At 60.6% G+C, this 45982-nt stretch carries 43 protein-coding genes and 1 pseudogene; 14 read left to right on the forward strand and 30 right to left on the reverse strand.

From position 1 onward, the window contains the following. The first annotated feature begins 130 nt into the window (after positions 1 to 130). The 5 genes from IVB32_RS20235 (at position 131) to IVB32_RS20255 (ending at position 4291) form a co-directional block, all read left to right on the forward strand. Positions 131 to 1684, forward strand: a complete 1554-nt coding sequence (locus IVB32_RS20235; RefSeq protein ID WP_247411055.1) for an ISL3 family transposase — start codon at positions 131 to 133, stop codon at positions 1682 to 1684. Positions 1685 to 1873: 189 nt separating this feature from the next. Beyond that, positions 1874 to 2134 carry a hypothetical protein gene (locus IVB32_RS20240; protein ID WP_247411058.1) on the forward strand — a complete coding sequence of 87 codons (261 nt, stop codon included), beginning with the start codon at positions 1874 to 1876 and terminating at the stop codon, positions 2132 to 2134. A gap of 56 nt (positions 2135 to 2190) precedes the next feature. Then, positions 2191 to 2991 carry a hypothetical protein gene (locus IVB32_RS20245; protein ID WP_247411062.1) on the forward strand — a complete coding sequence of 267 codons (801 nt, stop codon included), beginning with the start codon at positions 2191 to 2193 and terminating at the stop codon, positions 2989 to 2991. A 177-nt stretch (positions 2992 to 3168) separates the two neighbouring features. Then, positions 3169 to 3402, forward strand: a complete 234-nt coding sequence (locus tag IVB32_RS20250) for a hypothetical protein (RefSeq protein ID WP_247411067.1) — start codon at positions 3169 to 3171, stop codon at positions 3400 to 3402. A gap of 622 nt (positions 3403 to 4024) precedes the next feature. Next, positions 4025 to 4291 (forward strand): hypothetical protein, encoded by a 267-nt coding sequence (locus IVB32_RS20255; RefSeq protein ID WP_247411071.1) that lies wholly within the window; start codon positions 4025 to 4027, stop codon positions 4289 to 4291. Here IVB32_RS20255 and IVB32_RS20260 read toward each other — a convergent pair. The 7 genes from IVB32_RS20260 to IVB32_RS20290 all read right to left on the reverse strand — a co-directional run bounded on the left by IVB32_RS20260 (position 4236) and on the right by IVB32_RS20290 (position 11775). After that, complete coding sequence (locus IVB32_RS20260) at positions 4236 to 5054, reverse strand: metallophosphoesterase (protein WP_247411074.1); 819 nt, start codon at positions 5052 to 5054, stop codon at positions 4236 to 4238. The two genes, IVB32_RS20255 and IVB32_RS20260, sit on opposite strands and share 56 nt — an antisense overlap. Before the next feature lie 1049 nt (positions 5055 to 6103). Continuing rightward, the gene (locus IVB32_RS20265) at positions 6104 to 6265 is read right to left on the reverse strand and encodes a hypothetical protein (RefSeq protein WP_247411076.1); all 162 of its coding nucleotides are present in this window, start codon (positions 6263 to 6265) and stop codon (positions 6104 to 6106) included. A gap of 97 nt (positions 6266 to 6362) precedes the next feature. Then, positions 6363 to 7697 (reverse strand): fumarylacetoacetase, encoded by a 1335-nt coding sequence (fahA, locus tag IVB32_RS20270; RefSeq protein WP_247411078.1) that lies wholly within the window; start codon positions 7695 to 7697, stop codon positions 6363 to 6365. Next, on the reverse strand, positions 7694 to 9376 hold the full coding sequence (actP, locus tag IVB32_RS20275) for a cation/acetate symporter ActP (RefSeq protein WP_247411080.1): 1683 nt from the start codon (positions 9374 to 9376) through the stop codon (positions 7694 to 7696). The genes fahA and actP overlap by 4 nt, the downstream gene beginning before the upstream one ends. Continuing rightward, positions 9373 to 9690 carry a DUF485 domain-containing protein gene (locus IVB32_RS20280; protein WP_247411083.1) on the reverse strand — a complete coding sequence of 106 codons (318 nt, stop codon included), beginning with the start codon at positions 9688 to 9690 and terminating at the stop codon, positions 9373 to 9375. Before IVB32_RS20280 ends, actP begins: the two co-directional genes overlap by 4 nt. 85 nt (positions 9691 to 9775) lie before the next feature. Continuing rightward, the gene (locus IVB32_RS20285; protein WP_247411085.1) at positions 9776 to 11005 is read right to left on the reverse strand and encodes a CaiB/BaiF CoA-transferase family protein; all 1230 of its coding nucleotides are present in this window, start codon (positions 11003 to 11005) and stop codon (positions 9776 to 9778) included. A 2-nt stretch (positions 11006 to 11007) separates the two neighbouring features. Continuing rightward, positions 11008 to 11775: an enoyl-CoA hydratase/isomerase family protein gene (locus IVB32_RS20290; protein ID WP_247411087.1), complete on the reverse strand. Its 768-nt coding sequence runs from the start codon at positions 11773 to 11775 to the stop codon at positions 11008 to 11010. Positions 11776 to 11992: 217 nt separating this feature from the next. On the opposite strand from IVB32_RS20290, the gene IVB32_RS20295 reads away from it, so the two are divergent. Then, positions 11993 to 13036 (forward strand): AraC family transcriptional regulator, encoded by a 1044-nt coding sequence (locus tag IVB32_RS20295; RefSeq protein WP_247411090.1) that lies wholly within the window; start codon positions 11993 to 11995, stop codon positions 13034 to 13036. 137 nt (positions 13037 to 13173) lie between these two features. Here the strand turns inward: IVB32_RS20295 and IVB32_RS20300 are convergent, their stop codons facing one another. Together IVB32_RS20300 and IVB32_RS20305 are read right to left on the reverse strand one after the other, a co-directional pair. Beyond that, a complete protein-coding gene (locus IVB32_RS20300; protein WP_247411092.1) occupies positions 13174 to 14736 on the reverse strand; it encodes a fatty acid--CoA ligase in 1563 nt (520 codons plus the stop codon). 161 nt (positions 14737 to 14897) lie between these two features. Beyond that, positions 14898 to 15845 (reverse strand): LysR family transcriptional regulator, encoded by a 948-nt coding sequence (locus IVB32_RS20305; protein WP_247411095.1) that lies wholly within the window; start codon positions 15843 to 15845, stop codon positions 14898 to 14900. A gap of 195 nt (positions 15846 to 16040) precedes the next feature. Between IVB32_RS20305 and IVB32_RS20310 the strand changes: the two genes are divergently transcribed. Continuing rightward, positions 16041 to 16499, forward strand: a complete 459-nt coding sequence (locus IVB32_RS20310; RefSeq protein ID WP_247411097.1) for a MaoC family dehydratase — start codon at positions 16041 to 16043, stop codon at positions 16497 to 16499. Here the strand turns inward: IVB32_RS20310 and IVB32_RS20315 are convergent. The 8 genes from IVB32_RS20315 to IVB32_RS20350 all read right to left on the reverse strand — a co-directional run bounded on the left by IVB32_RS20315 (position 16496) and on the right by IVB32_RS20350 (position 26100). Continuing rightward, a complete protein-coding gene (locus IVB32_RS20315) occupies positions 16496 to 17284 on the reverse strand; it encodes an SDR family oxidoreductase (protein WP_247411100.1) in 789 nt (262 codons plus the stop codon). The two genes, IVB32_RS20310 and IVB32_RS20315, sit on opposite strands and share 4 nt — an antisense overlap. 53 nt (positions 17285 to 17337) lie before the next feature. Then, entirely contained in the window at positions 17338 to 18129 is a 792-nt protein-coding gene (locus tag IVB32_RS20320) for a crotonase/enoyl-CoA hydratase family protein (RefSeq protein ID WP_247411102.1), read from the reverse strand. A 180-nt stretch (positions 18130 to 18309) separates the two neighbouring features. Further along, positions 18310 to 19410: an NADH:flavin oxidoreductase gene (locus tag IVB32_RS20325; protein WP_247411104.1), complete on the reverse strand. Its 1101-nt coding sequence runs from the start codon at positions 19408 to 19410 to the stop codon at positions 18310 to 18312. A gap of 70 nt (positions 19411 to 19480) precedes the next feature. Beyond that, positions 19481 to 20680: an ABC transporter substrate-binding protein gene (locus IVB32_RS20330; RefSeq protein WP_247411107.1), complete on the reverse strand. Its 1200-nt coding sequence runs from the start codon at positions 20678 to 20680 to the stop codon at positions 19481 to 19483. Between the two features lie 93 nt (positions 20681 to 20773). Continuing rightward, positions 20774 to 22369: an AMP-binding protein gene (locus IVB32_RS20335; RefSeq protein ID WP_247411111.1), complete on the reverse strand. Its 1596-nt coding sequence runs from the start codon at positions 22367 to 22369 to the stop codon at positions 20774 to 20776. 501 nt (positions 22370 to 22870) lie between these two features. Beyond that, a complete protein-coding gene (locus IVB32_RS20340; protein ID WP_247411114.1) occupies positions 22871 to 23866 on the reverse strand; it encodes an NADPH:quinone oxidoreductase family protein in 996 nt (331 codons plus the stop codon). 5 nt (positions 23867 to 23871) lie between these two features. Beyond that, positions 23872 to 24981: an alkene reductase gene (locus IVB32_RS20345; protein ID WP_247411117.1), complete on the reverse strand. Its 1110-nt coding sequence runs from the start codon at positions 24979 to 24981 to the stop codon at positions 23872 to 23874. 132 nt (positions 24982 to 25113) lie between these two features. Beyond that, complete coding sequence (locus IVB32_RS20350) at positions 25114 to 26100, reverse strand: MDR family oxidoreductase (protein ID WP_247411120.1); 987 nt, start codon at positions 26098 to 26100, stop codon at positions 25114 to 25116. Positions 26101 to 26518: 418 nt separating this feature from the next. Here IVB32_RS20350 and IVB32_RS20355 point away from each other — a divergent pair, with 418 nt between their 5' ends. The 3 genes from IVB32_RS20355 (at position 26519) to IVB32_RS20365 (ending at position 28516) form a co-directional block, all read left to right on the forward strand. Further along, entirely contained in the window at positions 26519 to 26872 is a 354-nt protein-coding gene (locus IVB32_RS20355) for a winged helix-turn-helix transcriptional regulator (RefSeq protein ID WP_346731102.1), read from the forward strand. A gap of 235 nt (positions 26873 to 27107) precedes the next feature. Further along, positions 27108 to 27911: an SDR family oxidoreductase gene (locus IVB32_RS20360; RefSeq protein ID WP_247411130.1), complete on the forward strand. Its 804-nt coding sequence runs from the start codon at positions 27108 to 27110 to the stop codon at positions 27909 to 27911. A gap of 134 nt (positions 27912 to 28045) precedes the next feature. Further along, the gene (locus IVB32_RS20365) at positions 28046 to 28516 is read left to right on the forward strand and encodes a MarR family transcriptional regulator (RefSeq protein ID WP_247411131.1); all 471 of its coding nucleotides are present in this window, start codon (positions 28046 to 28048) and stop codon (positions 28514 to 28516) included. 76 nt (positions 28517 to 28592) lie between these two features. Here IVB32_RS20365 and IVB32_RS20370 read toward each other — a convergent pair whose 3' ends face one another. From IVB32_RS20370 to IVB32_RS20390, 5 genes are all read right to left on the reverse strand, one after another. Continuing rightward, positions 28593 to 29372: an SDR family oxidoreductase gene (locus tag IVB32_RS20370; protein WP_247411132.1), complete on the reverse strand. Its 780-nt coding sequence runs from the start codon at positions 29370 to 29372 to the stop codon at positions 28593 to 28595. Positions 29373 to 29558: 186 nt separating this feature from the next. Continuing rightward, entirely contained in the window at positions 29559 to 30347 is a 789-nt protein-coding gene (locus IVB32_RS20375; RefSeq protein WP_247411133.1) for an SDR family oxidoreductase, read from the reverse strand. Positions 30348 to 30415: 68 nt separating this feature from the next. Continuing rightward, positions 30416 to 31420 carry an NADP-dependent oxidoreductase gene (locus IVB32_RS20380; protein WP_247411134.1) on the reverse strand — a complete coding sequence of 335 codons (1005 nt, stop codon included), beginning with the start codon at positions 31418 to 31420 and terminating at the stop codon, positions 30416 to 30418. A gap of 34 nt (positions 31421 to 31454) precedes the next feature. Further along, positions 31455 to 32318, reverse strand: a complete 864-nt coding sequence (locus tag IVB32_RS20385) for an alpha/beta hydrolase (protein ID WP_247411135.1) — start codon at positions 32316 to 32318, stop codon at positions 31455 to 31457. A gap of 100 nt (positions 32319 to 32418) precedes the next feature. Next, positions 32419 to 33246: an oxidoreductase gene (locus IVB32_RS20390; protein WP_247411137.1), complete on the reverse strand. Its 828-nt coding sequence runs from the start codon at positions 33244 to 33246 to the stop codon at positions 32419 to 32421. A gap of 201 nt (positions 33247 to 33447) precedes the next feature. On the opposite strand from IVB32_RS20390, the gene IVB32_RS20395 reads away from it, so the two are divergent. Beyond that, on the forward strand, positions 33448 to 34047 hold the full coding sequence (locus IVB32_RS20395) for a TetR/AcrR family transcriptional regulator (protein ID WP_247411141.1): 600 nt from the start codon (positions 33448 to 33450) through the stop codon (positions 34045 to 34047). Positions 34048 to 34065: 18 nt separating this feature from the next. Here the strand turns inward: IVB32_RS20395 and IVB32_RS20400 are convergent. From IVB32_RS20400 to IVB32_RS20415, 4 genes and pseudogenes are all read right to left on the reverse strand, one after another. Then, a pseudogene (locus IVB32_RS20400) lies at positions 34066 to 34885 on the reverse strand (enoyl-CoA hydratase-related protein). Positions 34886 to 34975: 90 nt separating this feature from the next. After that, the gene (locus IVB32_RS20405; protein ID WP_247411143.1) at positions 34976 to 35680 is read right to left on the reverse strand and encodes an SDR family NAD(P)-dependent oxidoreductase; all 705 of its coding nucleotides are present in this window, start codon (positions 35678 to 35680) and stop codon (positions 34976 to 34978) included. A gap of 17 nt (positions 35681 to 35697) precedes the next feature. After that, positions 35698 to 38019, reverse strand: coding sequence for a molybdopterin-dependent oxidoreductase (locus IVB32_RS20410; protein WP_247411145.1), 2322 nt, complete (start codon positions 38017 to 38019; stop codon positions 35698 to 35700). A gap of 20 nt (positions 38020 to 38039) precedes the next feature. Beyond that, positions 38040 to 38660 carry a TetR/AcrR family transcriptional regulator gene (locus IVB32_RS20415; protein ID WP_256466590.1) on the reverse strand — a complete coding sequence of 207 codons (621 nt, stop codon included), beginning with the start codon at positions 38658 to 38660 and terminating at the stop codon, positions 38040 to 38042. Positions 38661 to 38830: 170 nt separating this feature from the next. On the opposite strand from IVB32_RS20415, the gene IVB32_RS20420 reads away from it, so the two are divergent. From IVB32_RS20420 to IVB32_RS20430, 3 genes are all read left to right on the forward strand, one after another. After that, the gene (locus tag IVB32_RS20420) at positions 38831 to 40027 is read left to right on the forward strand and encodes an acetyl-CoA C-acyltransferase (RefSeq protein ID WP_247411148.1); all 1197 of its coding nucleotides are present in this window, start codon (positions 38831 to 38833) and stop codon (positions 40025 to 40027) included. Positions 40028 to 40123: 96 nt separating this feature from the next. Continuing rightward, positions 40124 to 41335 (forward strand): multidrug effflux MFS transporter, encoded by a 1212-nt coding sequence (locus tag IVB32_RS20425; RefSeq protein ID WP_247411150.1) that lies wholly within the window; start codon positions 40124 to 40126, stop codon positions 41333 to 41335. Between the two features lie 139 nt (positions 41336 to 41474). Beyond that, the gene (locus tag IVB32_RS20430) at positions 41475 to 41882 is read left to right on the forward strand and encodes a hypothetical protein (protein WP_247411152.1); all 408 of its coding nucleotides are present in this window, start codon (positions 41475 to 41477) and stop codon (positions 41880 to 41882) included. Between the two features lie 207 nt (positions 41883 to 42089). On the opposite strand, the gene IVB32_RS20435 is transcribed toward IVB32_RS20430, so the two are convergent. The 4 genes from IVB32_RS20435 to IVB32_RS20450 form a co-directional block, all read right to left on the reverse strand. After that, the gene (locus IVB32_RS20435) at positions 42090 to 42743 is read right to left on the reverse strand and encodes a flavin reductase family protein (protein ID WP_247411154.1); all 654 of its coding nucleotides are present in this window, start codon (positions 42741 to 42743) and stop codon (positions 42090 to 42092) included. Positions 42744 to 42801: 58 nt separating this feature from the next. After that, positions 42802 to 43815, reverse strand: a complete 1014-nt coding sequence (locus IVB32_RS20440; RefSeq protein WP_247411246.1) for a nitronate monooxygenase family protein — start codon at positions 43813 to 43815, stop codon at positions 42802 to 42804. A gap of 44 nt (positions 43816 to 43859) precedes the next feature. Continuing rightward, on the reverse strand, positions 43860 to 45047 hold the full coding sequence (locus IVB32_RS20445) for an acetyl-CoA C-acyltransferase (protein WP_247411156.1): 1188 nt from the start codon (positions 45045 to 45047) through the stop codon (positions 43860 to 43862). A 53-nt stretch (positions 45048 to 45100) separates the two neighbouring features. Beyond that, positions 45101 to 45982 (reverse strand): acyl-CoA dehydrogenase family protein (locus tag IVB32_RS20450; RefSeq protein WP_247411158.1); only part of this gene is annotated, 882 nt, incomplete at its 5' end.

Here is a 45982-nt window from a genome sequence, read left to right on the forward strand (position 1 = left end):
TCCTTTGTGGCGCCTCTCTACGCGACCACGTTAGGCACTTTTGATGCCGGTTCGAAGGGCCGTTCCACACCATCACTTTTGATGCAGTTTGGGGGATGCGTGGCGCTTTGATTGAAGGAGAATCAACGCCATGCAGCAAGCACTCCACCGCTCCAGTCTGGTGCCGCGTGGGTTTGTTGTAGAGAGTGCGTACTACGAAGGTGATAAGACCGTTATTGAGATCCGGGCGTCTGGAAGCGTTGGTCTGTGTCCATTGTGCGGAACAGTTTCCCGGCGTGTCCATAGCCGGTATCGGCGACGCGTGACTGATCTTCCACTTTCGGGGCGGATCGCACAGCTCCTGGTGATCGCCCGCCGCTTCCGCTGCGACGCCGTCCTGTGCGGGCGCCAAATATTTACTGAGCGCTTCGAAGGGGTGCTGGCTCCATCAGCGCGACGCACGGCGAGGCTGGACTCCATTGTCCATCACCTCGGTCTGGCGCTTGGCGGACGACCGGCGGCAGGCTTCGCAAAACGGCTGATGCTGCCGGTGAGCAAGGATACGCTCCTTCGCGTGGTTCGCCGCCGCAGCCGTCCGCCAGCTGACCCGCTCAGGGTTATCGGCATTGATGATTGGGCCTGGCGGCGCAATCACCGATACGCCAGCATCATCTGCAACCTGGAAAGGCGCCGGGTGGTGACCCTGCTGCCGGACCGTGAGCCCGCGACCGCCCAGGCCTGGCTCGCTGCTCATCCCACGATCACGATCGTCGCCCGTGACCGCGGTGGAGGATATGGCGAAGCCGCAGCAAGGGCCCTGCCGCACGCGGTACAGGTCGCAGATCGTTGGCATCTGATGGAGAACGCCAGTCGGGCCTTCCTCGATGCCGTCCGAAAATCGATGCGCCAGATCCGCAGCGCAATCGGAGCGACGACGATCGATCCCAAGCTGCTAACAGCGGCGGAGCGTCTCCAATATGAGGGCTATCTCCGCCGCGAGGAGGCCAACGCGACCATCTTGGGCCTGTCGAAATGCGGAACGCCGATCAAGCAGATCGTGCGCCAGACCGGGCACAGCAGGAAGCTGGTACGACAGGTGATCCGTGGCGAACGCCATGATGTCTTCCGGACCCGGGAGAGCTCTCTCGATCAGCACCTGCCATGGCTCGACGACCAATGGGCAGCCGGTTGCCGAAACGGCGCTGAACTTTGGCGCCGCTTACGGGCGCGCGGCTTCCGAGGCTCCCTTCGTGTTGTCGGCGAATGGACGACTCGTAGACGGCGGGCCGAAAAGACTGATGTCGAAACCCTTCATCGGATCCCATCGGCCAGAACGATCGCTCGTCTCATGACCGTCGGACGGGATACGCTATCGAAGGCAGAGACGGTGACCGTCGCTGCGGTAGAAGCTGGCGTGCCGCCCCTGGTCGAAGCACGCGAGATCATCGCCGAATTCCACCTGATGATCCGACGCAAGACCGAGGCGGGCCTCGTCCCATGGATCGAGCGCGCTCGCGCCAGTCTTGTTGCATCGTTCGCCCGCGGTGTAACGAACGATGAAGCGGCGGTTCGGGCGGCGATCACCTCGCCATGGTCCAACGGACAGACTGAGGGGCAGATTACGCGCCTCAAGCTCGTTAGACGCCAAATGTACGGCCGTGGCAAAATCGATCTGCTTCAAGCCAGACTAATCGGCGCAGAATAAACCCAGTTGCACCAAAACTGCGTCAGAGCCCCGATTGGATGCCGATCACCCCGAAAACGGGGTCCTTATTCCATGCCGAAACACAGGCACCATCGCGGGCGACGCTGCGCAGCGCGCCTACAGGCGCCGCTTGGCCGACGCCGGCCGGTCGCGCATGCCGCCGCCGGCACCAACACTGAGGTTGCGACGATGACCCCTGAGATGGAGCGCCTGAGGGAGCGCCTGCAGACCGGCTGGCAGCCGAAGCCCGATGAGATCGACATGCGGATCCGGCAGCGCAGGATCCGCGATTGGCAGTTCGCGCCCTCGTTCTCGCCCCCAGAGGCGGCGATCATCGGTAGGCCGGAAAGCCGCGAAGGCGTGATCAGGACGGACGTGATCCTCTGGATCGACGCCGGGCTGCGCTGGGCTCTGTGCGAAGACGGCATGTGGTGGTGGCTGAGCGAGTGATCCGATGGGAAGCTAAGGCCGCCATCTCGCCTATCGCACTCTATGTTGAACCTCAGATGAACCTCACACGCGCTGCGATGGCTACGCCCGCCGGCCGCACCTGTCTGGAAGGAAGTCAACTCAAGTTCCCTTCACGTAAGGCGTGTCTCTGGCACCTTCCCGATCGGGAAGTTTCCGTGCTGCAGGCGCGCCGATCGCATCGGATCTTCCCGCTCGGGATGTCGGCACGATTTTATCGATCGCCATTTTTCTCTTTGCGCCTTTCCGCCACGCCTGAGAGGATTCGTCGCAATCGGGAATTGGTGCGGTTCGACTCCGCCTCGCTGACCGAGATCCGGGAGAAGTGTGGTTCGATTCCACCACCTTGGGCGGTCGCCACTGAGCGACCGTTCGGGTCCACTGCCGACGGGGTGTCGGGGTCACTCGCGGGCGCTGCCTTCCGTATGGGGGCGGCGCCCGCGTTTCAAACGGAGGCCATGATGACCGACGACGAGATCATCAAGATGGCGAACGACGACTGGCGCAATATGCCCCACCCGCTGAAGATGGCAGCCATCTCGATCAGCGAGGCACGCGACATCGCACGCAAATTCTCACATTCTTCTCTGCCGCTCGATGCTCACCCTGAATACATCGATGTGCGTCAGCGCATCGACGGGTGGGTGGCGCGCTGGAAGGCCGGCAACCACGAGCTTGCCGGACCTTTGGGTATCGATCTGAATGCTTCCTTGAAACAGGCGATCCCGTCGAAGCGTCGAATTTTTACGCTGATCGGTCGCATCTTTTGGTCTGCCGCGATCCTCGGGCCGCCGGTCATCTACGTCATCATGCTGTGGTGGCGGTGGTGGCTGTCGTAAGCGATCAGAGACTGATGCCCGCCGAGCCCCGCCGTCACCAATGGCACATGCGCTTCGATCGCGTGGTGTGCCGCGACTGCGACGCCATCGAGGGAGTTGACGACGACCCGCCGTGCCCTGGCACCAGGAAGATCCGCCCGCAAGCGACGATCAGGCAGCAGCAGGAGGGCGCTCGTGATGTCGATCGGTAAGAAGCCTCGGCGCTACATCGTCTTCCTGTTCGCCGGCTACTATCCTGACGGTGGTTGGGACGACATGCGCGGGTCGTTCGATACAATCGAAGAAGCCGCGGACTTCGCACGCGCCTCCCGAGATCACGACGATCGTCCCTGGACATATAAACAGGTCGTCGACATCGAGACTGGAGAGGTGACGATGATCGATCAGCCACGTGGGCTGCCACCTCTCTGAAATCAGGCCAGCACCCGTCCTCTTCGTGACGACCGGTACGGTTCATGCAGCCGTCGGCGAGGAGCCGCAGGGCGACCTCTTTCCATAGCGATCCGCCGTCGTAGCGCTGCAGCGCCTCCGCGCGCGTCAGCGTCACCGTCCGGATGCATTTCAAGCATTCGACCCGCAGCTCAGTCGACCTGATCTCCGCAGCGTGCGATCGGCGCGCGGCCGGCGGGTCTCGGCCCTGGGATCCGCCAGCATCGCCGCCCACCAGGCATCCTCGTCGGTCACGCCGGCGCGGCGCCGCTGCGCGTCGGCGATCTTGCGCGCGGTTTCTTCGATCCGCTGCTGCTTCGGGGTTGGGAAGCGCCAGTCTGCGCAACGTCGTCCTGCCATCGTAAACCCAGCACAAACCCACTGCCAAGTGACTGATCGGGCAGTCCTAACGGCTCAGAAAGCCGCCGGCCAAACCCACTTCAACCCCAGCACACCAACTCCGTTTCAGTCCCAGCGTTAACTGACTGATCCGCAACCACGATCGGTGAAAAACGGGGAAGTTCGCTCCAAGCTCAACTCCGCTCGTTGACGTGAGAACGAATAGAGAACAAAATCGATCCTCCCACGCAAGAGGAATCCTTGGATGACCGCCCCCGCCGAGCAGCAACCAGCCGTCGACGAAGCTGCCGAACTGGAGGCCGCCGTCAGCCAGGCCATCGAGGCGTGCGGCGGCGATCCGGTGGCCGCCGTGAGGGCGTTGCTGGTTCTGAACACCGCCCTCGAGCACGAGCTGACGGCCGTCTACGCCAAGGCGTCGACGGGATTCCTGCGCGGGCGGCGGGTGAAGCCGCCGGCTATGGGCGGGGGCGCGGAGCCCATTCCGGGATCTCGACCACGAGATCCGGAATGAAGCCGGCCGAGTTCTCGAAGACGTCGCCTCCCCGCGAATAACCGCGAGGATTGCAGACGATGCGCGTCTCGCCGACGGTGTAGTCGTGCGTGTCGTGCACGTGACCGTGGACCCACAGCGACGGCTGGTGCTCGGCGATGATGTCGGTGAGGTCGCTGATGAACGAGGCATTGATCGCCCCGTCATCGGCATAGCGCTCGTGCAGCGATTGCGGATGCGGCGCATGGTGCGTGACGACCACGGTCTGCCCCTCATGCTCCTCGGCCAGGCGATCCGTCAGCCATCGGCGCTCGGCGACGTGTCGACGGTAGGCCTCGGCGGGCGTGAACGGCACCGGGAATTCCGCGCCGCCCGAGGTCCTGATGAGGCGGTGGTCGTTCAGCTGCGTGCCGACGCGAATCCCTTGCGCCTGGTCTCTTGCCTCGAAGCGGTAGTCGGTCCAGAGCGTGCAACCGATGAAGCGCACCCCGTCGATGATCGGCACTTCCTCGGCGTCCAGAAAGGTCACGTTGGTGCCGCGCGTCGCGTCGCGGATCCGGGCGGCGGCGTCCTGCAAGACGGAGCCGTAGTATTCGTGGTTGCCGGCGACGAAGAGGACGGGCTTGCCCCACAGCGCGCGCTGGTTGGTCAGCCAGCTCACCGCCCGATGGGCTTGGTCCACGTCGCCGGCGAACACCGCGACGTCGAAATCCAGGCCCTCCGGCACGTCGTAGTCGTGCGGCCAGACCTCGCCGTGCAGGTCGCTTGCGATGAACAGCTTCATGAGCCGTACGATCGTGCCCGCGCCGGCAAGAGGCAATGCCCGATCTCAGGACAATCGTGACCCAGATGAGACCCAGGTCTTTGGATGGCTTTAGAACGAAATCGTTCGGGAGGCTTTTTCCCCAACGATTCCAATTTGGTGGGGGAGGCAGGACTCGAACCTGCGAAGCCATGAGGCGGCTGATTTACAGTCAGGCATCTTGTGGTTTCGGCAACTACCGCCAAGCCCCACATGCGTCAAAAATCTCATTCTCATCAATGACATCACCCTCTATTGGTAGCTGACGACATCCCAGGAAATACCGTTACAGCTAGGTATTTGTTGGGGCTTGGAGTGGGGCTCAGAAAGGGGGTGCTAATGAAAAAACCGCTGACTGCGTTGGCGATCGAACACGCAAAGCCGCGAGCGAAGCGCTACGCCCTGCCGGACGTGGGGCATCCCGGCCTGCGCGTATTGGTGTAACTGAACACGTAGGGTCTGCGACCGACGTCTGCAGCGAGCGCATGCCGACCTTGGCGTTGCCGACCGAGAGGTAGTCGGTCCACTTCTGTGACGCCGTGCCGGGATTGGTGACCTCCGCCAGCACGCCGACGCCACGATGTAGAGTTTGGTGCCCTCCGGCGTCACCTGCTTGATGCGCTGGTGCTCGGTATCCTCCACGGCGCTGATGGTGCAGGTGCCCCTGCGTGACCGACGCCGGCGTCGCGCCGAGGGCTGAGCCCTAAGAGCTTGGCAGCGGCAGCGCGCTCACCCCGAGGCGTTCTCCTCCTCCTGGGAGCCGAGGTCGACAAGCCGGCCTAGTGGTAGGAGAAGCGCCTGGATACGAACGCGGTCTCTGTCGGCTGGGTATCACCATTGACTCTTCGCATCCAACATGCGCTGGCGAGCGGGGAATGGCGGCAACGATGCACGATGCAGAGTTCATTCGCTTTGTGGCACTGCCGAAAGGAACTGAGGAAGGTGACGAAATCGGTGATCGACTGACGCGACAGACTCCTGATCGAATGCAGCCTCCGCGGCGATGCATACCGCGACCCCGTCAACTACCATCATGGTGCGAAAATTGGCAGGCTTAGCACACAGATGACTCTTCCCAGACATGCCAAGAACAATCCGACGGCGAGAGCGATCAGTTGCCCAAAATACACGTCGTCCATTTCGAGATCGGGCATAATGCTCTTCGCATATTCTATGGCGAGATAGGTCTCCATTGTCCCCTCCTCCTCTATTACGGTTCAGGCCATACGCATTCAGAAACCGTGTTCAAAAGCCGTTTCTTGGATCTGGGGTCGCGCGTGATGCGTCGGGTTACAACGACTTCTCTGTCGCTCCTTCAATTCGGCCGACACAAGCTCCAAACCCGATCGAAACATAACCTTCTCTCGTGCAACGGCCCTCAAACCGGATTTCGTCTCCGTCAAGGAGGAATCCTCGGCGCTCTCCGTTTGGGAGCGTGATGGGTCGCGCACCAGCACGCGTCAATTCCAGCATGCTGCTCAATTCAGCCTCGGCCGGGCCTGAAATTGTACCGGTGCCGATCAGATCTCCGGACAGCAAGTTGCAGCCATTGACGGTGTGATGGGCGACCATTTGCGCAGGGGTCCAATAGAGATGGGACGCGTTCGATCTCAGGATCTCCGTGGCCGGCGCATCTGCGGCTCTCATCGTCCTCGTCGACAAAAACACCTTGAGGCCGATATCCAACCCACCACGCTCCTGGTCATATTCGTCCAGCAGATATTTCAGTGGTCGGGGATCCCCTTCCGGGCGCTTCATCGCTGGCGCCCGAAACGGAGCCAGAGCATCCGCCGTTACCACCCATGGCGACACGGAGGTCGCGAAGCTCTTGCTCAGGAACGGGCCGAGCGGATACATTTCCCAACGCTGGACGTCTCGGGCCGACCAGTCATTGAGCAGCGAATACCCGATGATATGCTCTTCAGATTGCGAGACCGTAATCGGATCTCCGAGCCGGTTACCGCCAGAGACGTAGAACCCCATCTCCAATTCGAAATCCAATCGTTCGCAGGGGCCGAAGCCAGGTAAGCCTCCGTCGACCGTTGGGGCCCGCTGTCCGGTCGGCCGGCGCACCGAACCTCCGCTTACCTGCACGGACGACGCTCTGCCGTGATATGCTATCGGCACCCATTTGTAATTCGTGGGAAGCGGGTTCTCCGGGGTGAGCAATGCGCCGGCCGCTTTGGCATGGTGAATGCCGGCATAGAAGTCGGTGTAATTCGGTACGGAAGTCGGACGATGCATAACGCATTGTGCCATCGGGACGAGAAGATCCGCGGCACTTCGGCGGATCTTTTCTCCATTGGTGCCGACTTCAAGCGCGTCACCAATTTTTTTGCGCAATTGCTTGAGGCGTTCGCGCCCCAATGCAAACAGCGCGTTCAAGCAAGGTTCGGCGAACACCTCCTCGGGGACATCGCCTGACAGCAAGCCCAGCCTGGATGCGGCGTGAAGATCGAAAATCTGGTCGCCAATCGCAACACCGGCGGAGTTCTTGGCGTCATTGCCGCGACTAAAAATGCCAAATGGCAAATTCTGGATTGGAAAATCCCCAAGCGGATCATTCGCGGTGCTTACAAAGCTCCGTCGTTCCGAATCGTGCGTTTCGTCCGTGATCGTCTTCACGTGGCGGCTCCCGCCACAATCTCCGTACCCTTGATGCCGGTCTCGGACTGCACAAACTGAGCGTCAAACGCATATCGCTCAGCAGCCGCCCGGGCCGTCTTGTCGCTTAACGAGCCGAACCAAATGGCAAGGAAGGCCAGCGGCATCGAGAACAGCGCGGGATTGTCGTAGGGAAAAATCGGCGCAGCATAATGGAAGACGGCGACCCACACCGTCTTGCTGAGGACCACGAGCAGAATCGAACTGATCAAACCGACAATCCCACCGGCCACGGCCCCACGCGTCGTCGTTCCACGCCAAAAGATGGCCATGGCTAGGACCGGAAAGTTGCAGCTCGCTGCCACCGCCAGTGCGAGCCCCGCCATGAAGGCGACGTTCTGGTTCTCAAACGCGTAAGCCAGCGCGATGGCGGTAATTCCGATCGCTATTGCAGCAAGCTTCGCGATGCGGACCTCGCGTCCTTCCGGCGCCTGGCCGCGGGCAATCACTTGACCGTACAGGTCATGGCTAATCGCGGAGGCACCTGCGAGCGTCAGACCGGCGACGACGGCAAGAATGGTCGCAAATGCGACTGCCGAAATGAAGCCGAGCAAGATGGGGCCCCCGAGGGCTCCCGACAAATGGACGGCCGCCATGTTAGGCCCGCCGATGAGATCGGTGATCTTGTTGAATTGACCGCTCGAACCGACATTAAAAAAGCTCGCGTCGGGCATCAGGATCGCGACAGCAGCAAAGCCGAACAGCGGAACCAGCAGACAAAAATAGGCAACGCAAGTCGTTGCGTAAAAGACTGACTTTCTCGCATCGGCGGAATCCTTGACCGTAAAGAACCGCATCAGAATGTGCGGCAAGCCCGCCGTTCCGAATACGAGTGCAAGGCCGAGTGAGATCGCGGAAACGGGTTCGGCGAAAAGGCCGCCGGGGGCAAGGATGGCCGCGCCCTTCGGATGAACCAGGCCCGCTTCCACAAAGATGCGCCCGAGACTGAAATCAAAGCGCCAGAGAATGACTAACGCCATCAGCGTACCGCCCCCCAGCAATAACACCGCCTTGGTGATCTGCACCCACGTCGTGGCCTGCATGCCGCCAACAGCAACGTAGATAATCATCAGCAATCCGACGCCTGCGATGGCAGACAAATAGTTCAACCCAAACAGCAGCTGAATAACCTTGCCGGCACCGATCATCTGCGCGATCAGGTAGAACAGAACGACAATCAAGCTGCCCGTGGCAGCCACCAGGCGAACCGAAGTACGATCCAACCTGAACGAGGCCGCATCCGCGAAGGTATAGCTCCCGAGATTGCGCAAACGCTCGGACATCAGAAAGAGGACAATAGGCCAGCCCGTGAGGAAGCCAAGCGCATAGATGAGGCCGTCGAATCCCGTCGTGTAGATGAGCGCTGAAATGCCCAGGAACGCCGCCGCCGACAGGAAATCGCCGGCGATCGCGAGGCCGTTCTGCACCGGCGTAATCTCATGGCCGGCTGTATAGAACTCGGCTTTTGATTTTGTTCGCCCCGCCGACCGATACGTTATGACCAGCGTGACGGCGACGATCAGCAAGAACATGCTGATAGCGATCCAATTCGGCCCATGTGATGCGGCGGTGCCGGTCTGTGCCTGAGCCGAAAACGGAAATGAAGCTGCGAGTGCCGTCAGAAAAATCCGCGCGTTCATTGACGAACCTCCCGCTGAACAGCCTGGGTGAGGCCGTCGAAGTGCTTGTTCGACCGCCAGACATAGTAGCCAGTCAGAATGATCACCATTGCGATCATCCCAAGAGCCACTCCCATGCCAAGAGGAATGCTTCCGCCCGCTATGTTCATGGCCAATGTCGAAGACGCCGCGGAAATCAGGCCGATGAAACCAAAGAAGCTCACCAGGGTGATGAGTGAAAGCCCCCAGCGCAGCCTCGAGCGCGCGGTGGCCAGCTCGCGAAACGACGGATTGGCGAGTATTCGATTGGTCTGTTCCGGCGATAGCGGCACCATATGTTCCTCCTGCAGAATTCTCATTGTCGCTGCGCGATTCTTTGATCGCTTAACTCATTTCTTCGGCGATAGACCTGGATCGCTGTCAGTCAAAGGAGCCGACAGGATTACGGCGGCTGAGAAGAACCTTTCGTTCCTCCAGATCCTTGATGCGGGCTGGCGAGATCTTGCGCTCTGCCAGGATCTCTTCGTTGTGCTCGCCCTGGAACGCGGGGACACCGGGAGGCGGTAATGCCGAGCGGCTAAAGATCCATGGGTTTCCCGGCATCCGAACGGTTCCGCCGGCCCGGTCATCGACATCGACGACAGCACCCCACTCTTTCACCCAATCGGACTCCGCAAACTCGCTGACGGTGCGAATCATACCCACCGCAAGGCCGGCTTCGCTGATCTGGGTTTGCAGCTGCTCCAGACTGGAAAACGTCGTCAGCCAGGCACTGACCTCGGCCAAGAGAGCGGGCAAATTCTGCCGTCGAAGCTTGGCAGTCGCGAACCGCGGATCTAACCGCAGATCGTTGCGCCGCATCATCGCGCAATACCGGCTAAAAATGGGCGAGTAGATCGGGCTGGCCGCTATCGTCAACCTGCGGCCATCAGACATCTCGAAGATGTGGGACTCGTTCGCCGACAGTGCTATCGGCTCGCCGTCGGTATCGATGCCCGACAACATCGCACCAGCCCGCTCGTTAACCGAAAGCATCGTTGCCGCCATGGACACGTCTACGTGCTGTCCCTCACCGGTGCGCTGGCGGTCGTGGAGAGCGGCAAGAATCGCAATCACACCTTGCAAGCCGGTATAGACATCGGCATGGCTGCACGCATCGTTACGCGGCTCGGATAACGCGTCGCCAAAATGCGCTTCGACGAGCGCCGTAAAGCCGGTCTCCGCCTGCACCGTCGGCGCGAACGCAGGACGATTTTTCCACGACGTCGATTGCCCGTAACCGCTCAGCGAGACATAGACGACCCGGGGATTGAAAGCCCGCACGTCATCATAGGCTAGTCCAAAGCGCTTCAAGGTACCGGGGCGGAAGTTCTCGACGATGACGTCGGCTTCCTTGCACATGTCGACGACAATCTCGCGTGCCTCCGCCCAATTCAGGTCCAGGCTCAGATTGCGCTTGCCGGCATTTTGCTGAACGTAATAAAGGCCCATGTCACCCACATGCGGCAAGCCGATGCGGCCCAGATCGCCAGACGGTGGCTCGATCTTGGTCACGTCGGCTCCCAGATCCCGCAGAGCCTTGGTGCAGTGAGGACCCGCGAGCACCCGGGTGAAGTCGATCACGCGCAGTCCATCCAGAGGGGCTGACATGCTCAATTCCCCTTGAACACGGCGGACGCGGGTCCGGTGGCAAAGAAGGCATCAAAGCCGCGCTGGCGGTCTTCGGCCTTCCAGATCATGTCGTTGATTTCGACCTGCCGAGAATCGGCGGCTTCGATTCCGCCGCGGGCCGCGAGATTGGCCTGCATCTTGATGCCATTGATGACGGCGGTCGGTCCAGCCGCGAGTTGGCGGGCCCATGTCATGGATGCCAGAGCCAGGTCCGCTTCGGGCACAACAAGATTGATAATGCCCCATCGCTCGAAAGCCTCTGGCGTGTGCCTGCGCCCAAGCATCGAAATCTCCTTTGCCCGAGCAGAACCGGCGCGCTGTGCGATGCGCTGGGTGCCCCCCAAGAGCGGTAGCAGGCCCACAGTAACCTCGACTTGCCCGAGGAAGGCCGTGTCGGCGGCGATGATCATGTCGCACGTGAGCGCAAGCTCGAGGCCTCCGCCCAGCACGCCTCCGTTCAGCGCGGCAACGGTTGGAAGCGGAACGTCTTCAAGTGCCTGGAGCACTTGTTCCAGACGTTCCTGATGGGCATGGATCAATGTCGTGGTGCCGAACGACTTCAGTTCAGCGCCCGCGCAAAAGTGACGCATCGAGCTGCGCAACAAGATCGCCCGGCACCCAGCGTCCATCACCCGCGAATAGGCGGCCACCAGATCGTCGATCATCGTATCATCGATCAAATTGTGCGGCGGCTTGGCGAGGGTCACGATGCCCACGGCTCCGTCAATTTCATGCGTCACCGTCGTCATGGAAGCTCTCTCTGTTTCAGATCCAGAAGGACCGCGCTGGCTTGCTCAATAGTCATTCAACGCTGCCATCCAGCAACGTCAAATCCTGCCAATCTTCATGTTTGAAGCTGCCAACTTCTACAAAGCTACCCAAAAAGAGGGCGATCAGCCCCATGGCGGAGCGGGTCAAATTGTGCCATTCTTCAGAAAAACAGCTAACGCTTGAGGGGAGGAATCGATGACGGTGATAAGGATCGTCAGTCCGCTATCGGCCGATCTTGATGCGCCCATCCAGAGTTTGCTCGGGTTGGGGGCACTGGCTGCCGAACTTGCGGCGCAAGGTGTTTCGGTGAAAGAGCTGTTTGCCCGCTCGGGAGTTCAGCCAGGCCATCTCGAAGATCCGCACGCTCGAATATCCCATCGGCAGCGTCTTACTATCTACCGAAATGCGCGCGCGCTGGCGAAGCATTCCGATGTCGGTCTGAGAGCCGGCGCACGGCAGCGCATCAGCGACTACGGCATCTACGGCTACGCCATGGTCAGTAGCTCAACTTTTGGAGAAGCGCTCAAGTTTTCCGTCGAACATGCAGTCATGGCCGGCCCGGTCGTGATGCAGATCAGCTTCCGCGTCGAAGACAACACCGCGATATTGCGGAGCCATGGCATTCAATCACTGGGCGATATTCTCCCCTTTACCGCCGAATTTTGGCGCAGCTCGATGACATCCCTGTTCAGCCGTGTGCTTGAGGCGCCATTCCCCACGAAACGCATGATTTTTCCCTTCGCAGCACCGGTGCATTGGCGCAACTATGGGCGGATGTTCAACTGCCCAATCGATTTCGATGCCGATTCCATGGAGTGGCACTTCGATGCGGGGGTTCTTGATGTCCCCTGCCCGAACGCAAATCCCATCACCGCTCAGGTGTGCCAACAATTCTGCGACGTCGTCATGGCCGAGCGCCCCGGCGAAACAGACCTCGTTCGCAATATTCGAACCGCCTGTCTGAACAGCTCCAAGCGCTTTCCGACGGCAGACCAAGTCGCGGGACAGCTGGGCCTGTCATTGCGAACACTCCATCGACGTCTCGCTAACGAGGGACTCTCTTATCAAGAGCTTCTGGACAACATGCGCAAGTCTGTCGCAATGGAGTTTCTGGAAAACACCCATTTGTTGATCGATCAGGTTGCCGAGCGCGTCGGATTTGCCGACGCGACCAGTTTTCGCAAGGCGTTTCGAAAGTGGACTGGTCACTCTCCAACTGACTATCGCCGCGCCGTTTAGATCGCGTGTCGACCTGATCATTGGCAGAACGCGCTCGCGGGCCGGACAAGTTAGCCCGCGACGAGCTCAAGACGACCGACAACGATCGACCGACCTCGCGCCGGGCCTTCGGTCATCAATTCGACTGCACCACAGCTTCAGTTGACCCTCCGCTGATATCCTTTCCAATAGCGTTCGCGCAGCAATCGCTTCAGTATCTTCCCGGATGGATTGCGAGGAAGCTCGTTCAGGAAGTCGATCGACTTCGGGATCTTGAAGCCCGCCAGCCTTTCTCGCGCGAAATGCAGTATGCCCGCCGGATCCGGCGAACGATCCGGCTTCAAGACGATGAGGGCCTTGACCGCTTCACCCCACCGGTCGTCCGGCACACCGATGACGGCGACATCGGCGATATCCGCATGCCCATACAAGGCGCTCTCGATCTCGGCGGGATAGACGTTCTCTCCGCCGGAAACGATCATGTCCTTCACGCGATCAAGGATATACAGATAGCCGTCTTCATCAAGGAACCCGGCATCGCCGGTATGCAGCCAGCCGTTCCGGAGGGTGCTCGCGGTGTCGTCGGTTCGATTCCAGTACCCCCTCATATTTTGCGACGAGCGACATACGACCTCACCCACCTGTCGAGCCGGCAGCGATTTTCCCAAAGCATCGATGACCCGCAGTTCGACGCCCTCGATAGCGCGGCCACACGACCTCAGGAGCTCGTCGTCACCAGCGGAGTGGTCTGCGTCTCGCAGGACGGTGATGACGCCGGTGGTTTCAGTAAGGCCATACACCTGGAAAAAACCCGTATGCCTGAACACGCGGAGCGACTTTCTAAGAAGTTCGAGCGGTATCGGGGACGCCCCGTAGAGAATCTGCCTCAGCGAGGAGAGATCAAACTTCTCGACGTCACGTTCGGCCAGCACCGCCAAAACCATCGCGGGAACGAGGAACGTGGTCGTAATGCGATCACGTTCAATCGTTTCGAGCACCACCGATGGAGCGAACTCGCGAAGCACGATCGTCTTGAGACCAGCCACCAGACCGAACACGCCCGTACCGACGCCCGCGATGTGGAACAAGGGCATTGCAAGCAGCATGACATCGTCAGACGACCACGCCTTCCAGTCCTTGATCGGTTTCAGAGGAAAGTTTGCATGAGACAGCTGCACACCCTTCGGATAGCCGGTCGTGCCGCTGGTGTATAACTGCAGGCAGACGTCGTCCGGACTGACTGACAAGCCCGCCTCAGTCAGGGGTTGGGCATCGCGCCAGTTCAGGTAACGAGAGTCCAGCACGATTATTTGGCGAATGGTGTCCAGTTGATCCTGGATTTGATTGATGATCTTCTCGAACGCTTCGCCGACGAAGAGAATTTCGGTTTGGGCATCGTTGACTGCGAAAGCGATCTCGGGAGGTGCGAGCCTTGCATTGATCGGCACGAGGACGGCGCCGACCTTGGCCGCACCGAGCAGCACCTGAAAAAAGATATCCGAATTCCGGTCGAGAATCGCAATGCGGCTCGCCGGTCGCACGCCTGTTGCCAGCAGACCGTTGGCGACCTGATTAGATAATTCGTCCAGGGCCCGATAGCTTGTCTCGCGCCCTTCGAAGCTCAGTGCGATCGCGTCCGGAGTACTCGCCGCGTAACGTCGCGGAATTTCCGCGATCGTCTGGATCGGCGTTGACGGCAAGGAGCCTTCCGATTTAGTCATTCATCCCTCCCCATGGCTATTTTTGGAACAGGATGGCCGCCGAGGTGCTCCGCGCGTATCTAAATTCTGAACTACCGTTATTCAGCGCAGAATGACCACTGCACGCTCTTGCATCTTGCTGCGACGTACTTGAAGGAGCGATCGGAACACTTAAAACGCCCTCAAGCCTTGCGCTTGGTCGCTCTCGGATTTCGGGGGGTGCCCGCGAGCCATTCCCTGGAATCGGCGAATTCTGCTTCCAGAAATCGCCGGACTTCTCGGGTCAGTTTTCTCAGGTCGCTCTCGCGCCTGCGGAGCAGCCATACGTTCATCGTAACAGTCTCTAGCGGCAATACCTGGACCAGGCCCTCGGCCTTCGCGAACGGTACAGCAAGAAGTGCAAGCCCGAGCCCGCAACCGGCTGCGGCAAAGTGGTTGGCCACCGGATTGACCCGAACAACGCTGCGGATGCCCGCCGCTTCCGAGAAATACTCCAACAGGTGCCTCTGATTGGGCCGAACATTGCGGAACGATACAAAATCGGCCGTATGGCCGATGATGTCGTGATCCTTCAACTCGGGCAATGACCGCGGCGCGGAGCGTTCGCCGAGATACTGCTCAGAAGCGAATATCCCCATCGGAACGTCCGCGACCCGCTTTCCAATGAGATCGTTCTCGCCAGGGTCTCCCATCCTGATGACGTAGTCGAGGTCGCTCGTCGCCACGCTCTGCTGGTTCACGGTGGAGACAATTTCCAGATAGATCCGGCTATTGCGCCGCCGTAACTCCTTCACGCGGGGCAGAAGCCAATGCTTGGTCATGCCTTCGGTCGCCGATATCCTGATCACGGATGATCGCTGCCCGACCCGCGAACGCAGATCGCGCTGAAACGACTCGAACGCGAGCATCATATCTCCGGCCGAGCGTTGCAGGTCCTCGCCTTCCTGCGTCAGCTTCACGCCCGACGAGGCGCGAAAGAACAGGGGAGCGGCCACATAGCGCTCCAGCTCCTTGAGACGCCTGCTCAACGTCGGCTGGCTCATACCCAGTTCGTGCGCGGCGCGATTGACACTTCCGGTCCTCGCTACCACGGAAAACAAGCGAAACAGGTCCCAGTTTGCTTCGGTCACGCTCTCGTCCTTCGCGCAAGTGCCTTGCGTTCCTGGCTGCCGGGCGCCAACGGAGCCTCGAAGCGCGGGTGAAAACATGGCGGAGCGCGACCGTTATTCAATATTGCGATCTCCGTTCAACAAAATCGTCATGGCCTTCTTCCCGGCAGGGCGGAATATGCCGATACTCGATATTCGAAACAGCGGTCACCAGCGATGCCTAAGGTCACACTAGCAGCGATCAGGGATTTCATAGGCCAGGATCTCGGCAAATCCCATTGGGTCACCGTCGACCAGTCCATGATCGACCAGTTCGCGGCATGCACCGGAGATCGGCAATGGATCCACGTTGACGCAGATCGGGCGGCCAAGGAAAGTGCCGCAGGCGGCACCATTGCCCATGGCTTCCTGAGCCTGTCGTTGATTGCACCTTTGGGCATGGACCTGGGGCTCGCGCCGGTTGATGCATCTGCCGTCTTGAACTACGGCCTCGACAAGGTCAGATTCCTGACACCGGTAAAATCGGGCAACCGCGTTCGCCTTCAGCTTTCCATGACCAGCGTCGAACCGAAAGACAACGGGCGCTTGCTGATCAAGGGCAACGCGGTCCTCGAGATCGAGAACAGCCAAACACCGGCCCTGGTCGCCGAGACGCTGACCTTGGTGGTCCCCTAGCCCGAGATCACCGAAGTCAGACCGCCATCGACGGCGAGGATCTGTCCGGTGATGTGCTTGCCGGCGTCGCTGGCGAACAGAACTGCGGCGCCTTTCAGATCGTCCTCGTCGCCGATGCGGCGCAGCGGCGCGCCGGCGGCAAGCTTTTCGACACCGACAGCCTCAATGGTGCCCTTCGTCATCCGCGACGGAAAGAATCCGGGCGCGAGAGCATTGGCCGTGATTCCGTAGCGCCCCCAACTCCCCGCCAGCGCCCGCGTGAAATTGACCACCGCGCCTTTGCTCGTATTGTAGGCGACCATCTGCATATCCCCGGAACTTCCGAACAGGCCCGCGATCGAAGCGAGGTTGATGATGCGGCCATATTTGTTGGGAATCATCGATCGCTTCGCAACCTGCTGGCTCAGCAAGAACAGCGAGCGAATGTTCAGGTTCATCACCTTGTCCCACGCCTCGATCGGGTGATCCTCGGTCGGCGCGCCCCAGGTTGCGCCGGCATTGTTCACCAGAATGTCCACCCGTCCGAGCTTCTCGATCGCTTCGTCGGCGAGCCGCTTGACGTCTTCGTCTTTGGCATTGTCGGCTGCGATCCACTCCGCCTTGATGCCGAGACCGGCAAGATGGGCCTGAGCCTTTTCCAGGTCTGGCGCCTTGCGAGACGAAATCACAACCCGCGCTCCTTTCTCACCTAGCGCCTCGGCGATTTGTAGTCCGAGGCCGCGGGAGCCGCCTGTAACAAGGGCGTTCTTGCCGGTGAGATCGAATGCCTTCTTGATGCTACCCATAGTCATATCCTCAAACTTTTGGCGAAGTTCTGCTGCGCGATTCCGCGGGGTCTCTATTTCCCGCGGAACACTGCCGAGCGACGTTCCACAAACGACTGGATGCCTTCTTTCATGTCCTCGCTGCTGAAGACGCGATCCTTGATCTTCGGGATGTAATCGATCGCAGCTTTCTCGTCGGCCTCGATATATTTCAGCGCGGCTTCTTTGGTTACCTGAATGCCGATCGGAGCATTTCTGGCGATCAGATTCGCAATTTCCATTGCGCGGTCGATCTGCTGGCCGGGAGCGACGACTTCCTGAACAAACCCGATCTTGTGCGCCCGCGCCGCACTGAACTCGTCGCACAAGAACAGGTGATACATCGCATCCCCCCATCCTGCGCGCGTCAGATATCTGAAGTGGGCGCCACCCAGCGGTGCGATCCCGCGCTTGGATTCCATCTGGCAGAACCGGGCGTCGTCGGCGGCCACGACAATGTCGCCAGCCAGCATCATCTCGATGCCGATCGTGAAGCAAATGCCCTGTACCGCCGTCACAATCGGTTTGCGGCATCGGCTCTTCAGCGCGAACGCATCGATGTTGCCCGGCTTGATTTCCGTATTCTCGGCTTTGGGTCCGAAGAATTTCGGCATATCGAGGCCGGCCGTGAAATCCGGGCCCTCCGCACAGAGCACCCCGACCCAGTAATCGTCCGTTCGGTCGAGAAGCGTCATCGCATCCGACATCTGCGCCATCATTTGCGGACTGAAGGAGTTCTTCTTCGCCACGTTGTCGATGATGATTTTGAACACATGCCCGTGCACCTCGGTGCGGACCTGGCCGACTTGCGTCTTCGTCTCGCTCATTTTGTTCGCCTCCCAATTGCTACTGGCGACCGCACAACGACACGCAGGCCACCCGGTCGAGTGGCGCGCAGCCGATTAGCTTTGCCGGGCAGTCTGGAATAGTCCTCGAAACGTCGGCTACAAAATAATTGGATAGCCGTTATTCAACCACGATGAAGCAGCCTCGCATCCGTTCGTCGCTCAGTTCAAGACTCCGAACGCGGCCCGTTCGAAGGCCATCAATTCGTCCGCCCGACCGTCACGCACCTTGACGAGCCACTGCGGATCCTGAAGCAACGCCCGACCGACTGCGACCAGATCGAACTCCTCGCGTTCGAGGCGCCGGATCAGCTCGTCAAGCGAGGCCGGCCGCGAACTCTCTCCACCATAGGCGGCAATGAACTCGCCGGTCAGACCGATCGAACCGACCGTAATCGTCGGAACGCCCGTGACCTTCTTCGCCCACCCCGCGAAATTGAGATCGGACCCGTCGAACTCCGGCTCCCAGAAGCGACGTTGCGAGCAATGCAGAATGTCGACGCCTGCGTCGACCAGCGGCTTGAGCCAGGCTTCCAGCGCGCGGGGCGTGTCGGCCAGCTTCACCGCGTAGTCCTGCTGCTTCCACTGGCTGATCCGCAGCACGATCGGAAGCTCAGCCCCGACCGCCTGGCGCACGGCACGAACGATATCGGCGGCGAACCGCGCCCTGCCGGGCAGGTCCTTGCCGCCATATGCATCCTCGCGGCGGTTGGTCCCGTCCCAAAAGAACTGATCGATAAGATAGCCGTGCGCTCCGTGCAGTTCGACCGCATCGAATCCCAGGCGCTTTGCCGCAAGCGCCGCATCGGCGAAGGCCCGAATGGCGTCCGCGATATCTTCCTCGCTCATCGGCTCGCCGAACTGCTTCTCCGGTCGCGACAGGCCGGACGGGCTGTCGTACGCGCCGGGAGGCGACCAGTTCTCCGCACGCGTGCGAACGGCTCCAACATGCCAGAGCTGCGGCGCCATCAGGCCGCCTGCGGCATGGACCTCGTCGACCACGTGCCGCCAGGCCGCGAGCTCCTCTTCGCCGTGAAAGCGTGGAACCTTCGGATCGTTCAGGGATGCCGGACGGTCCACACCCGTGCCCTCCGAAATAATGAACCCCACATTTCCTTCGGCGCGGCGGCGGTAGTACTGCGCGACCTCTTCGGTCACGATCCCGCCGGGAGAGAATGAGCGCGTCATCGGCGCCATCACGACCCGGTTCGGCAAGTTCAGCCCTTTCAGCTTGAAAGGCCGGAAAAGTACGTCGCTGGACATTCGTGCTCCATGATTCAGCTGGCAGCTTTGCGGGTTCGGATCGCCCGCATCGCATCTTCAAATGGCAACTTTACCTTTCCTGGGCGCTGAGTACATCCCCGAACTGCTCCCACGAACTGCCGGTCCAGCGCTGCAGTTGAAGCTGCGTGTAGGCCATGCTCCTTTCAGCACCCGTGCTGATGGTAACGCCCGGTATGAGGGTCGGGAGCGACAGCCCGCGTATGCTCCGCGACTGCTTGACGATGTTCTCGCGCGAGAGATCGTCACCACACTGCTTGAGCACTTGCTCCAGGAGCTGTCCTTGCTGCGTACCGAACAGATAATTGTTATCGCCAATGTCGGCACCTGGCAGATATTTGGCGAAATGCTCGCGGTACCATTTGATCCCGGGGTCGTCGGCCCACTTCTTGTCGTTCGGATCCTTGGTAATCGTTGCCGCGACGATTCCTACGGCCTTTTCCGGTCCCGCGGGGACGATGGTCGAGGAGACCGAGCTCGAGACGAAGTTGATCAGGAACAGCGGCTTCCAACCAATCTCATCGGCCTTCTTGATGGCCTGAGCCGCGAACTTCGGCGTACCGGCGACCAGGAACGCCTCTGCGCCCGACGCCTTCAGCGACACGACATGGGAATCGATCGTGGGCTCGGTGACCTCATACGAGGAGACCACAACTTTCTGATCGAAGCCTTCCTTCAGATAGCCTCTGAATGCATTGACGAAGTCCTTACCCAGATCATCATTCTGATACAGGATCGCTATCTTCGCGTCCGGACGGGATTGGGTGATGTATTTCGCGTAGATGCGTCCCTCCGTGTCATAGCTCGGCAAGCCCGTCGTCGTCATGGGAAATTCAGCGAAGTTCGTGAACTTGGTCACTCCGCTCACCACGAACAGATGAGGCACTTTCTTCGCGTTGACATACTTGATGGTGGCGCTGATGCCGGGTGTACCGAGCGGGCCGAACAGGAATGCCACCTCGTCGCTCTCGATAAGCTTGCGGGTCTGCTCGACCGTCTTGGGCGGACTGTAAGCGTCGTCGTAGGTGATGAGGTTGATCTTACGGCCGTTGATGCCGCCCCGATCGTTGATCGAATTGACGTAGGCGATCAGGCCCTTTCCGGTGTTGCTGAGCGGCGAAGCGGGACCGCTGAACGGGAACGTAGCGCCTATCTTCACTTCGGCGCTCGTCACGCCAGGCGTTTCCGCGCGCGCGGGTGCCCCGATGATCGCCGCGCCGATCGCGGCCGCCATGATAGTCCTCGTGAACATCGACATCTCCCCTGTCCCGCGACGGTTGCGCCGCGCACTCTTCGTTCAAATTCCTGAGATCTCCGCGACCGACATCGTTTCTCGCGACGGTTGTCAGCCGGCGACTACCGCGTCGGACGCCTTCGCTGCCCCCGATGCGATCGCGATCTCTCGCAGCTTGTGTTTGAGTATCTTGCCGGTGGAGGCTGAGGGTAACGCATCGAGCACGATCAATTCAGTCGGACGCTTGTACGACGTGAGCTGCTGGGCGGTGTACGCCTTCAGGTCTTCGGCGCTAACGGTGGCGCCGGGAAGCAGCTGCACGAACGCGACGACCTCCTCGTTGCCGTCAACCGATCGTCCCACCACTGCCGATTGGACGACCTGGTCGTGCGAATTCAACACCGCCTCTACCTCGGCGGGGTAAACGTTGAAGCCGGAGCGGATGATCAGTTCCTTGGTGCGGCCAGCGATGTAGAGATGTCCCTCGCCGTTGACCCGGGCGAGATCCCCTGTGTTGAACCACCCCTCACGATCGATCGCCGCCGCCGTCAGGTCGGGAGCGCGATAATAGCCGAGCATCACGTTGGGGCCCCGGACGTGCAGTTCGCCCACTTCGCCGGTGGCAACGTTCTTGCCCTGCCCGTCCACGATCCGGTGTTCGATACCGGGAAGAAACGGGCCGACCGACTCGTCCGAGACGGGGTGCGCTGAACGGACACCCGACAGGCCCGGCGAACATTCGGTTATGCCATAGTTGTTCAGGAGCGGGATTCCGAACTCGTCCTCAATCCGCTTCTTCAGATCAAGGTCGAGCGGAGCGCCGGCAACAGCGATGGTCCGCAGCCTGCCCCGTTCGAGCCGTGGAATGCCCTTGACCGCCTTGTGTTCGAGCAGACGCTGATAGGTCGCGGGCACACCGAACAGGCTCGTAATTCCCTCCTCGGCGATGGCATGGGCCAGTGCAGCCGGATCGGCCTTGGCCACAACATACAAGGTGGCGCCGTGCATCAGCGTGGCGATCAGCAGAATCGAATATCCGACGATGTGGGACATCGGCAGCACGCCGTAGATGCGGTCGGCCGGACCGCTTTGGCGGAGGACTCCCGAAGTCTTGGCGGTGAAGAGGAGGTTGCGGTGGCTCAGCATGACTCCCTTCGGTGCACCGGTCGTGCCCGAAGTGTACAAGAGACCGGCGACCTGCCGGTCACCATCTTTTTCGACGGGCTCCGCCTTCGCATCCTCGTTGAGAGGACCAACACCGATTCCGCCGAATGGCCCAACGGCGCCAACTTTCGCACCGACGCGGACGGCATGATCGGCCGCTTCCTTCGAAAGCGCCGAGTTGAACAGCACGCGTCGAGCACCGCTGTGGGTCCCGATCAGGTCGATCTCCCGGGGCGACAGGCGAGGATTAACCGCAATGCCCCATGCATCGAGCTTGCTTGCCGCGAAGAGCATCGCCCCCAGAGCCACGCTGTTCTCGCTGGCGATCATGACGCGGTCGCCGGGTCTGATCCCGAGATCGGAGAGATCCTTCGCCGCAGCGTCCACAGCGTCCGAGAACTGCCGGTAGCTCCACGAACGGCCGCCTTCCACGAAGGCCGGGTGATCCGGGATATCCCGCACGAACGGCGCGTAGACCTCGTGCACCCTGGACGGCAGGCCATCCAGCAATTCGGCCGCAGTGATGTCGTCCACGCTCCTCATGCCGTCCTCCCTTGTGACGAATTCTCGCTTCGCGTTGTTTTTTCGGGAGCGGTTAAGGAGCTCCCTTTTTACGATCAGATGTCGCGCGCCTGCGGCGGTCGATAGCAGGAGCGATAAAGCTGGTGGCTTTTTAACGTTCCAAAATAGAACTGTCAATCTTAATCGTTAGCATGTTCCTATGGATGCGCGCATCGACCGACAAGAAAGACCATTCTGATTCGGAATTGAATGGCCAATTTGCTTGATAGTTGGAACGGCTAGATCACTCGGAAAACCGACTTGAGGCAGAACGCTCCTCGTTGGCTCGCACCTTCGGTGTTCGCCGACCCGTGACAGCCCTTCCGCCGAGAATGCCTTCTGCGCGTGCGCAAGCGGTCGCGCCAAGTTCCAGACGCCGCCGGATGAACCTGCACCGCCGACGAGCAGCACCGCGCGGGCAATGATGCCGGCATCGGAGATCGACACCCAACCCAACGTGTCTACGGCGCAGGCGCAGCGGGTCTACGGCCAAGGCTTCAAAATGATCTTGCCCGCGCTGGCGCGCGCCGCGAGGATGTGATGCGCTTCGGCAGCCTTGCTGAGGGGGAGAACGTGCCCGATCTGGACGTTGATTTTGCCGGACTTGATAAAGCCGATCAGCTTCAGCAAGGCCGCAACCGCCTGTTGCGGCCGCCACTGAAACCAGCCGCCCACATAATACGTAATCAACGACTGGTTCAGGCCTAGCATCGTGTAGGGATTAACCGGCTTGCGCTCGCCAGACGACACGCCGAACACAACGATGCGCCCGAACGGCCCCATTGCCTGAATGCTTTGGGTCAGGATGTCGCCGCCGGTTGCCTCAAGCACCACGTCAACACCTTTGCCGCCGGTGAGTTCGCGCACCTCTTTGGCCCAGTCAGGTTGGGTGTAGTCGATCGCGGCATCAGCGCCGAGTTTCAAAGCGAGTTCACGCTTGGCCGGTGTGCTGGCGGCAGCGATGACCTTGCCGGCACCGAGCAGCTTGGCAAGTTGCACCGCGTAGGTGCCGACACCGCCGCCGGCCGCCTGAACCAGAACGGTTTCGCCCGGCTGCAATTGGGCGCAATCGGTCAGCGTTTGCAGCGCAGTCATGCCGGCCACCACAAGCGAACAAGCCTGATCCGGTGTCAGACCTTCCGGCAGTGGAATGACCTTCCCGACCTTGGCGACCGCATATTGGGCGTAGCCCCCGGCCCCGCCGTTCTCTAGCGAAGCGAAAACCTTCGTTCCAACCGGGATGGTTGTCACACCTTCGCCCAGCGCTTCGACCACACCCGCGATCTCACTGCCTGGAATAAAGGGAAGTGGCGAGGGAGCCGGATACGGATCGTTCTTCCGTCTAACGACGTCGGCAAAGTTGACGCTCGCGGATTCAACCTTGATCAAGACTTCGCCCGCGGCCGGTTCGGGCTTTGGAGCGTCCTCGTAAACGAGGACATCCGGACCGCCGTATTCGTGCAATCGCGCAACTTTCATTTGATTCACTCCGCCGCCTCGGCCGTTTCAAGGAAGGGATAATCGGTGTAACCGGCGGCACCGCCACCTGCGAACGTCGCGCGATTGTAAGGATTGAGTGCAGCGCCGAGTTGGAGACGGCGCGGCAAATCCGGGTTGGCGATGAAGTGCCTCCCGAAAGCGACGGCGTCGCCCTGGCCGGCGCGGATCGCCGCGTCGGCCGACCGACCGATGAAGCCGCCCGCGAGGATCAATGTTCCAGGCCAGAACCGACGCAAATCATGGATCGCAAGCGGCGCGCCGGCTTCACCGGCATCGGTGTCGCGGGCTTCAACCATGTGAACGTACGCGATATTGAGAGGCGCCAGCCGGCTCAGAAGATGGCTGTAGAGTCCGATCGGGTCCGCATCACCGACGTCGTTGAATGTACCGAAAGGCGACAACCGCACGCCGACGCGATCAGCGCCCCAGATCTCCACCAGCGCGGTCATCACTTCCATCAGCAGACGGGACCGGTTTTCAACCGAGCCACCATAAATGTCCGTACGGTGATTGCTCTTGCTGTGAAGAAACTGCTCGATCAGGTAGCCATTTGCGCCGTGCAGCTCGACACCGTCAAATCCTGCAGCCAGTGCGTTGCGCGCGCCTTCACGGTAGGCCTCGATGATTCCGGGAATCTCTCCGATCTCAAGTGCACGGGGGATCTCGAATGGCACCATCTGGAACGACGGCGTGAACGATTTTCCGGCAGGCGCAATCGCCGATGGAGCCACCGGCAGCGCGCCGTCCGGCTGGAAGCTGGTATGGGACACGCGACCAACGTGCCAAAGCTGCATGAAAATGACGCCGCCCTTGGCGTGCACGGCATCCGTGATCTTCTTCCATCCTGCGATCTGTTCCGCCGAATGAATGCCGGGCGTCGCCGGATAACCTTGCCCGGAGGGCATGACCTGCGTGGCCTCGGTAACGATCAGACCGCCAGCCGACGCGCGCTGCGAATAATACTCAGCGCCGAGATCCGTCGGCACATTGCCGGGGACCGCCGCACGCATGCGCGTGAGGGGCGCCATCACCACACGATGCGAGAGTGTGTAGCGGCCAAGCTTTAGAGGGGCGAAGAGGTGCGCTGAACTCATGAGATATCCTTTGCTTGCGAACGGTTAAGCCTGCCATCGCTGGCAGAAACTCTCGTAACGTTCTGGTTGAGTTGGAAACTTGTTGGACAAATTGAGCTGTGCCGCGTAATCGTCGACGATGCGCGGCGGCAATCACGCGTTGACATCGACGACCGTGCGGCCCTGGACTTTTCCCGCGAACATTCGTCCCACGATGTCAGGAACCGCTGCGAGGCCGACGACCTGTGTGGTCCGTGCCAGCTTGCCCAGATCCAGGTCGCGCGCCAGGCGCGACCAGGCCTCGATCCGGACATCCTGCGGGGCATTGACCGAGTCGATCCCGGCAAGAGTGATATTGCGCAGGATGAAGGGCAGGACCGTTCCGGGAAGGTCCACGCCCTGAGCCAGGCCGCAGGCTGTGACCACTCCGCGATACTGCGTCTGCGCCAACACATTCACCAGCGTATGGCTGCCCACGGAATCGACCGCGCCAGCCCAACGCTCGCGCGAGACCGGGGCTCCTGGCTCCGAAAGCGTTCGCCGATCGATGACTTCAGCCGCGCCGAGCGCCCTCAGATAGTCCGCTTCTTCGATACGCCCCGTGGAAGCAACGACGCGATAACCGAGGTCGGACAATATCGCGATCGCGATCGAACCGACGCCGCCATTGGCGCCAGTAACCAGCACGTCGCCACGCTTTGGCGTGAGACCACCATGCTCGAGTGCCAGCACGGACAGCATAGCCGTATATCCCGCCGTGCCGATCGCCATCGCATCCTTTGTTGAAAATGGCGCCGGGATCTTCACGAGCCATTCGCCCTTCACCCGCGCCTTCTGGGCGTATCCGCCATGATGGGACTGGCTAAGCGCCCAGCCGTTGACGACGACGCGGCCTCCGACTGCAATGCCGGGATAGGATGATGCCTCGACCGTTCCGGCCAAATCGATACCGGGGATGAGGGGAAACTGGCGAATGATCTCCCCGCGTCCGCTAATGGCGATAGCATCCTTGTAGTTCACGGTTGAATAGTCGACCGCGACCGTAACGTCGCCAGGCATGAGATCCTGTTCGGTCATGTCGACCAGGCTGGTGGAAATCTTCTCACCCGTCTTGGCCGCCAGCAGTGCCTTGAACGTCATCGCAATATCCTTGGGTCCGTGTTGGCTGTCGACGGACCTAGGCGCGCGCCTCCCCTGGCTCAAGAAGGCACAATTAAAGCGGGTACTATCAGTTATGTGCGTATCCGGCGCCGCAAGGCCGGTCTCCCAAGTACTGCCGATAGAGCAAGCTTTACAGGGCGCGATGCCCCAAAAGTGCGAGCAAGGTCACTCTCTGGGGAGCTTATGGAGGTGTCGCTCTACCTCATGATCGCGACGTTAAGAAACCGCTCATCGGAGCGATCCTGCGCACTGGCCGGATGCGGCGATACATATTGTCGTACGATCATCATGTGATATGATTGCTTTGAACGCCTGTGCTGTCGCGTCGATGAACATGCCAGGCTTAGCGAGGTATCCGGTGCGCCCCAGAAGGTTTGACGCCAAAAGCGGATGTGCCGTGGGTGTGACGCTGTCCGTCATCGGCGGTCTCTGGAAGCCACTGATCCTGTTTCATCTTTTCGCCGGCAAGAAGCGGTTCATGGAGCTGTGCCGCGCCATCCCTAATGCCACGCAGAGAATGTTGACCCTTCAGCTGCGTGAATTGGAAGCCGACGGCGTCATCGTGCGTCACGTGTATCCGCAAATTCCGCCGAAGGTGGAATATGAAATCTCACCCTTCGGCCAAAGCCTCAGCCCCATACTCCTCTCGCTTCGGAAGTGGGGCCAAAGCTACGAAGATTCGATGGAAGGCACTACTCTGCACCGCCAAACGCCTGACGCGCGGCCGTCAGATGCGTGCTCTCACACCTGAAAGCGTAGCCACGGCCAACATTTCGGGTCGCCCCCTCGCCCGCGGGCCTTGGCTGCACGGTGATGGACGTCGTTGAAAATCAGCACATCTCTGATCCAGGCGGTGTTCTGATCGTGGGGTCTGATCCCAAGACGATCCTGCATTTGTTAGGCGGTTCACGAAAATTTAGGACACGTCTTGCGCACGGACCAGACAACCCTATTTACTTGAGTACTCATCAAATGGAGCTTGGTTTATGTCGGAGAATTCATCGAACAAGCCCGTCGCGGTCGTGACGGGAGCTTCGGCCGGGATCGGGGCCGTATATGCGCGACGTCTGGCCGCCCGCGGCTTCGATCTCATCCTCGTCGCACGCAGAGCCGACCGCCTGGCGGCGCTTTCCAAGGAAGTTCAGGAAAAACACGGCACGACGGTCACAATCGTCGCGGCGGATCTCACCGATTCCGGAGATCTCTCTCGGGTCGAGAAGCATTTGGCGGCGGAAAAGCGGATCACCATGCTTGTCAACAATGCCGGCAGCGCGAAGCTGGCGCCGATGTCTGCCACCTCGACCGACGACGCAGCGTCGATGATCGCTTTGAACATCACCGCGCTGACGCGGCTTACGCAGGCGGTACTTCCGAATTTCTTGGAAAAGAATTCCGGTTCGATCGTCAACGTCGCTTCGGTGCTTTCACTGCATTCGCTGCCGATCAGCAGCGTCTACAGCGGCACCAAGGGTTATGTCCTCAATTTCAGCCGCGGCCTCCAGGCGGAATTGGCTGGCACCGGGGTCAAGGTTCAACTTGTGATGCCAGCCACAACATCGACCGAGCTTTGGGACATCGCCGGCGTTCCGCTGTCGCAGTTGAACCAGTCCTCGATCATGACGGCGGAAAACATGGTCGACGCATCGCTCGCTGGATATGATCGCGGCGAAGCCATCACGCTTCCCTCCGTCGACGATGCGCGCTTGTGGGAGGCCTATGACGCCGCTCGCAGCGGCCTTGTCGCAGCCTCGCAAACGGGACAACCTGCGTCCCGTTACGGCGTGAACTGAGAGGTCCTCTTGCCTCGACCGCGGCAAAAGGCCATTTAGGTATCATGGGAACGATAAGCAGGAAGTCGACCAGCAGGCCGGACGTCAGCGAAGCGCTGGCGGCCGTCCAGCAGGTCGCCTGCACGAACACGGCGTTGCGGCGCGCGTCGCGCCGCCTCGGTCAACTCTACGACGAAGCATTGGCTCCGACCGGACTGCGCGGAACACAGGTCAGCCTGCTGGCGCAGATCGATGCGATGACTTTGCCCACGAAGCGAGGCGATACTCCGGGGCCGACGCTTCAGGAGCTCGCATCCCAGGCGTCTCTGCGCGTGTCCGGCATCACGCATGCTCTGACCCCGTTGGTCCGCGACGGGCTGGTCGAGCTGATCCAGGACTCGCTCGACGCGCGCATGAAGCATGCGCTGCTGACATCGAAAGGACGAACGCGCTTGGGGAAGGCGGTAGAGCACTGGGCGGTCGCCAACCGTCACGTCGAAAAGGTCATGGGAAGCGCGAAAACGGCGCAGCTCCGTGAACTTGCGGATGAGATATCCGCGGAGACGTTCGATCTGTCCGCCGAGCTTAGGATTCCGCCGCGCAAGCCTAAGACGAAACAAGCCTAAGACGAAAGCGGCAGTCTGAGACAGTTCGGTCTATGTCAGCCGGCGCTACGTAGGTCCGAAGCGAAGCAAGTGCCTATCACCATTTCTCGACCCATGGCCGGAGCACGACTTCGAATGCCCAGGTCGACCGATGCTGGCGATGAAGCTGCAGATAGGTTTTCGCGATATGATTGGGGTCAGCCATATTGTCATCTACGGTTGTTCCCGCCAGCCGGTGTGCGCGGGTCCCGTCCTCCTGGGTCCAGCCGATCGCGGCGTCGATCGGCACATTCGCTACGTGGATCCCCTGCGGCATCAGTTCTCTTGCCATGCTCTGCGCGATGCCGGACTTGGCATGACATGCCATTGCAAAGGCGCCACTTGATGGGAAGCCTTTGAGCGCCGCGCCGGCGTTCGTGAAGATAATCGTTCCTCTCGCGCCATTGGCGTCAGGCTCGTTTCCAAGCATGAGTCGAGCTGCCTGTTGACCGACCAGAAACGCGCTGAACGCCGAGTTTCGAAGTGTTTCGAACGCCATGACCGGGTCGGCTTCGACAACGCTCTTGCGGAAGATGCCGGGAACCCGGCCATCGATGTTATGCACGACAAGCCTCGGCGCCCCGATGTCTTGAACGACATTTCCGAACAGCTGCGCCACGGCCGCCGGCTCGCTGGCATCGCAGGCGTATCGACGCACGCCATGCGTTTTCTCGAGGGTCTCAAGGACCGCTTTCTCGGGATTCCTGGCCGCGACGCAGACACGCATGCCGTTTTCCGCGAACAGCCTGGCGCAACTCGAGCTGATACCCGGACCGCCACCGACAATGAGTGCAACGTCCTGTACGGAAGTTTGGGCGTCACGGTTGGATTGAGTCATGTTGCTCCCTCGGATGTTTTTGGTGGCCGGCAAGCTTCCGGCATCAACTTTGTAGATCTATTTCTTCAGTGCGCCACCCGCTAGAGGACGCCCCGCTCACTCGCCCAGGAATTGGATGAGAGAGCCGAGTGCATGAGAGCCCAAGGATGGGTTGAACGCTTGTATCGCCGCTCGCATCGAGAGCAATCAGAGCGACCCCTGATAGCGGGCAGCGGCATGTTCCTGCCGAATGCCCGAAAGCATCGTTTGCCGCGCCGTCTGATAAGCGTCCCAAAGCCCGGCGTCGTGGAGTGGCGGGATGGTGATGGGTTCACGGCGATCGAAGCCAACCAGCGCAGCGTCGACCAGCTCTCCCACCTCCATGACCACGGGAAGCGTGTTGACGTCGATGCTGGCACGCTCCCAGATCTCGGTGCGTGTCGCGGCGGGCAGCACCGCCTGGACATAGACGCCCTTGGGGCCGAGCTCGAGGCTGAGCCCTTGGGACAGAAACGTCACGAAAGCCTTGGTCGCGCCATACACCGACATGCCGAACTCCGGCGCAAGCCCAACCACTGACGAAATATTGACGATCGCACCTTCACCGGTCTCTGCAAACCGCGGCGCCACGGCGCTGGCGAGGCGAACGACGGCGGTCGTGTTCAGCGCGACAAGACGTCCGACATCGTCGGCTGCTTGCGCGATGAAATTTCCACCCAGAGCCGCTCCAGCATTGTTGACGAGGACACCAATGCGGCGGTCGTCACGCAGCCGCGTTTCCACGATCGCAAGCTCACCCGGGTTGGTGAGATCGGCCTGCAGGATGTCGATAGCAACCCCCGTCTCGTCGCGAAGCCGCGCAGCAAGAGCCTCCATTCGCTCCTTGTCGCGGGCGACCAGCACGAGATCATGTCCGCGGCGGCCGAAACGGTCTGCATAAGTCGCCCCGATGCCTGAGGATGCTCCGGTGATAAGGACGGTGGGATTTTCAGCCATGATCTTGTTCTCTCTCAAAGGGAGCTCTATGGCGCGGCATCGCAATTCCGACGAGGCCGCGGAGGATTCTAGTCTGCGACCGTGATGACGACCTTGCCCTTCGCACGCCCGGTCTCGACATAGACGAGCGCATCGCCGGTCTTTTCAAACGGGAAAGTTTTATCCACGACCGGACGGATCGCGCTGGATTCGATCAAGGACGTGATTTCGCTCAGCTGCTGCCCCTGCGCACGCATGAACAGGAACGAGAAGCGCACACCGACGCTTTTGGCTTTCTTCCGCGCACCGCGGCTCAACAGGCGCATCACCAGTTTCAGGAACGGGTTCAATCCCTGTTCCTTGGCGAATTCGGGGTCGGGCGGCCCCGAGATCGAGACGAGGAGTCCCCCCGGTTTCAACACGCGCAGAGATTTTTCAAGCGCCTTGGCGTCCTGGCTGTGCAGGACCAGATCGTAGCCCGATAGAATCTTCTCAAAATCCTGCGTCTTGTAGTCAATCACCAAGTCTGCGCCGAGACTTTTGACCAGCGCGACATTTTTCGTGCTCGTCGTCGTCGCCACGATCGCACCGAGATGCTTGGCGAGCTGGACGGCAAAAGTCCCCACACCGCCGGAGCCCGCCTGGATGAAGACCTTCTGGCCGGGCTTCAACTTGCCCACCTCTACCAGCGCCTGCCAGGCAGTCAGCCCCACCAGCGGGATGGAGGCGGCCTCTTCCATGCTGATATTCTTGGGCTTTAGCGCCACGTCCGCTTCATTCATGGCAATGAATTCCGCGAATGTTCCGACCCGATGATCGCGCGGCCGTGCATAAACCTCGTCGCCCGCCTTGAATCGCCGCACCTTAGGGCCAACCCTGACGACGATCCCGGCAACGTCGTGCCCCAGAATGAAAGGCGGACGATACGGCAGTAGAAGCTTGAATTCTCCGTCCCTGACCTTGGAGTCCACAAGGTTCACGCCAGTTGCACGAACCCGAACCAGGACATCATCGTCCCGCAATTCCGGCTCCGGCAAATTGGCCAAGCGCAGAGCGCCTTTCTTTTTGTATTTGTCGACAACGAATGCCTTCATGATGGCTTCTCCAATTCGAAATATTGTCGGGGCGTCAGGCGTCGAGGAAGGATAGGGCCTTCGGAACGAAATCGGCGTGGTTCTGGAATATCCCACCATGCCCAGCATCTTCGTAGATAATGAGTTGCGCGCCCGGGATACGGCGCGCCATATCGATACTGTTTGCGGTCGGCACCATGATGTCATTATCGCCATTCGCGATCAGTACCGGGATGCGGATACTGCCGAGATCCTGAGGCGCCTGCTGACCCCAGCTCTTGATCGCCTTGAGTTGCCGCAAGAAGGCTTCCGGTGAAGGTCCTTTGTCCCGGTCCGCCTTGCGCTCCTTCAGCCGTTTCAGAAAAGCTTGTGCAGCTTGGCGACCATTAACCGTGGACGTGAAGAACAGATAGAACCTCGGGTCACGCAGCGTCAGCAAGCCCTTGATCATCAGCGGCCACGACACTGGCCCCACCTTGTCGATGCCTTCGCCGCCCGCCGGGCCCGTACCGGTCAGAATGAGTTTTCGCACGAGGTCCGGTGCTTTCAGCGTAATATCCTGCGCCACAAATCCGCCGAGAGAGAAGCCGAGTAGATCGACCTTTTCGAAGCCCAGCGCGCGGATCAGTTCAATCGCATCCCGCGCCATTTCATCGATGGTCACAGGCGCAGTTCCGCCCGACGCGCCGATCCCGCGGTAGTTGATCGCGATCACGCGACGTTTGCCGGCGAGGCCGTCGACAATCCGCGGATCGAAATTGTCCAGAACCGCGCCCCAATGATTGAGAAGAATGAGCGGCACGCCGCTGCGGGGGCCGATGTCGCGGTAGACGAAACTGGTTCCCCCGACATTTACGGAGAGAGTAAGCGCATCGATGTAGCGGCCCCCCTGCCCGTGGTTAGCAACAGAACTAGTCATAGCTTTCTCCATTGTCCGGCTCGGACCGAAAATCCCAAGATGGAAGAGATATTCGGCCGGATGACCCGACTCTCTTTTTGCGCGCCAGTACACGGGCCGATCACGCCAATCCGAATTGCTTACGCACAATCTTGTCGAAGAGAGACCGAGGAAGAAAGCGGCGTGCGAATGCAATCTGGCGCCCGGCCTTGCCGGAGGCGTAACGCAGGCGCGGCGTCTTATCGTGCGCTGCCAGCACAATGGTCTCCGCCACGCTTTCAGCGGTGTCCGCAATCGCCATCGCGCGCTCAAATGCCACAAGATACTTCGCGCGGGTTGCGTCGTAAGCGTTGAGCGGCCTATCGGCGTTCACAGTACTGGATTCAAACGACGTCCGAGTAGCGGCGGGTTCGATGACTGCGACACGCACACCGAACTCGCGCACCTCGTGATCGAGCGATTCGGAATAACCCTCGAGCGCATGCTTGGTCGCCGAATAGTAGGCCATGTAGGGCATTGGAGCGAGCCCACCCGCGGAACCGACATTGAGAATCCGTCCGTCACGTTGCCCTCGCATGATCGGCAGCACGGCATTGGCCACCCGGACGATGCCGTGAAAATTGGTCTCGAACAACGAGCGGACTTGTGCGATCGAACTCTCTTCCGCCGCGCCGGTTAGCCCGACCCCGGCATTGTTGACTAACAGATCGATCTGCCCGAGTTCGGCATGCGCCCGAGCTACGGCTGCGGCAACGGATTCATCCGACGTCACATCGCACGCAATCATCCGGATCCCGTCGCGCACCGCATCGGGGTCGGCGCGCCGACTGGTTCCAATCACGCGGTAACCGGCATTCGTCAGCGCGACGGCAGCAGCCCTGCCGATGCCACCCGACGCGCCGGTGAGGAACGCGGTCTTCTGGCGCGATTGCGCCTTCGAAATCGGCATTATATTACCTCTTTGTGACCCAGGCCGTCGAGCAATGCGCGACTGTTCTTCATATTTTTGATGACAACCGTCATCTAAGATGATAGATGATGGACGTCATCAAAAATGTCAAGCGCATTTTTTGCGAATCTGAGAAGGCTCGGCCGTGGATAGGACCGTCAGACGCAGGGGCGGTGCCGCGACCAACGGAGTAAGAAAAACATGAGGGTGTCGCGAGAAAAGGCGGCGGAGAACCGCGAGCAGATCATCGAGACTGCGGCGCGCCTGCTGCGTCAGCATGGTTTCGACGGGATCGGCGTTGCCGACATCATGAAAGCAGCCGGGCTCACTCATGGCGGCTTTTATCGCAACTTCGCTTCGAAGGATGATCTGGCGGTCAAGGCCGGCGAACATGTGATCGCGGACACGACAGCGTTGCTGAAGGCTGGACTGGCCGAACAGCCTCCAGATCCGTTTCGCACACTCGTCGAGCGCTACGTGTCATCGGCGCACCGCGATGATCCAGGTTCCGGCTGCATTCTGCCGGCATTGGCCGCAGACGCGGCGCGTCGCGACGATCCCGCTCTCCGCGCCGTCTTCACCACGGCGATCCAATTCTATCTCGAGCAGATCGCGCAGCTATCTTCCGCGCCCCCAAGGTCCGCCGGCGGGAGACATCCCGCGGCCATCCTCTCGGAGATGGTTGGCGCGGTCATATTGTCCCGGGTGATTGCGGATGACCGTCTTGCGGATTCGTTGATTGCCGCCGTGGTTGAGGATATCGCCGGACCATCACCGGAGAGCAAATCGAACGAGGACTGATGCGACGCGGCATTAGTTTCATCTGTAATTGGGAACACGTTTCTCGATGAAGGCCCGCACGGCTTCGGTGTGCTGCGCGGTACTCGCCGCAGCGACCATCCTCTCGGCCTCGTGATCCAATGAGGTCAGGAAGTCAGCCGACAGCGCCAGGTCGAGATTGTCCTTGATGGAAGCATAGGCGCCGCCGGACCGTTCGCCAATCTCCTCGCTATCCCGAATGCTTCGCTTTGCAGTTCGGAATCAGGCACCACGCGATTTATGAGCCCTATTGTTTCGCAGCGACGCGCATCAATCCGTTCGGACAACAACGTCAGTTCGCGGGCACGCGCCGTTCCGGCCAGTCGGGTCAACAACCACGAAATGCCGTAATCGCCGGTGAGCGCAATCCGCGCATAGCCGGTCGTCATAATGGCGGATTCGGCCGCGATTCGAATGTCGCAGGAGAGCGCGATCGCAAGCCAGCGCCGGCCGCCGGTCCCGGCAGGGCTGCGATGGTGGGTTTACGCACCGAGACAAGCACGCCGGTCAGGGTTCGCTGACGTTCCCTTAATCGCGCAACCTTGTCGTTGAAAGACATGGCCGGCGCAGCGGAGCTGGCGCCCATTCCTTTGACGTCGCCTCCCGAACAGAAAGCGGTGCCGGCCCCCGTAATCAGCAGCGCTCCGACGTCGGGATCGTCACCGTTGCGCTTGATCATCCGGCGCAACGCCGGTGTGAGATGGTCGGACAACGAATTTCGTGCCTCGGGTCGGTTCAAGGTGATCACGGCGACGCGATCGCGAATCGCACACAGCAGTTCGTCCGTCCCTGTATCAATCGAGATTGCCCCATCAGCCATGGTCTTGACCTCCCAAGTCCTGTCTTTGGAGAACTCACTGCCACGCGCAAGCGCGCTATCTGACAACGAATATGTTTCCTGCTCTAGGCGTCACCAATTTTCGCGGAAGGGCCGCAGTTCCGTGAGGAATGACCAGGCTGATCGGTCCTGACCGTAGAGATGAAACAGTTCTTCGGCGATCGCAGCGGGCTTGATGAAGAATTCATCCGGCTTGTCGCTCATCCGACTGCGCATCCGGGGCGTGTCGATCACCGCGTCGATGAGAACGTAGGCGACGTGCACGCCGAGCGGTCCCATGTCACGTGCGATCGACTCGGCCAAAATGCGCTGCGCCGCCTTTGTCGGAGCGAAGCCGGCGAAATTGGCCTTGCCACGGATTGAAGACGTGTTTCCGGTCACCAGGATTGCGCCCTTGCCCCGATTGATCATGTCAGGAGCCACCTCGCGTGCCAGGTACAACAAGCCCATCACGTTGACGTCGAAATTGCCCTTCAGCATCTTGGGATCGATCTCGCGAAAGCTCCCCCAGCCGCCTCCTACCGCGTTGTGGATGAGAACTTCGGCCGCGCCAAAACGGTGCTTGACGTCAGCGACCACCGTCCGCACCTGGCTCTCGTCTGAGACGTCGCAGGTCACCGCGTGCACGTCGGGAAGTTCTTGCGCAAGGCGATTGATGAGCTCGGCTGAGCGAGCAAGCGCTATGATACGAAACCCGCCGGCAGAGAAGCGCTTAACGATGGCAGCTCCAGTGCCCGGTCCTACCCCGGTCACGATCGCGATTGGCTTATCGGTCATTTAACGCTCCCTTCGAGCTATTGTCCGGCCGCTCTCATATGAATTCGCTCGGACTGCGACTGATGGGAGGCAGCCTCATGCGCGGACACCAGGGCCAGACGGACCGCGACATTCTTGTGGTAAGGCGTTCCCGCAATAGGATCGCGGTTGCCGCTCTCGGTGAGCAGATTGATGCGCGGCCCGTTGATGAGGCGTTCTCCGTTCGGCGCGGGGTACGCCTGACCGTAGCCGTGGGGCAGCGCCAACTGGCCGCTCCGCATGGCGTCATCGACCTTGCAGCGCACGACGAGCCGACCAACAGCCGACTCGACGGCGATCCAATCACCATCCTTCGCGCCCAACTCGCCCAGATCATTCGGATTGATCAACATGGCACCATCCGGATCATCGCGACGCCACGCAGGATCGCGAAAGATCTGGTTGGCATTGAACATGCGCCGGCCACCAGCCGCCAGCATGAATGGAAACTCCTTTGGAGCGCCCGCGGCTTGCGGATCGAGACGCGCCAGCCATTCCAGCATCTGCGGAACAGCGAGCCGAACCTTGCAATCCGAATGGCTGATCAATGACCAGACCTCGTCATAGTCGTGGCGGGTAACGGCGGTGCCCTGCCGGGCGGCCACGATCGTATCGAACAGGAGATCGCCGAGTTGATGATCCGCCACATCGTCCGATGCGCCGATCGCCCGCCGCACCGCTTGCGGTGTTCGTTTCGCGCAAGCCAGTGCCGCACCCCACAACGGAGCCGCGGCCGCCGTGCCATCCGGAAGCGTCTGCCCCAGCGTGTGATAGAGCACAAGGGCAGCCACGGCCCGTGGATTTTCTGCAGTGAAGGCACGAAAGGCAGCGGCGAATTCAGGTCGCGAGCGCCGTGCCGCCTCGCGCAGGGGTGCGAGCGCATTGTCACCTGGCAGAAGCCCCATGGCGATTGCAAGCCGCGTGTAGATCTCGGGCTCCGGCAAGGTGCCCGCGAGCGGCGGCAACACGCCGGCGCGCACGTGAAAAAAATTGGTCGGAAATTCGAAGTTGAACAGGGTGAATTCGGTCTTCTCGTATTGCGATGACGCAGGGAGGACGTAGTGCGCGAGCCGTGCGGTTTCTGTCATCGCAACATCGACTACCACGCACAGCTCGAGCAAGCGCAGCGCGCGTTCTACCGCCTCGGTGTTTGCTGCGGTATTGGCGGGATTGGAACTGTCGATCCAGGCGCACCGCAACCGGTCAGGATGCTCCTTGAGCACTGCTTCGGGGAAAATGTTGGGAGGTAACAGGCCCCCAATAATCGCGTCGCCGGTCGGCGCGAACGTCTGGTTCGGTGAATTGCCCCACAGTGGCTGAAGCCAGCTATGCAATTGATTTGTGCCTTTCCGGCCGAAATTGCCGGAAAGCATGATCAAGAGTTTTTCGAGGTAGGAGTTGAGCGTGGAGTTGATGCCTTGCTGGATGCCAAGCTCGACCCGCACCACCATGGCCTTGGCGGCAGCGATCATCGCGGCGCAACGCTCGATATCCGCGACCGAGATATCCGCTGCGGCAGCCCATTCTTCAACCGGAATGTCCAACAGCGCCTGCCTCACTTCCGCGAAGCCGATCGTGTGCTCCTCAATGAAGGCATGGTCGATCCGGTCGGAACGGACAAGCGTGGCCAGAAGTGCGCCAAGGAGAAACGCATCGGCACCGGGACGAACCGCGAGATGCAGATCCGCCATTTCGGCGGTTTCGGTTCGCCTGGGATCGATAACGATCAGCTTGCGTGCGGGATCCTTGCGGATTTGATTGAGGTGGTCGCGCGCATTCGGAAAGCCGTGCGCGATCCAGGGATTTGCACCGATGACAAGCAGGAGATCGCAATGATGGACGTCTTCGGCGGTGTGGCATGTCTGGCTGCCAAACATATGGCCATTGACCCAGAAGTCGCCGGTTTTCTCCTGCGAAAGTGCGTTGAAGACGCTGCGCGAACCCAGCGCGCGCAATAATCCGCTGGCGTAGGCGCCGCCGGCGTGGTTGCCCTGCCCGCCACCGCCATAAAGGGCAATGCTCTTGCCGCCATGCCTGTCGACGAGATCACGCAGCCGCTCGGCGATTTCGGCGATCGCCACGTCCCACCCGATCTCATCAAAGCCGCCGTCGGCGCGACGACGCAACGGGGTCGTGAGTCGATCCTTGTGGTGCGCATAATACGGAATCCGGGTCGCCTTGTTGCACAGATAGCCCTGCGATTTCGGGCTTGAACGGTCGCCCCGCACCTTCTCCAGGCGCCCGTCATCCACCAGCACTTCGATCCCGCAATTGATGTAACACAGGTTGCAGGCCGTCTTGAGCCACTTGCCGGTCGTCATCTTGACCTCCCTAGCATTTGTTATTTGTCGCCGCGCATCACCCTTGTCGTTTTACCCCGGGGCTTCCGAATCCGGCCGCCCACAGTCGTTCGTCCCGCAGCGAGAATGCCGTCGGAAAGCTTCCCGGCGCCAACGGCACGCGACAGTACGATCGATCCAACCATGGTCGCGATGGCGCCGGTTGCGATTTGGCGGGCCTGCCGAGGTGGCTCGTCGGGAAGCAGCTCGGCAAAGACATCGATCATCTTCTCCAGCTTGGAGGCCAGGGCCTGCTGCTCGCTCGAGCTCGCTCGAGCGACATCGACAGCCAGGATTGGAAGTGCGCAACCGTGTTTGGGATTGTCTCGATGCCGGGGACTAAGATAGTCGGCAATTAGCGTCTCGAAGCGTTCGCCATTGGCCTTGTCGTTGGTCAGCTTTTTCCAACGCTCGGTGGTCTGGTCCATTGCGAAGGCTATTGCCTCGCCAACGAGCGCTTCACGAGATTCGAAATGGTTATAGAAGCCGCCATGCGTCAGACCCGCAAGCTTCATCAAGTCGATAACGCTAAGCCCTTTGGCGCCTTTCTGGCGTAAACCGTAAGAGGCATTTTCGACTATCCGACGGTGCGTCCGACGCCTGTGGTTGTCTCCGTAACGCATCGCCACCCCGTGCAAGCTCCCAAGAGGACCGGCTGTACAACCGTACTCGTCCCCTCCGAACAGTTTTGGAACCGCGCTTCCTTGAAGCCTACGGCAAGATTTCATTGCAATGCTTGCCATCTTATATGACTATCGTCATATAACAACAGATATCAGAAGGAGAATCCGCCATGGCCGCCGCTTCCGATCCCGTCGTCATTCTTTCCGCCGCTCGTACGCCACTTGGCCGGTTCATGGGCGAGTTGTCGTCCCTTAGCGCCCACAAGCTTGGCGCTCACATCATCGGCGCGGCGCTGGAGCGGGCGAAGCTGGCGCCGGAAAAGATCGACGAGGTGTTCATGGGCAATGTGCTGCCGGCCGGCCAAGGCCAGGCACCGGCCCGCCAAGCCGCGCGTGGCGCCAAGCTGCCGGATGCCACCGGTGCCACTACCGTTAACAAGGTCTGCGGTTCCGGCATGAAGGCGACTATGCTCGCCCACGACATCATCAACGCGGGGTCGGCGGAGATCGTGCTGTCCGGCGGCATGGAGAGCATGAGCAACGCTCCCTATCTGCTGACGAAAGCAAGGAGTGGATATCGCGCCGGGCACGACCGGATCATCGATCACATGATGATGGACGGGCTGGAGGACGCCTATGAGACCGGGCGCTCGATGGGCGATTTCGGCGAGGCGACCGCAGAAGCCTATCAATTCACCCGCAAGGATCAGGACGCCTACGCCATCGAGACGTTGACCCGCGCGCGCAACGCGGTCGAAGGCGGTGCGTTCAAGGCTGAGATCCTGCCGATCACGCTGACGGAGAAGGCCGGCACGCGGATCGTCGCTAACGACGAGCACCCGCTCAAGGTCGACCCGGCCAAGATTCCCGGATTGAAAGCAGCGTTCCGCGCCAACGGCACCATTACGCCGGCCGCCTCATCGGCCAACGCCGACGGCGCTGCGGCGCTCATTCTGGCAAAGCGCTCGCTCGCCGACCGGAACGGCCTGCCTGTGCTGGCCGAGATCAAGGGCCACGCCACCCATAGCCAGGAGCCGCAATGGTTCACCACGGCGCCGATCCCGGCCATTCGCAAGCTCCTGGACAAAGTCGGCTGGAGCGTGGGCGACGTCGATCTCTTCGAGATCAACGAAGCCTTTGCCGTGGTGGCGATGGCGGCGCAGAAGGATCTTGGCATCCCCAGGGAGAAGCTGAACGTCAATGGCGGCGCCTGCGCGCTCGGGCATCCCATCGGCGCGACCGGCGCGCGCCTGATCGTGACGTTGTTGCACGCGCTGGAGGCACGAAACCTCAAGCGCGGCGTGGCAGCCCTCTGCATCGGTGGCGGTGAAGCCACCGCCATCGCGATCGAGCGCGTCGTCCGCTGATAGTGCGGACGACACCCGAGAGGGCTCAGCGAGTAAGGCAAGCCGCGCCGCTCTTTTTCTCGCGGCCTGCCTAGCCCGGGAAGTGCGAAAGTTCCCATGACTGACCAGTGCGAAACAATTCAGACGGCAACGCCGAGGATTCGGATCTCCGGCGCCCTGCCAATCGCTATTCTCTCCGTCCTGGCCTCCATGGGAACGCTCGCGACCAACATCTTGCTGCCGTCGCTGCCACAAATTGCAATCTCATTGAATGCCACGAGCGCGGCGGTCACATCCGCCATCACGGTCTTTCTCGCGGCTTTCGGGTTGGGACAGCTCGTGGTCGGACCGCTTTCCGATCGCTACGGAAGACGCTGGCCAGTCCTGATCGGATTTGCCGTGTTCTTCGGCGGCAGCGTCTGGTGCGGTCTGGCAACCGACCTGCCGAATCTCTTGGTTGGCCGCGCAGTCCAGGCCGCAGGCGCGTGCGCCACGTCAGTCCTGTCCCGTGCCATCGCCCGGGACATGTTCAGCGGTGCAGCATTGGCGCGCGCATTGGCGCTGATCATGATCGCAATGTCCGCAGCCCCCGGATTCTCACCTCTGCTTGGCGGCGCACTCGATCACAGCTTTGGTTGGCGCTCCGAATTCGCTCTCGTCGCGGCCTTTGCCGCTGTTGGCGCCGTTGCCTACGGCATCGTCCTCGGCGAAACCCACCATTCGACCCGTACTCCGCTCAATCCGGTCGCCATCGTCAGGAACTATGCTGGCCTTTTTGGCGATCGTCGTTTCGCAATTCCGGCCGCGACCTCGAGCCTGATCATAGGCGGCCTGTTCTCGATGTTTTCGGCTGCACCGCGCCTGTTCATCGAGGCGCTGCGCTTCACGCCGATCCAGCTTGGCCTTTTCTTCGCCGGCACCGTCTTTATCGTGTTCGCCGCAGGCATGCTGGCGACACGATTGGCGTCACGCTACGGGCTCGACGGCCCGATCAGGGCTGGATTGTGGGCGACGACCGCCAGCAGCATTGCGATCCTGCTCATCTCGATGATCAGTCCGACTTTCCTGCCTTTTCTGGGCGCGATGAGCGTATTTCTCCTCGGCATGGGAATCGTCAGTCCGCTGGCCACCGCACGGGCGCTCTCTCCATTCGGGGAGAAAGCCGGCGCGGCCTCGGCGCTGCTGGGTTTCTGGCAGATGATGAATGCGGCAATCGGCGTATGGCTTGCTGCCACGGTATCGCATGAAGCGATGTTCGCGCTCGGCGTGGTGTTGAGCGCGTTTTCACTGCTGGCTCTTGGTTTGTACGCGAGGATTCCGAGGTCTTGATGGCTATGACTCAGCATGGGGCGCTTGTCAGTCACGCGCAGTTCAGCCCACGTACGAGAGCCGCGAAGCTGTTCTGCTCGAACTCCTCCGAGACGAAGGAGTCCTCTGGTACACGGCGCTCAGAGCCGAGCTTGCCGCGATGAGTGAGCCGGTGCGCCTCGAAGAAATTGCCGAGGCTGTGGCCCGCACCGCCGCTGCCCGTCCATTGCTAGGCCATCTGACCAGTATTATGCCTTCGATCATCGAGCATAACGTATCGCTCGAATCTGTCTGCGACTTTAAGACAGGATCGCTCTATCTCATGCAGGATTGTGCTCGGTTTCTGCATTCGCGGACACCGTCGTTGTCAATTCCTGCCTATGAGGAACTCATCCATCGAACCATCGTGATGATCACAGGCTTGTTGCCGCTTTCCCATCCGTCTTCCGTGGCGCTCGAAGCGCTTGAACCACCGGAGTTGGCACCCTTCCGCTACAATTTCGAACGCGAGCTTGCGCGCGGACTTCTCCTGCTTTTGCGGGGGCTCTCGCAAGAACGTAAGGTTTGAAGCAATCGGGGAAAAAATCTTCAAGCACGGCTGTTGCGCACTTCCGGTCGGGCTTTGCGATGATTGGCTGCGATAACCCGGCGCGTCGGTGATTGTCGGACCCATTTTAGGGACGCTTTGACATCAGCTATCAGTTCCGGGACGCGGAAGAATGACCAAGCCGTGGCCACAGCACACGCCATCATTGTTCGGCGAACGTTCCTCGAATCAGGTGCCGTGGAATTCCGGTTTGCTGCTGCCAGGGGGGCGCGTCATCTCGAACATGTTTTCCGTCTTGACCTCGAGGTAATCTCCACCACGACCGGCGCGCAGTATCGGACGCGCAAGTGCAGTGTTGTAGACACCGTCCTCGATCAGAGACTTGTCGATGTAGACTGCGACGACTTCGCCGAGTACGAACCACCCTTCGACCTTCTCGCCACGCGCATTCGCCAGTTGAGAGACATCGACGACCTTGCATTCCATCGCCGCCCTGCTCTCGCCGACCCGCGGCACAGCGACGTGGCGCCCGGGAATTGGGGTCAGCCCGGCTGCTTCAAACTCACTCACGCCGTGATCGAGAGGCGTCGCCGTCACGTTCATACGCTCGCCCAAATCCATCGTCACCAGATTCCAGACGAATTCGCGGGTCTCGCTGACGTTCTTGACGGTGTCCTTCCACGAAATTGAGGAGAACCCGATGATCGGAGGGTCGTACAGGAACGCATTGAAGAAGCTGTACGGAGCGAGATTCAATTGACCAGCCGCATTGCGCGATGAAATCCAGCCAATCGGACGCGGCGCCACAATCGCATTGAATGGATTATGTCGGAGTCCGTGGCCCTTCGAAGGTTCGTAGTAGTGAAAGTCGGCCAGATCCATAAATCTCTCCAGGGCTAAAGGCCAACTACCGCGGACGGTCTCGTTTCATCAATAACAATCAAGCAATTGCCCGAGCGACAGCCGGCCTTTGCTCGGTACCATCAAGGAAGCCAGTCAGGCGCTGACGGATGATTCGTTCGGCGTCCGCCATGATGCGATCGATCAGTTCCTTGACAGTCGGGATGTCGTGAATGAGGCCCGCGACCATCCCGCAACTCCACGCGCCAGCGTCCATATCGCCGTCGATCATCACCTTGGGATAGACGCCTGCCACCTGATCGTGAATATCCTCGATCTTGAGTTGCTTGCCCTTCTCTCGTTCGATCTCAAGCAATTGCTGGACACCCTTGTTGTTCAATACACGCTCGGTATTCCGGAGCCCGCGCATGACCAGACGCGTGTCGAGCTCCGATGCATTGACCAGCGCATTCTTGACGTTCTCGTGCACCGGCGCTTCCTTCGTCGCAATAAAGCGCGTTCCCATATTCATTCCGGCGGCCCCCATCGCAAGGGCCGCGACCAGGCTGCGTGCATCCGCCATGCCGCCGGAAGCAACGAAAGGTATCTTCAATTCCTCGGCCGCACGCGGCAACAGAATCATGTTGGGCATGTCGTCCTCGCCCGGATGGCCGCCGCATTCGAAGCCGTCGACACTGACGGCGTCACAGCCGATCTGCTCGGCCTTCAGTGAGTGCCTGACGGACGTACATTTGTGAATGACCTTGATGCCACCCGCCTTCAAGGCCGGCATGTACTGCTCGGGGCTGCGTCCCGCTGTCTCAACCGCCTTGATCCCGCTTTCCCTGATGGCTGCGATGTATTCCGGATAGGGCGGCGCGCTAAAGGTGGGAAGGAACGTCAGGTTCACGCCGAACGGCTTGTCCGTCATGTCGCGGCAGCGCGCGATCTCCTTGGCCAGAAGTTCCGGCGAACGCTGCGTTAGACCCGTGATGATTCCAAGCCCACCGGCGTTCGACACTGCGGCCGCGAGTTCGGCAAATCCCACATAGTGCATTCCGCCCTGGATGATCGGATGTTCGATACCGAACATCTCAGTAATTGCTGTCTTCACAAATGCCTCGATGTGGTTCCACAGATGTCTCGGCTTGTTGTTCGTCAGTGGACAATTTCGAGAAGTCCTGCAGCGCCCATGCCGCCGCCCACGCACATGGTGACGACGGCGTATTTGGCCTTGCGCCGGCGCCCCTCGATCAAGGCATGGCCAGTCAGCCGCGCTCCGGTCATGCCATAGGGATGGCCGACTGCGATCGATCCACCATTGACGTTGAGCTTTTCCGGATCGATCCCGAGCTTGTCGCGGCAATAAATGACTTGCACGGCGAATGCCTCGTTCAATTCCCAGAGATCGATATCGTCGACCGTAAGTCCATGACGCTTGAGTAGCCGAGGCACGGCGTAGACGGGCCCTACTCCCATCTCGTCCGGCTCGCAGCCGGCCGCGACAAAGCCGCGGAAAATTCCGAGGGGTGTTAGTCCCTTCTGCGCCGCCAGCTTGTCGCTCATGATGACTGCGGCGCTTGCGCCGTCGGAGAGCTGGCTCGCATTACCGCCAGTAATGGTGAAGCCCGGCCCCTTGGCTGGCTTGACGCCTGCGAGAGCCTCAGCGGTGGTATCGGGACGCGGGCCCTCGTCTGCCGACAGGGTCACTTCCCGATATGACACGGCACTAGTCGCCTTGTCGGTGACTGCCATTGTGGTCTTGATCGGCGCGAGCTCGTCGTTGAAGCGGCCAGCCTGCTGTGCAGATGCCGTCCGGCGCTGGCTTTCAAGACTGTATTCGTCCTGGCGTTCGCGCGAGATGTTATAGCGCTTGGCCACGACCTCGGCTGTATCCAGCATCGCCATGTAAGCGTCTCCCTTCATGGCGAGCAGCTTCGGATCGACGGCATGAAACATGTTCATCTGATTGTTCTGGACCAGGCTGATGGATTCGCCGCCGCCGCCAATGGCAACCTCGACGCCATCGAAAATCACGGAACGCGCAGCCAGCGCAATCGCCTGAAGGCCGGACGCACATTGGCGATCGATCGTAGTTCCGGCCACACTTACTGGAAGTCCCGCTCGCAACAGCGCCTTGCGCGCAATGTTAGTTCCGGTCGTGCCTTGTTGCATGGCACACCCCATCACGACATCCTCGACCTCCGAGCCCTCTATCTTCGCACGTGACAGCGCCGACGAAATCGCATGCCCTAACAGGGTGGCACCCTCGGTATGGTTGAGCGCCCCTTTGTAAGCCTTGCCGATCGGGGTGCGGGCGGTCGAGACGATCACAGCTTCAGTCATGGCTATACCTTATGGTTGGATGCGACAGTCGGATTTCCGTTTCGGACCGACATTCAGCTTTGCTGCGCGTACCGCATGAGATGATAGGCGGGATCGCCGAACTGGACGTTGATGGAGCTTATTCGCTTGAAGTAGTGACCGACGTTCAATTCGTCACTCATGCCCATACCGCCATGTAGCTGCACGGCCTGCTCTGCAACGAAGCGCGCGGCGTAGCCGACCTTCGACTTCGCGCCGGACGCCAGTTTCGATCCATCTGGCTCTTGGGCGTCGAGGCTGAGGTTCAGGTGCTGGGTGAGCGAAATCGCCTCTTCGAGCGCGATGAACATGTCGACCATGCGGTGCTGCAACACCTGAAAGGTGCCGAGAGCGACCCCGAACTGCTTGCGCGTCTTGCTGTACTCCAGCGTCGCGGAATTCAGCACAGACATCGTACCGACCGCTTCGGCGCACAGGGCCGCGATAGCTCGGCCGCGGCAGGCTTCGAGCGCTGCTACGGCATCGCCTTCGGTACCAAGCAACTGGTCGGCCGGCACTTCGACGTCCATGAGCGTCAGCTCGGCGGCGCGCCGACCATCGATGGTCTTGAAGCTCTGCAAGTGAAGATTGGCCGAATGGCGATCGACCACGAAAAGGCTCACGCCAAAGCGGTCGCGCTGTCCGCCCGATGTGCGCGCCGATACGATCAGCTTGTCGGCCCATGGCGCGCCAATCACCGCCGCCTTGGTCCCGCTCAAGACGAACTTGTCTCCGTCACGACGCGCACTCGTGGTGACATTGTCGAAGTCGTATCGCGACCGCCCTTCCGTCCAGGCCAGCGCCCAGATCGCCTCACCCTCCATGATTTTCGGCAGGAACACCTGGCGCTGCTCGGGCGAGCCAATATCCTCGATCAAGCCACCGGCGAGCACGACGGTCTCGAAATACGGCTCGAC

It is taken from the genome of Bradyrhizobium sp. 23 (assembly GCF_023073295.1).
Taxonomy (GTDB): Bacteria; Pseudomonadota; Alphaproteobacteria; order Rhizobiales; family Xanthobacteraceae; genus Bradyrhizobium; species Bradyrhizobium canariense_D.

Bases quoted from the DNA above. Each gene is read 5' to 3' on its own strand.
- IVB32_RS20235 (WP_247411055.1), top strand. From the start codon at position 131: ATGCAGCAAGCACTCCACCGCTCCAGTCTGGTGCCGCGTGGGTTTGTT.
- IVB32_RS20240 (WP_247411058.1), top strand. From the start codon at position 1,874: ATGACCCCTGAGATGGAGCGCCTGAGGGAGCGCCTGCAGACCGGCTGG.
- IVB32_RS20245 (WP_247411062.1), top strand. From the start codon at position 2,191: ATGAACCTCACACGCGCTGCGATGGCTACGCCCGCCGGCCGCACCTGT.
- IVB32_RS20250 (WP_247411067.1), top strand. From the start codon at position 3,169: ATGTCGATCGGTAAGAAGCCTCGGCGCTACATCGTCTTCCTGTTCGCC.
- IVB32_RS20255 (WP_247411071.1), top strand. From the start codon at position 4,025: ATGACCGCCCCCGCCGAGCAGCAACCAGCCGTCGACGAAGCTGCCGAA.
- IVB32_RS20260 (WP_247411074.1), bottom strand. From the start codon at position 5,054: ATGAAGCTGTTCATCGCAAGCGACCTGCACGGCGAGGTCTGGCCGCAC.
- IVB32_RS20265 (WP_247411076.1), bottom strand. From the start codon at position 6,265: ATGGAGACCTATCTCGCCATAGAATATGCGAAGAGCATTATGCCCGAT.
- actP (WP_247411080.1), bottom strand. From the start codon at position 9,376: ATGAACGCGCGGATTTTTCTGACGGCACTCGCAGCTTCATTTCCGTTT.
- IVB32_RS20280 (WP_247411083.1), bottom strand. From the start codon at position 9,690: ATGGTGCCGCTATCGCCGGAACAGACCAATCGAATACTCGCCAATCCG.
- IVB32_RS20285 (WP_247411085.1), bottom strand. From the start codon at position 11,005: ATGTCAGCCCCTCTGGATGGACTGCGCGTGATCGACTTCACCCGGGTG.
- IVB32_RS20290 (WP_247411087.1), bottom strand. From the start codon at position 11,775: ATGACGACGGTGACGCATGAAATTGACGGAGCCGTGGGCATCGTGACC.
- IVB32_RS20295 (WP_247411090.1), top strand. From the start codon at position 11,993: ATGACGGTGATAAGGATCGTCAGTCCGCTATCGGCCGATCTTGATGCG.
- IVB32_RS20300 (WP_247411092.1), bottom strand. From the start codon at position 14,736: ATGACTAAATCGGAAGGCTCCTTGCCGTCAACGCCGATCCAGACGATC.
- IVB32_RS20310 (WP_247411097.1), top strand. From the start codon at position 16,041: ATGCCTAAGGTCACACTAGCAGCGATCAGGGATTTCATAGGCCAGGAT.
- IVB32_RS20315 (WP_247411100.1), bottom strand. From the start codon at position 17,284: ATGGGTAGCATCAAGAAGGCATTCGATCTCACCGGCAAGAACGCCCTT.
- IVB32_RS20320 (WP_247411102.1), bottom strand. From the start codon at position 18,129: ATGAGCGAGACGAAGACGCAAGTCGGCCAGGTCCGCACCGAGGTGCAC.
- IVB32_RS20325 (WP_247411104.1), bottom strand. From the start codon at position 19,410: ATGTCCAGCGACGTACTTTTCCGGCCTTTCAAGCTGAAAGGGCTGAAC.
- IVB32_RS20330 (WP_247411107.1), bottom strand. From the start codon at position 20,680: ATGTTCACGAGGACTATCATGGCGGCCGCGATCGGCGCGGCGATCATC.
- IVB32_RS20335 (WP_247411111.1), bottom strand. From the start codon at position 22,369: ATGAGGAGCGTGGACGACATCACTGCGGCCGAATTGCTGGATGGCCTG.
- IVB32_RS20340 (WP_247411114.1), bottom strand. From the start codon at position 23,866: ATGAAAGTTGCGCGATTGCACGAATACGGCGGTCCGGATGTCCTCGTT.
- IVB32_RS20345 (WP_247411117.1), bottom strand. From the start codon at position 24,981: ATGAGTTCAGCGCACCTCTTCGCCCCTCTAAAGCTTGGCCGCTACACA.
- IVB32_RS20350 (WP_247411120.1), bottom strand. From the start codon at position 26,100: ATGACGTTCAAGGCACTGCTGGCGGCCAAGACGGGTGAGAAGATTTCC.
- IVB32_RS20360 (WP_247411130.1), top strand. From the start codon at position 27,108: ATGTCGGAGAATTCATCGAACAAGCCCGTCGCGGTCGTGACGGGAGCT.
- IVB32_RS20370 (WP_247411132.1), bottom strand. From the start codon at position 29,372: ATGACTCAATCCAACCGTGACGCCCAAACTTCCGTACAGGACGTTGCA.
- IVB32_RS20375 (WP_247411133.1), bottom strand. From the start codon at position 30,347: ATGGCTGAAAATCCCACCGTCCTTATCACCGGAGCATCCTCAGGCATC.
- IVB32_RS20380 (WP_247411134.1), bottom strand. From the start codon at position 31,420: ATGAAGGCATTCGTTGTCGACAAATACAAAAAGAAAGGCGCTCTGCGC.
- IVB32_RS20385 (WP_247411135.1), bottom strand. From the start codon at position 32,318: ATGACTAGTTCTGTTGCTAACCACGGGCAGGGGGGCCGCTACATCGAT.
- IVB32_RS20390 (WP_247411137.1), bottom strand. From the start codon at position 33,246: ATGCCGATTTCGAAGGCGCAATCGCGCCAGAAGACCGCGTTCCTCACC.
- IVB32_RS20395 (WP_247411141.1), top strand. From the start codon at position 33,448: ATGAGGGTGTCGCGAGAAAAGGCGGCGGAGAACCGCGAGCAGATCATC.
- IVB32_RS20405 (WP_247411143.1), bottom strand. From the start codon at position 35,680: ATGACCGATAAGCCAATCGCGATCGTGACCGGGGTAGGACCGGGCACT.
- IVB32_RS20410 (WP_247411145.1), bottom strand. From the start codon at position 38,019: ATGACGACCGGCAAGTGGCTCAAGACGGCCTGCAACCTGTGTTACATC.
- IVB32_RS20415 (WP_256466590.1), bottom strand. From the start codon at position 38,660: ATGCGTTACGGAGACAACCACAGGCGTCGGACGCACCGTCGGATAGTC.
- IVB32_RS20420 (WP_247411148.1), top strand. From the start codon at position 38,831: ATGGCCGCCGCTTCCGATCCCGTCGTCATTCTTTCCGCCGCTCGTACG.
- IVB32_RS20425 (WP_247411150.1), top strand. From the start codon at position 40,124: ATGACTGACCAGTGCGAAACAATTCAGACGGCAACGCCGAGGATTCGG.
- IVB32_RS20430 (WP_247411152.1), top strand. From the start codon at position 41,475: ATGAGTGAGCCGGTGCGCCTCGAAGAAATTGCCGAGGCTGTGGCCCGC.
- IVB32_RS20435 (WP_247411154.1), bottom strand. From the start codon at position 42,743: ATGGATCTGGCCGACTTTCACTACTACGAACCTTCGAAGGGCCACGGA.
- IVB32_RS20445 (WP_247411156.1), bottom strand. From the start codon at position 45,047: ATGACTGAAGCTGTGATCGTCTCGACCGCCCGCACCCCGATCGGCAAG.